30 protein-coding genes (1 of these 30 running past the window's edge) are annotated in these 57,671 nt (G+C 35.6%); 19 read left to right on the plus strand and 11 right to left on the minus strand.

Annotation, left to right across the window (positions count from 1 at the left end; all coding sequences use genetic code 11):
• From AVL50_RS11075 to AVL50_RS11100, 6 genes are all read right to left on the minus strand, one after another.
• Positions 1 to 2,392, minus strand: a 2,392-nt coding sequence (locus AVL50_RS11075; RefSeq protein ID WP_062616567.1) for a hypothetical protein, incomplete at its 3' end; no start/stop codon positions are given.
• 2 nt (positions 2,393 to 2,394) lie between these two features.
• A complete protein-coding gene (locus tag AVL50_RS11080; RefSeq protein WP_062616568.1) occupies positions 2,395 to 5,991 on the minus strand; it encodes a T9SS type A sorting domain-containing protein in 3,597 nt (1,198 codons plus the stop codon).
• A 214-nt stretch (positions 5,992 to 6,205) separates the two neighbouring features.
• Entirely contained in the window at positions 6,206 to 7,684 is a 1,479-nt protein-coding gene (locus AVL50_RS11085; RefSeq protein WP_157491278.1) for a hypothetical protein, read from the minus strand.
• Between the two features lie 11 nt (positions 7,685 to 7,695).
• On the minus strand, positions 7,696 to 9,348 hold the full coding sequence (locus AVL50_RS11090; protein ID WP_172826816.1) for a RagB/SusD family nutrient uptake outer membrane protein: 1,653 nt from the start codon (positions 9,346 to 9,348) through the stop codon (positions 7,696 to 7,698).
• A gap of 11 nt (positions 9,349 to 9,359) precedes the next feature.
• The gene (locus AVL50_RS11095; protein ID WP_063850666.1) at positions 9,360 to 12,461 is read right to left on the minus strand and encodes a TonB-dependent receptor; all 3,102 of its coding nucleotides are present in this window, start codon (positions 12,459 to 12,461) and stop codon (positions 9,360 to 9,362) included.
• A 261-nt stretch (positions 12,462 to 12,722) separates the two neighbouring features.
• On the minus strand, positions 12,723 to 16,916 hold the full coding sequence (locus tag AVL50_RS11100; RefSeq protein ID WP_062616572.1) for a two-component regulator propeller domain-containing protein: 4,194 nt from the start codon (positions 16,914 to 16,916) through the stop codon (positions 12,723 to 12,725).
• Between the two features lie 850 nt (positions 16,917 to 17,766).
• Between AVL50_RS11100 and AVL50_RS11105 the strand changes: the two genes are divergently transcribed.
• The 4 genes from AVL50_RS11105 (at position 17,767) to AVL50_RS11120 (ending at position 26,256) form a co-directional block, all read left to right on the plus strand.
• Positions 17,767 to 19,368 carry an alpha-L-fucosidase gene (locus AVL50_RS11105; protein WP_062616573.1) on the plus strand — a complete coding sequence of 534 codons (1,602 nt, stop codon included), beginning with the start codon at positions 17,767 to 17,769 and terminating at the stop codon, positions 19,366 to 19,368.
• A gap of 189 nt (positions 19,369 to 19,557) precedes the next feature.
• A complete protein-coding gene (locus tag AVL50_RS11110; protein ID WP_062616574.1) occupies positions 19,558 to 21,018 on the plus strand; it encodes an alpha-L-fucosidase in 1,461 nt (486 codons plus the stop codon).
• 15 nt (positions 21,019 to 21,033) lie between these two features.
• Positions 21,034 to 22,155 carry an aldose epimerase family protein gene (locus tag AVL50_RS11115; RefSeq protein WP_062616575.1) on the plus strand — a complete coding sequence of 374 codons (1,122 nt, stop codon included), beginning with the start codon at positions 21,034 to 21,036 and terminating at the stop codon, positions 22,153 to 22,155.
• 198 nt (positions 22,156 to 22,353) lie between these two features.
• A complete protein-coding gene (locus tag AVL50_RS11120; RefSeq protein WP_062616576.1) occupies positions 22,354 to 26,256 on the plus strand; it encodes an immunoglobulin-like domain-containing protein in 3,903 nt (1,300 codons plus the stop codon).
• A 512-nt stretch (positions 26,257 to 26,768) separates the two neighbouring features.
• Here the strand turns inward: AVL50_RS11120 and AVL50_RS11125 are convergent.
• The gene (locus AVL50_RS11125) at positions 26,769 to 29,261 is read right to left on the minus strand and encodes a glycoside hydrolase family 2 TIM barrel-domain containing protein (protein WP_082795757.1); all 2,493 of its coding nucleotides are present in this window, start codon (positions 29,259 to 29,261) and stop codon (positions 26,769 to 26,771) included.
• A gap of 352 nt (positions 29,262 to 29,613) precedes the next feature.
• Between AVL50_RS11125 and AVL50_RS11130 the strand changes: the two genes are divergently transcribed.
• Together AVL50_RS11130 and AVL50_RS11135 are read left to right on the plus strand one after the other, a co-directional pair.
• Positions 29,614 to 31,125: a sulfatase gene (locus AVL50_RS11130; RefSeq protein ID WP_082795761.1), complete on the plus strand. Its 1,512-nt coding sequence runs from the start codon at positions 29,614 to 29,616 to the stop codon at positions 31,123 to 31,125.
• A gap of 353 nt (positions 31,126 to 31,478) precedes the next feature.
• Positions 31,479 to 32,312, plus strand: a complete 834-nt coding sequence (locus AVL50_RS11135) for a hypothetical protein (protein WP_062616578.1) — start codon at positions 31,479 to 31,481, stop codon at positions 32,310 to 32,312.
• Positions 32,313 to 32,881: 569 nt separating this feature from the next.
• Here AVL50_RS11135 and AVL50_RS11140 read toward each other — a convergent pair.
• The 4 genes from AVL50_RS11140 to AVL50_RS11155 all read right to left on the minus strand — a co-directional run bounded on the left by AVL50_RS11140 (position 32,882) and on the right by AVL50_RS11155 (position 40,733).
• Positions 32,882 to 34,126 carry a pyridoxal-dependent decarboxylase gene (locus tag AVL50_RS11140; protein WP_062616579.1) on the minus strand — a complete coding sequence of 415 codons (1,245 nt, stop codon included), beginning with the start codon at positions 34,124 to 34,126 and terminating at the stop codon, positions 32,882 to 32,884.
• A 166-nt stretch (positions 34,127 to 34,292) separates the two neighbouring features.
• Positions 34,293 to 36,752: a GH36-type glycosyl hydrolase domain-containing protein gene (locus tag AVL50_RS11145; RefSeq protein WP_062616580.1), complete on the minus strand. Its 2,460-nt coding sequence runs from the start codon at positions 36,750 to 36,752 to the stop codon at positions 34,293 to 34,295.
• Positions 36,753 to 36,763: 11 nt separating this feature from the next.
• Complete coding sequence (locus tag AVL50_RS11150; RefSeq protein ID WP_062616581.1) at positions 36,764 to 38,416, minus strand: MFS transporter; 1,653 nt, start codon at positions 38,414 to 38,416, stop codon at positions 36,764 to 36,766.
• Between the two features lie 10 nt (positions 38,417 to 38,426).
• Positions 38,427 to 40,733 carry a glycoside hydrolase family 3 N-terminal domain-containing protein gene (locus AVL50_RS11155; RefSeq protein ID WP_062616582.1) on the minus strand — a complete coding sequence of 769 codons (2,307 nt, stop codon included), beginning with the start codon at positions 40,731 to 40,733 and terminating at the stop codon, positions 38,427 to 38,429.
• Positions 40,734 to 41,072: 339 nt separating this feature from the next.
• Here AVL50_RS11155 and AVL50_RS11160 point away from each other — a divergent pair, with 339 nt between their 5' ends.
• The 13 genes from AVL50_RS11160 to AVL50_RS11220 form a co-directional block, all read left to right on the plus strand.
• Positions 41,073 to 41,495: a PH domain-containing protein gene (locus AVL50_RS11160; RefSeq protein ID WP_062616583.1), complete on the plus strand. Its 423-nt coding sequence runs from the start codon at positions 41,073 to 41,075 to the stop codon at positions 41,493 to 41,495.
• A gap of 99 nt (positions 41,496 to 41,594) precedes the next feature.
• Positions 41,595 to 45,266, plus strand: a complete 3,672-nt coding sequence (locus AVL50_RS11165; protein ID WP_062616584.1) for an SbcC/MukB-like Walker B domain-containing protein — start codon at positions 41,595 to 41,597, stop codon at positions 45,264 to 45,266.
• 137 nt (positions 45,267 to 45,403) lie between these two features.
• Positions 45,404 to 45,820: a hypothetical protein gene (locus AVL50_RS11170; protein ID WP_062616585.1), complete on the plus strand. Its 417-nt coding sequence runs from the start codon at positions 45,404 to 45,406 to the stop codon at positions 45,818 to 45,820.
• A 209-nt stretch (positions 45,821 to 46,029) separates the two neighbouring features.
• The gene (locus AVL50_RS11175) at positions 46,030 to 47,358 is read left to right on the plus strand and encodes an MATE family efflux transporter (RefSeq protein ID WP_062616586.1); all 1,329 of its coding nucleotides are present in this window, start codon (positions 46,030 to 46,032) and stop codon (positions 47,356 to 47,358) included.
• A gap of 7 nt (positions 47,359 to 47,365) precedes the next feature.
• Positions 47,366 to 49,654, plus strand: coding sequence for a bifunctional glutamate--cysteine ligase GshA/glutathione synthetase GshB (gene gshAB, locus AVL50_RS11180; RefSeq protein ID WP_062616587.1), 2,289 nt, complete (start codon positions 47,366 to 47,368; stop codon positions 49,652 to 49,654).
• An 81-nt stretch (positions 49,655 to 49,735) separates the two neighbouring features.
• Positions 49,736 to 50,221 carry a DinB family protein gene (locus AVL50_RS11185; protein ID WP_062616588.1) on the plus strand — a complete coding sequence of 162 codons (486 nt, stop codon included), beginning with the start codon at positions 49,736 to 49,738 and terminating at the stop codon, positions 50,219 to 50,221.
• Between the two features lie 74 nt (positions 50,222 to 50,295).
• Positions 50,296 to 50,685 (plus strand): VOC family protein, encoded by a 390-nt coding sequence (locus AVL50_RS11190; RefSeq protein ID WP_062616589.1) that lies wholly within the window; start codon positions 50,296 to 50,298, stop codon positions 50,683 to 50,685.
• 46 nt (positions 50,686 to 50,731) lie between these two features.
• Positions 50,732 to 51,457: an AraC family transcriptional regulator gene (locus AVL50_RS11195; protein WP_172826817.1), complete on the plus strand. Its 726-nt coding sequence runs from the start codon at positions 50,732 to 50,734 to the stop codon at positions 51,455 to 51,457.
• 282 nt (positions 51,458 to 51,739) lie between these two features.
• On the plus strand, positions 51,740 to 53,089 hold the full coding sequence (xylA, locus tag AVL50_RS11200; RefSeq protein WP_253764274.1) for a xylose isomerase: 1,350 nt from the start codon (positions 51,740 to 51,742) through the stop codon (positions 53,087 to 53,089).
• Between the two features lie 210 nt (positions 53,090 to 53,299).
• Positions 53,300 to 54,721, plus strand: coding sequence for a D-xylose transporter XylE (gene xylE / locus AVL50_RS11205; protein WP_082795758.1), 1,422 nt, complete (start codon positions 53,300 to 53,302; stop codon positions 54,719 to 54,721).
• A gap of 10 nt (positions 54,722 to 54,731) precedes the next feature.
• Positions 54,732 to 56,240, plus strand: coding sequence for a xylulokinase (locus AVL50_RS11210; protein ID WP_062616592.1), 1,509 nt, complete (start codon positions 54,732 to 54,734; stop codon positions 56,238 to 56,240).
• A gap of 8 nt (positions 56,241 to 56,248) precedes the next feature.
• Positions 56,249 to 56,923, plus strand: coding sequence for a fructose-6-phosphate aldolase (gene fsa / locus AVL50_RS11215; RefSeq protein WP_062616593.1), 675 nt, complete (start codon positions 56,249 to 56,251; stop codon positions 56,921 to 56,923).
• 226 nt (positions 56,924 to 57,149) lie between these two features.
• A protein-coding gene (locus AVL50_RS11220) for a transketolase (RefSeq protein WP_062616594.1) crosses the window boundary here: on the plus strand, positions 57,150 to 57,671 show its beginning. It continues 1,506 nt past the right edge of the window; the window shows 522 of its 2,028 coding nt (coding positions 1-522); the start codon lies at positions 57,150 to 57,152; its stop codon lies beyond the right edge, outside the window.

Here is a 57,671-nt window from a genome sequence, read left to right on the forward strand (position 1 = left end):
TACTAACGTTCGGTAGGGTAGAGATGAGGATGACATTATGATCATAGAGTGCTGTTTCCACTCTGACTGTCCAGGGGTAGTCGAAGATTTTCTCCCATGTTTTCATTTCATCAGAACTTCTCCATAAACCACCATCGTTAATACCACTTTTCTTGCATCCAGCGGTGATATAGGCATTTCCTTTTTTATCAAAATGGATATCATTAATACCAAATGCACCTGAAATTTCCTTTGTAGAACCTACTTTTTGCCAAGTGTCACCGCTATCTTTTGATTTAAAAAGACCGCCATTTTTATTTTGAACGGTAGCGAAAAGGACATTAGCTTTTTTAGGGTGAGTGGCGATGGCAGAAACGTCAGGGTCAATTGGAAGACCGTTATTGATACTTTCCCATGTATTACCGCCGTCTTTGGAACGGTGTATTCCAAAACCCGTTTGAGAATCGCCCACATACTCTAAGCCTCTCGCATTTTTTGGAACATGGAAATACATGATATCAGGGTTTTCAATATTGAAAGTGATATTCAATTGATGAACAGACTGATCTCCACCGTGTGCTTTCACATCCCATTTCGGTATAGCTAAGCCATGTGAATGCCATGTTTTACCTGCATCCGTTGTTCTAAATAATTCTCCTCTGTTATGTTGTCTAAAGAACAGTGCGTATCTGATATTCGTATCGTTAGGATGAATAGCGAAAGTACTTAAAGATTGCTCATGTTCAGTGAATTTATGTACAGAGGCCGATTGTGCACCTTTTCTGATTTCTTTACCAAGGTCATTGGTGATCCAAAGGCTATTTTCACCTGCCGCACAAAATACTTGATGAGGCAATTCGGGATGTTGGTAGAAACCGTGTCCTGGAAGGTTGGAATTACCACCTCCAACATAATTTCCATTGCCGATTTCTATATCATCAATATCTACCCACGTGTCTCCTTTGTCATAAGAAAACAATGAAATTTTGGCCATTTGTGTATGTAGAATACTTCCATCACAATTAAAACGAACAAAGTTACAGCCCTTTCGATCATAAGGATCTCTTGCCATCCATCTTTTGAGGTATTTCAGATCAATATTATTACCAATCGGATTTTTTCTTTTTGTCCAATAGTCAGCATCTTTTGAATCAGCTTCCCAGTTTTGTCCATTTCTAAACGTTACAAACCAATGTTTCCCTCCATCTTTTGTTCTCCAAAGTTGACCAGGCATAAAATTATTTCTTGAGGCATTGGAGTACTCATTATTGACATAAATATTGTTGATGTCATTGGGGTCCACTTCTATGGTATTGAATCGTTGTGTGATAGCAGAAGGTAATTCGGGGAATGCCATTTTAGCCTCTTTATCCTTCATTCCGAAATAATAGGCAACTGCATGATAGTAGCTTTTCATGATCGATGAAATTGGCTTGAATTGTCGCATATCAATGGCAATATCTCCACTGATATTCACCCAGCTTTCACCTTCATTATCACTTCTGAAAATACCCCCTTTATCATCTTTTACAGTCTTTCCATCTTTCTTCCAAGTGATATTGTTGATCACAAATAATGTGAGCTTTTTTGTCTTGGAATCATAGTGATGTGTGAAACTTCTCATCACTTCATGTCCTAAACCTTTTGATTTTTGTTGCCATGTTTTCCCACCATTTGTTGACTTATAGAAGCCTCTATTGGTACTTGCATAGATGGTTTTTGAAGCGTTAGGATCTACCAAAATTGATTCTACTTCCGTCTTAGGATGAATACCGTTGACAATCAGCTTCCAAGTTTTTCCACCGTTTGTCGTCTTGTAAATTTGCCCTTGACTTTTGGGGTGAATATTAGCACCATGAGGTTTTAACTGAGGAAATAAAGCCCTGCCGAGTTCTCTCATTTTACCTCCGCCTACATACCAAACTTGATCGTCTTTTGGATCGACGGTGATACAGGCCATGAATTTTTTATCAAACTGAGGTTCAAGTATGTTCTGCCAAGTTGCCCCTTTATTATGTGTTACATAAATGCCATTGTTGTTTCTGTCTGTACAAAAGCCGAAGTCAGGATTTTGCCTTGAAAAATCAACGCTTCTAAACTCTCTAGGTCCTCTCAAACCTTCATTTAGGCCAGGACCATCGGGATCTAATACACTTTCATACGTAAAACCGCCATCTGTAGATCGATAGGAGTTTCCCATATTTGGACCAATAAAAAGTACTTTTGGATCTGTTGGGTGCCAAAAGGCGGATTTATTGTTGCCACTCATTCCCGGACCAAATTGATACCATTGATAGGAGGGGTCAGATGCGACATCTTTTTCTTTTAGAGAATGGAAAAAGTGCTCCCTATCTTGCCCGAAGCAAGACAGAGAACACACCATCCATAGGATTGGATAGAGTATTTTTTTCATTTTTATTCTTTTAGGAATTTGAAATGTTTTTGATCGTTTTGTGTTTCAACAACAAGCAGATACATTCCTCTAGGGAGTGATTCTGTGTTGATGACTAACTTATTATTATTGATAAATTGATTGCAATTATGAAGCTGACCATTGATATCAAATACAGTGGCATTTTGAAGGTATTCAATAGAATAATTTCCTTTAACATAGATTTTCCCAGAAGTAGGATTGGGATAAACAACCCAGTTAATGTCAATTTCAGTCGGAAGGTTTAAAGGTTCTTCAATGACAGAAACTGAGGTCATGGATTCTATTTCTGAACCTTTCAAACGAGCATAGATAGTAGTTGCACCTTCACCTTTTCCTTTCACTTTACCTGAAGTAGAAACAGTCGCTACACTTTCATCCTCACTAAAGTATTCAATACCTCTGAAGTAGGCGTTTTCTGGATAAACTACAGCTTTCAAAAGCTTTGTTGATCCGGGTTGGATTTCAATATTTTCTTCCTCAAAATAAATCATTTCTGGTTCGATGATTTCTTCAGTATTCAAAGCCATGTACCAACCACTTCCATAGGTAGAAGCATAGTATTTTCCAGGTATAAATTGATCTATAGCAATATCATTTACTCTATCAGATTGACCATTTCCAGTATTGATTTTCTCCCACGTACCACCGGCGTCTTTTGATAAATAAACCCCAGCATTTCTTCTATTAATAGTAGTGTTGGCCAAAGTAGAAACCATAATGACATTAGGATCATATTGGGCAATTTCAACACGGTTGGTCCATGGGTAATCAAATATTCTATTCCATGTTTCCATATTGTCTTCACTTACCCAAAGTCCACCATCATCAGCACCTCCATTTTTTGAACCTGAAGTGATGTATACTTTTCCGTTACTGAATCGAATGTCATTGATGCCAAATGATTTTGAAATGTCTAAGGTAGAAGCCACTTTTTCCCATGTTGTACCTTGGTTTTCTGATTTGTACAAACCGCCATTGGAATGTTGAACGCAGGCATAAATTGTGGTGGTTTTATCAGGGTCTAATGCAATTCTTGTAACATCAGGCTCATTGGGTAAACCACTATTGACCTCTTGCCAATTCACGCCTCCATCCGTAGATCTATGAACACCAAAACCTGTTACAGAATTACCGACAAACTCAATGTTGTTGGCTCTCTTTGGAACACAAAAATAAAGATTGTCAGTATCGTTAGGATCAATGGTTAATTGCATTTGATGTACAGATTGATCACCACCTCCTTCTGCAATTTCCCATTCTGGAATAGCCACACCAATTGCTTCCCAAGTTGTACCAGCATCCAATGATCTTAAGCATTCTCCTCTGTGGTGTTGTCTAAAGAATAAAGCATAATGTTTGTCGGTATCATGGGGATCAATGGCATAAGAACTAATCGATTGCTCTGCATCAGTGAGGGATTTATATTGGGCTGCTTGAGCTCCTTCTCTGATATGATTTCCTTCGTCATTGGTGATCCAAAGAGAGTTTTCGCCTGCCATACAATACACCTCATTTAAGTCTGGGTGCTGGAAGAAACCATGTCCTGGAACATTGCTGTTTCCTGCTCCAACAAAATTATTTGAATTGGGCGTCACTTCAATATCATCTATGTCTACCCAAGTATCACCTTTATCATAAGACATCAATGAAACTTTAGCCATGTTGGCATGTAAAACCGTTCCGTCAGCACTAAAACGGGCAAAGTTGGTTCCTTTTCTTTCATAATCATCACGCACCATCCAATGCTTCAAGTAGTTAAGGCTGATATTGCTTCCCATAGGATTTCCTCTTCCTTCCCAATAGCTTTTGTCAGGAGAGTCGCTTTCCCAGTTTTTACCATTTCTTAGTGTGATGTACCAATGCTCACCACCATCTTTTGTTCTCCAAAGTTGTCCAGGTTTAAAGTTGTTTTTTGAAGCATTTGAATATTCATTGTTTAGGTAAATATTGTCCACATCATTCGGATCAACTTCTATGGTATTAAAACGCTGTGTAATCTTTGTGGGAAGATTAGGATACTGTGCTACAGCATCATTATAGGAAAGTCCAAAAAAGTGTGCTACAGTGTTATAGTAGCTTTTTTTAATGCCAGTATTTGATTCAAATTGGGTTAAATCCAATGCTAAATCACCATTGATTTTTTCCCAAGTTTCTCCTCTGTCTGTACTTTTGAAAATACCACCACCAGCATCTGTGACCGTTTGTCCATCTGCTTTCCAAACAATATCATTGATCACAAAAAGAATGTATTTGTTGGTGTTTTTATTATGAAAATAGGTCATGGCTCTCATCACATCATGATCAAAACCTTCCGTCTTTTTGACCCAGTTTTTACCACCATCTGTACTTTTATAAAAACCACGGTTTGTACTTGCAAATACGATAGAAGAATTCTTAGGATCTACCAAAACGGTTTCAACTTCCGTTTTAGCATGGATACCATTATTCATCAATGTCCAAGTCACACCTTTATCAATACTTTTCCAAATCTTCCCTTGGCTAGCAGGATCAATATAAGTGCCGTGAGGATTGCTTTTAGGGAATAATACTCTACCAAAATCACGCATTTTTCCTCCACCAGCATACCAAATATCTTCATTATTCGGATCAACACAGACTGAAGAAACATAAACCCCATCAAAAGGATCACCATTGATCAGTTGCCACGTTTTTCCTTTGTTGACTGTTTTATAAATCCCAATATTTCGTCTATCCGTAGCAAAACCAAAATCAGGATTTTGTCTTGAAAAATCAATGCTGTAAAGTTCTCTAGGGCCACGTTCACCCGTATCCATTCCACTTGCATCAGCATTAAGCATGGATTCATACGTATGTCCTTTATCTTGAGTCCTGTATACGTTACCCATATTAGGACCGATAAAAAGTGTGTTTTCATCTGTCGGGTGCCAGAAAGCTACTTTATTATTGCCACTCATCCCTGGACCAAACTGCGTCCATTTAACATTAGGGTTTGAGGTGACTGTTTTGGTTTTAAGATCTTGGAAGAAATCATCTCCAAGTTTCTTGACTAAAAAATTATCGAATAATAATTCTCCTTTTCCGGAGGAGTGAGGGTGAAAAGAAAAAAGTACATAGCCATTAGGGTCACTAACAGAGGGAGTAAAGCTGAACTTGACTTGTACCCAATCTGTACTTTCTAATGCATCTATATTCACTTGACCAATCTTAGTACCATCGGCCGAGAAAAATTTAATATTCGAATTACGATTATCTGTTGCGTTTAATGATTTGTAGTAGAAAGAAACTTTATAAACTTTACCTTCTTCCCATTGTATATTTTTGAAAGTAGTAAAGTTACATTTTTGACCTGTAGCATTGAATTTAATCCTACAACTGTAATTCCCTTCAAATTGATCCGAATTGTATCTTTCAAAAATGGGTAAACCATTGTATATACTCGATTCCCATTCGGTATCTACGTCGTTTTCAAACCCTGAGAAAAACAAGGTTTTAGGGTCAGATGTAGTAAGTGTAGCAAGTTGAATTCCATCATCGCTCCAAACAAAAGAGAGTGAAGCCAATGATAGTAGTATAAGTAATAAGTATTTCTTTTTCATTTCATTTGTTATTTACATAGGGGCAGACCTATGTGTCTGCCCGCCGAACCACAATCCGTCTATTTCGTCCACATATCCACCCGTCGAACCACAAGCCTTTCCATTTCTATTACCCCAATTAATTTATCCATATAAAATGAATCATTAATAGAATACCGTCACGGTTAGGTATGTGGTACAGCGGGTAGACACATAGGTCTACCCCTACGTTAGGTTAATGTTGAGAGAACACAAGGTGATCTACTAACAATTGTGGTGTTTCATTTGCTTCTGCAATGAAGTCAAACTGTACATTAGCATTAATGAATTCTTTGGAAATTGGCTCATTAGAGAAGTACGTGATTTTCACCCATTCACCATCTACCAATTGATCTTGGAAAGTTTTATTCATTGAACTACCCGAATCTTCATCCTTCAATGTCACTTTTAAAACTCTGATGTTTCCAATGGCTTTAGCATAGAACTCAAAAGTATAATTGTATTCTGAAGTGATAGGGAAATAGCCCTCCGTCATCTCGATCGTTAGCTTTGATCCATTACCATTATTGTGCTGATAAGGTTCAAAATCAACTTGTAGATAATGATCGCCGTCCACTGCTGTACTACCATCTTTAATGACAGACATTCCACCAGAACCTACCCATTTTCCATCATTGAATGGAGCGTAAGTACCGTTTTCAAAACTTCCATTCGTGAAGAAATTATGCTGATAACCTTCTACCTCTTTGTCTGTAAATTCCTCCAGTTTCACACCATCAACAGATTGTACATCTCCGCTTTGATTGGCATGCGTGTAAGTCACATATAACTTTGAGAAAGTAGGATCAACAAATAGAATTAAAGTATTATTTACTTCACCTGATGGGGCTAAATGATTAATTGCTATTGTGTTTCCATTTGCATCTTTGATAGAGAAATTATTGATAGTGTTGTCGTTGATTTCATCCAAATCTAAATCTCTATTGAATTTTACAAAAATGTTTCCTTCTTCACTTTGTGTCATTTGATCCACTCTGAATGGGATTGTTGAAGGAACAACTTCAATTAAGCTATTTTTATAAAGCGTGCTGGCCGTTCCTTTTACAGGTTCTTTACGAGAAGCTGTAAGACCAATGTCATAAATTCCAGGTTTCACAAACTCCATTCTTGCCACTGAATCAGTAAAGTTTTGATCTAAAGATGTATGCCATTTGAAGGTGTCAGGAGATCCTTTGCTTGTACTTTTGAAATTGACAAAAGCACCTGATTCCATAATGTATTTTCCGTTGGAAATAATATAATCACCCTCTACATCAATTACTTCAAAATCAGTAGTAATAGCTGAATCATAAACGGTTACATAGAATGTAGTATCGTAGTTTAATTCTTCATTACCAAAATCTAACTTGATTTTTACGGGTACAACACCTGTATTTTTAAATCTTACATGAGCGATATGTTCTGTTAATACAGTATCATCATTGTTGGTGAAATACGATGGTCCATCAATGGTCCATTCTCTAACATATTCACCTCTGGATGCATCTGTGAAAGAGAAATTTCCCCCCACAGTAGTAACAAGATCATTGGGATCAGATTCTGTACTGAAAACGTAGATATCTGTGATTTTATCATACTCAAAGTCCGGCCTACAAGAGAAGGCTGTCATTAAGCAGAAAAGTATCGTAAAGATGTTTGTTCCTTTTAATTTCATTTTACTTCAATTTATAGGTTAGGATTAGAAAGTACTTCGTCAATTGGAATAGGGAAGTAGTTGTGATAATCTGGCGTATAACTCGCAGAAGCATCTTGGAATTCTTGTATTACTGCTTCACCATTTGGCCCCTCAGTGGCATCTTCAGGTAATTCATACAAGATCTGCTTATTCATGTAGTATTTCTTTTTCGCTAAACGATCATATTGCTCTTTGATCACACCCCATCTTCTCATGTCAATCCAGCGCGTATCATGACCTTCAAACATCAATTCCAATGGTCTTTCAACATACATGATATGATCCATTAGTTTTTCCGCTGTATTGTACTCATTGTGGTCCAAAGGCATTACTGCCGAACGCGTTCTGATTCTGTTGATATAATGCACAGCTTCGAAAGTACCGGCACTACCGTTATTTTTGATCAAGCATTCAGCATATAATAAATAAACATCAGCCAAACGGATCACTCTTTCATTAATTCCTGAAACAGTTTTTGTACCCAATGCTTCGTATTCATCCCACCAATTCTGGAATTTTCTCAAGTAAGAAGACTCTTGGTTTTTGAAAGTTCCGTGTACATCTCTTGGTTCTTTTTGGTAATAATCAAAATCATCATCCGCCATTACAATAGAATATTGTGAACGTAAAGAATGTGTTAAACCATCATTTCTAGGGTCAGTTGGGTCCATTTCATCTTTTTGGAAAAGCATTGTGATCCAGTAAGATGGCATAGATAAGCGGTTGCCATTGGCTCCACTTGGCGCTAAGAAAACACCTCTTCTTGTCCCTTCAGTACCTGTAGGTCCATCAACAATAACTCCACCACCATTTGGTTTTTGAGTGTCTGAGAAAGAGACTTCAAAGATAGATTCAGAATTGAATTCATGTTCTTTATCAAAGTTCCAACTGATATCTGAAGTCAATTGATATAAATCTTCTCTATCAATGATCATTTTGAATTCATTCTGTGCTTTTACGTACTCATGTTCATTGATATACACCTGACCTAAAAAAGCAGTAGCGGCACCCCAAGTAGCTCTTCCTTTGTACTTGTCTTCCCAAGTTTCAGGTAATCTCTCTTGAGCATAAGTCAAATCACTGATGATCAATTCAAGTACCTCTTCTTTAGGGCTCAATGGCTTCGCAATTTCTTCCTTATTCTGTGCTACAGTAGTATGAAGAATTACGGAACCATGATTATAAGTACTATACAACCAATAGTAGCAAATACCTCTAATAAAGTGTGCCTCCGCCAAGAATAATTCTCTCGACTCATCACTGATTTCAATGATGTCCGGCACTCTATCCAACACCTGATTAGCTCTAAGTATTGTCGTATACAGATCAGCCCATTTCAGTTTTACAATACCTGTATTGTCGTTGATAAGTAGCTTTGAAAGCTCTACATATTGGTCGTTCCAAATACTCGGGCGACCAATATCAGACCTTGTAGGCATTTGAGCGGCAGAGTTGCCTCCCATTGAACCGTGATTTTGTAAACCACTGTACGATGCCATCAATCCCATAAATGCTTCTTGTTCATTTTGCCAGAACTCACGCTCTTCTATGGTATTTTTATTTTCTATGTCAAACCAATTCTGACACCCAAAAAGAGCGAAAGTAATCAGTAATCCTATATTTATTTTTATTAGATTTTTCATCATTAGTAGTTTTAGAATTGTAATGAAAGACCTGCTCTGTAAGTAGCGGCAACAGGATATTTACCTGTGTCAACACCACGATAGAAGACATTTTTTGAACCGACCTCTGGGTCGTAACCTGTATAATTTGTAAACACAAATGGATTTTGAGCACTTACATACACTCTGAAATTATTGATGCCCAATTTGCTTACCGTTTGCTGTGGAAGAGTATAACCAAAAGTGATGTTTTGGATTTTCAAATAAGAACCATCTTCTAAGAAGAAATCAGAATAAGTCCTGATGTTCATGTGAGATGAACTTCTTCTTGGAGTAGGGATATCTGAAGTAGGGTTCTCAGGTGACCAAGCGTTCACCAACTCTTTACTTGTCTTTTGCTGATGTGCATAAGCTCTTGGTCCGTTATAGATTTTAGCGCCATAAGAACCAAACAGCATCACGCTCAAATCAAAACCTTTATAACCTAACGCTATTGAAAGACCTGCTTCCCAAAGTGGTGTACCGCTTCCTTGATATATTCTATCGTCTTGACCGATTTCACCGTCACCATTTACATCCACATATTTCAAGTCACCGATTTTGGCAGTAGGAATCATTTTTTGATATTCAATTAATTCTTCTTCCGTTTTAATAGTTCCATCCGTTGGAATTAAGAAAAATGCACCTGCTTCATAACCTGGAATTAAGAAAGTAGTAGGTTCAGAAGAGTTGCCTAATGGACGTCCACCCGGAACGGATTCCATGGTAGGAGCCAAAGCAGTTACTTCGTTGAAGTTTCTAGTGAACGTACCATTTACAGTCAGTTTCAGTTTATTGATATGTGTATTATACCCTAATCCCAATTCAATACCTTGGTTGGTTAAGTTACCCACGTTTTGCCACATTTTATTGTAGCTTCCTGTGATGGTACCTCCTGCTGAAGGTGGAAGTTCTACAGGCAATAACATGTCTTTCTTCTCAGATCTATATAAATCAAAATTAAAGAAGAAACGACCAGAAAATAACTCACCATCTAAACCGATGTTTTGTGAAATGTTGGTTTCCCAAGTGATGTTTTCATCCACATAAGTAGGATTCGTGGCACCAGGGTAAAGAATATCATTTTCACCAATTCCTAATACATAATCGACTTGTGGTGTAATGATGGAAACGTAAGGTAAATCAGCAATTAAGTTACCCAAACCTTGGCCTGCTTTATCGCTACCTGTTTCACCATAACCGGCTCTAAGTTTTAAATTACTGATGGTTGGTTTTAAAGCGTCAAAGAATTTTTCCTCACTGATGTTCCAACCTGCTGAGAACGACTTGAAGTTACCCCAGTTGTTGCTTGGATGGAATCTTGAAGAGCCGTCTCTACGAATACTCGCACTGACCATATATTTACCAGCGTAGCTATATTGCACACGACCTAATAAACCAATGTTAGAACTTGCCGCATAACGTTGATCTACTCCTCTGATATCTTGGGCTACGCCAAGGTTAGGAATATTGTTTGGCATATTCATGGCGTGTACCATACGTCTGTTGGCCTCAGCCGTTTCCCAAGTATTACCTGCTAATAGACTTACATTATGTTTACCCCATTTTTTATTATAAGTGGCAGTATATTCTTGAATAGTTCTTAAGTTGAACGTATCAATAAAGCGAAGCTCATTTAATGGTTTTGAAGCACGAGTAATGTACTCTCCATTGTTGCTGTAAACATCGAAAGTAGGGCTAAACCAATAATCATTCGTAGTGGAGTAAGAACCACCAATGTTGGCATTCAGCTTTAGTCCTTTCAACACTTCATAAGTGATTTTAGCATTACCATTATAATTGTTACCCGTAGTTTCATTCGTTTCATTGATACGCGCCAATAGGTTGGTCATTCTCTCAGGGTTCGCTCCTTCAATCACATATTCATCATTTCTGCTGATACCCGCTCTGTAAGGATCTTGACGAAGTGCTTGATATTGAATATTATTCGGAGGGTTATCCTTATAGCTGTTTTGGTAACCCATATTGATTTGCACCTTCAATTTATTCTTTTCAAAAGTGGTATTCGCTCTCAACGTTTTTCTTTGATACGCCGAAGAAATTTGAATGCCCTGCTGATCAAATAAAGTACCGACAATCGAATACGTTAGGTTTTTTGAACCACCAGACAATCTCAATGAATGGTTTTGAATAGGGGCCATATCTACCTGAAGTTCTCTTAGCCAATCCGTATTGTAATGCATCGCATTCGGGTTGTTGTCCAATGGATTGGGAGTACTAGGATCACCTTTCCACATTAGGTGGTTGATATACATGGCGTCAGTTGTATTGGCTAAATGTATGTCAGAAGTGATTTTCTGCACACCGTAGTACGAATCCAAAGTCACTGACATTTTTCCTTTTTCACCTCTTTTTGTTGTGATCAAAACTACACCCGCCGAAGCTCTTGAACCATAGATAGCCGCTGAAGCACCATCCTTCAATACCTCAATGGATTCGATTTCCTGAGGAGCAATATTAGGATTGGTCGTATACGTCACACCATCCACTACATAAAGCGGTTCAGAACCTCCTTCTTGGAAAGAAGAAACACCTCTAATTGTAATTGTAGCATTTTCACCTGGAGCACCAGACTCAGAACTTACACTTACACCCGCCATTTGTCCCTGAATCGCCGTAGCCAAATCTGAAGTAGCCAAACTGTTGATCTGTTCAGACTTCACTTGTGCCACCGAACCGGTCACTTCACGTTTTTCTTGTTGGCCATAACCAATAACAACTACCTCATCCAATGATTCTACATCAAGTTCCATTTGAAGGTTGATCTCTGACTTTTTGCTCACTTCGATTTCAGCAGGCTTATACCCGATATATGAATAAACAAGGACACTGCCTTTTTCACTTACCATGATATTGTATCTACCGTCAAAATCAGTGACCGTACCAATTGTCGTTCCTTTAATCAAGACATTGACTCCCGGTATAGGAGCTTGTTCTTCATCTACAATAGTACCGCTTACCTGAAAGGTTTTTTGAGCATAGAGTTTTGAGGTCATTCCAAGAGTAAATAGAATACCTAGCAAAAACATTTTCCGAAATAGAAGTTGATAAATTACTGATAATTTTCTTTTCATTTCATTAAAAAATTTATTCTTAATAATGACTCAAAGCTAAGCGTACATCTGACACCTATTGCGTACGAATACCTCTAAAAAATGGGGGTGGTAAATATCTTGTTGGTAAATAAAAAAATCCCTTTTGAAATGGTCTGTAAATTATTTCCCCCTACTTTTTTAAAGTAGTATTCAAAGTCAAGTTAAGTTCAAGTAATACAGTGTTTTACGGTGTGTGTTTTTCATTTCATTTAAATTAAAATAGGGCGTAAATACATGGCGTTATTCTGTTTTTGCATCTTCAACTTCCTCTTCTTTTTTCTTTTTATTGCGTAAGAAATGAGAAGGCGGAACACCAAATTCTTTCTTGAAACAGTTTCTGAAATATTTCAAATCACTAAATCCAACCTCATAGGTGACATCACTTACACCATACCTTCCCATTTTCAGTAATTGCGCGGCCCTTTTTAATCGGATATTTCGAATAAAGATTTTGGCCGTTTGTTCCGTCAATGCTTTTAATTTTTGATTCAATCGGAGAGGAGTAGTGCCATATTCATAAGCCAACTTCTCAACGGTAAACTTAGGGTCAGAAATATTCTCCTCTACAATCGCTACCAAACGGTTCAAGAAGCGTTCATCGATGGAAGTAAAGGTCACTTCACTTGGTTGCGTATCAATGTTTGTTCTAAAATTCTTTTGCAAACGTCTTCTATTTTCCACCAAAGTATTAATTCTCGCCATCAATACTTCTGTATTAAAAGGTTTGGTAACATAAGCATCCACGCCATATTCATAACCTTTTAGTTTACTGTCGCTTGAATTTTTGGCAGTAAGCAAAATGATCGGTAAATGACAAACTTGTGCATCTTCACGGATTTTCTTAGTCAATTCATAACCGTCCATCACCGGCATCATGATGTCAGAAAGAATTAGATTTGGCATTACTTCTTTGGCCAATTGGAATGCTTTTTCTCCATCTTCAGCCTTATAGACCTTGAAAGTATCTTTTAATAATTCATACAAAAGGTCTAGAATAGCAGGGTTGTCGTCTGCAATAACAATTTTCGGTTTTGTAGTCAAACTTAATTCCTCTTCTTGAGCCGTTAACTCTTCTTCTTCCTCGCTTTCAATCATTAAGGTCTCTTCAGGAAGGGCCTCTATTTTGACGTCATTTTCATAAGCCACTTCATTGAGTGGGAATTTGATTTTGAACGTTGAACCTGCATTTTTCTCGCTTTCCACTTCAATGGTTCCATGATGCAATTCCACTAAACTTTTAGTGAAAGACAATCCAATACCTGTTCCTTCGCTTTTACCTTTGGATTTAGAGTGATTTTCCACTTGATAAAAGGGTTCGAATAAATATTTTAAATGATCTTCTGAAATACCAAAACCCGTATCTTTCACTTCAATCACCACATCTTCATACTCTTGCTGAATAGTTAATTTCACCTGTCCAGCATAAGTAAATTTAAAGGCGTTGGATAATAGGTTATTCAGTATTTTTTTGAGTTTATCTTGATCAAAATAACCTTGAATAGAGTGTGTTTTGATGTCCAATGTGAAATCAACACGTTCATGATTGGCAAATTCCTTAAAAGAATGATAAATCTGCTCTGTAAATAATACCCAATCACCTTCTTTTACTTGAAGGGCTGTATGTCCTTGTTCCATCTTTCTGAAGTCCAGAAGTTGGTTGACAAGATTCATTAAGTGATTGACATTTTTATGAATCAACTTATAATATTTCTCTTTCTCCAAAGAGGAATAAGCACTTCCCTTACTAATAAGCTGTTCGATAGGTGTATGAATCAACGTCAAAGGCGTTCGCAATTCATGAGAAATATTAGTGAAGAATTGCAACTTCATTTGGCTCAAATGCTCCAGTTTTTCTCTTTCAAATTGTTCTAATTCTAATTGATGTCTCTTTTTGACAGTAATCAGTGAGAACCTAGAGAAAAGGTAAACAAAGAAAATAATCGCTATAGCGTATAAGATTTTCGCCCAAACAGTAGCCCACCAAGGTGACGCAATTTCTAAGTCTAAGAACAATGATTTTGGATTCCAAATATTATCTCCATTGGAGGCTTTTACTTCTAAAGTGTAACTGCCTGGAGATAAGTTGGTGTATTTTGCAATTCTAAAATCAGCATCCGTTGTGATCCAATCCTTATCAAAACCATTCAGTTTATATTTGTATTTGTTTTTATAGGGAGAACCAAAATGCAAACCCGCAAACTGAACAGCAAAGCTATTTTGATCATGGTTCAGTTTTATACTCTGCGTATATTGTATGTTTTTACTCAAAATTGTATTGCCATCCAAAGTGTCATTGACATGGATAGTTTGGTTCAATACGCTCAATTCAGTAAAAACAAGATCTCCGACCAAATAGTCATCAACAATCTCATGAGGAGTGAAATAATTGACACCATTGACACCGCCAAACATCAAATCACCATTTTTTAATTTACACGAAGCCAAATCACTGAATTCATTATCCTGAAGGCCGTCACTGATATTGTAATTTTTGATTTCTCTAGAATCTAAATTGATTTTGGTGATGCCATTATTACTACTGATCCAAAGGTTTTGATAATCGTCTTCCAAAATCGATTTAATGATATTACTAGGAAGTCCATCTTTGATTGTGATATGTTCAAAATTGATCTCCTCATCTTTGACATTTTCCGGGTTGAAAATACTTAATCCACCACCCATTGTCCCAATCCATATCTCACCATTGGAAGCTTCAAAAACAGGTAAAACATAATTGTAAGAAAGACTATTACTTTGGTTAGGTTGATTTTGATACAACTCAAATTCAGGTTTTTCTTTCAATTTTTGATCTTTAGGAATGAAGACCAAACCTTGTGAAGAGCCAACCCAGAGGTTGCCATAGCTATCAATCAAAATACTACGAATCAGTTTCACTCTTTCATTTTTAAGGTCTTTCTGATTTGTAACACTCGTCCACTCAATTTTATTCCCTTTTTTAATGCCTCTAATTAAGCCATCTCCATATGTACCCAACCATATCACATTATTGCCATCACTTTTAATGGCAAAAGCAGGCGCATCTTCATTTTCTGTCAAAAGGTCTTGAGCAGTGATATCCTTTAGTTTTTCAAGGTTAAGATCAATATCGAGGTTATACACTTTTCCTTTTTTACGAATACCAATAATGAGTTGATCACCCCATTCCGTAATATCAAAAGTGGTATTGGTTTTTATTTTTTCAAAAGTCAATTTTTTATAACCATGATCTAAGCCTTCAGTGCTGTTTTCAAGGACATTCAATGAACCACCTTGCGTACCAATCCAGATTCTGTTTTTACTGTCTTCGTAAATGGATCTGATTTTATTATATGAAATACTTGATTTGTCATTAGTTTTATAGATGTCTTTAAATCGTTTACCATTGGGATTGTATTTGATGATACCGCCTCCTTTAGTGCCAATCCAAATTACGCCTAACTTATCTTTAAACACTTCTGTAATGATGTTGATTTTTAGTGCATCAAAATTATCACTATGAATATGCTTTTTCTTGACATAGGTTCCACTAACTTCATCATATTCCATAAAAAACAAACCTTTTCTAGTCCCGCCTAGCATGTGTTTGTTAGGATCAATACAGAGTGTATTAAAACGTTCTGTTGAAACTTTTCTCAGTGTTGATCTTTCTTCATTAAAAAGATACACGCCGTGTGGGCCACAAAAAAAGACGCCTTCTTCAGATTCCTTAATATCTTTGATCGGTGTGACTTTTGCTTTTGAGATTTCTTTGAAACTATAAGAAGGCTGATTGTTGGAAGGTTTAATAGCGATTTGTAACCCCTTTTTCGTTCCTACCCATAAGTTCCCATTTCTATCATTGAAAAGTTTAGCTACGTGATTGGATATGATGCTTTTAGAATTGTGATGATTGGCGTAATATTTTTTAGCCTTGAATTTATCTTTAGTCAATTCCTCTGTTGGAATGCAGTTGAGACCTTTTGTAGTTCCTACCCATAAGTTACCGTCCTCATCCAATGCTAACGAATGAACATTGTTAGAACTAAGTATTTTTGATCCTTCTGTATTTCGAAAAGAAGTCATTTCACCTGTCTCCAAATTCAAACGGCAAATCCCAGAATTCAGTAATCCTATCCAAAGATTATTGTATTGATCTTCTTGAAAACAACTAATGATATTAGACGTCAATTGATGGGTGTCCATACTATAGTTTGTGAAATTGTAACCGTCAAATCTACTAATTCCGGCGTTGGTTCCAAACCACATCAAACCCTTGCTGTCTTGATAAATACTCGTAATATCATTTTGCACTAAACCGTTTTTTGTAGAGTACCATTGTATGTCAAAGACGATCTCATTTTCCTGGGCAAAAGATATATGCGAGAAAAATGAAAGTAGTAATAGGGTAATTTTAGCAATTATAGTCCTGTTGATGACGGAGTAGTTGTTTTTCATAAATTCATTTCATTAATGTGGATAGAGTATCTAAAAAATCTTCTCAAAAGCATTGTTTATAGCCCTTTTGAAGTGTTAGTGAACGAATCACTCATTCATGTGGTGTAATTATTTACAAGGGTGAAATTAGTATTATTTATCCCTATTTTTCGCCCAATAGGGTACTTTTTCAAAATAACACCCGTTAATCAGCACTAAAATCAAGTGGTTCTATTTTCAAGGGTAGTCGTATTTAGTTTAAAAAATGATTCTTATACAAAAATAAGGTTTATGTATTAATATTATCTATTGATGTAATGAATCCATAGGTTGTTAAAGGATAATATTTACTAAAAATTACTATTGTATGGCTTGATGTTCTCAAAAAGGTCAATCTCTCATTAAAACCACTTGTTTTTCGATCGGTAAATTATTACCCCAATTGATTTACTAAAATTCTCTAGCCTTCCCATCGTATCAATCTACATTTGTTTCAAGCAATACGGAAAATGTATTTCTGATTGTTTTTTGAAATTAAATCTAACTTAAGTACTAGGACAGAAGTAAAAGGACAAAATATCGTGCACCATGACTGAAGTCATGGGCAGGTGATATTGACGCCACCAACACTGAAGTGTTGCTTACGTTTCCAACTTTCAAGACTTCAGTCTTGATTAGGTTGGACTATCACCTGCCCATAGTTTTAACTATGGTGCACGAAACATTCGTTTGTTTTTGCCTTAGTGCTCCTTTAAAAAATAAGAGAGTATGAAATTAATGAAAACACTTTCGCTGTCTGTTATGTGTGCATTGGGTGCTTGCCAAATGCAACCAAAACAGCAGGAACTAATCCTTTAAAAAATAAGAGAGTATGAAATTAATGAAAACACTTTCGCTGTCTGTTATGTGTGCATTGGGTGCTTGCCAAATGCAACCAAAACAGCAGGAACTAAAATCAACAGAAAAATTTACGGAAGATTGGGAGTCATTGGCCAAAGTGAATAAATCACCAGATTGGTTTAGAGATGCCAAGTTTGGAATTTATACACACTGGGGACCAATTTCGGGTGCTTTTGTTAATATGAAGCCAAAACAAAAATTGGCAGGATGGCATGGTATGATGATGTACGGTAAAAACGGTATTCCAAATTGGAAATCCGGTGAATTGCCTAAACATAAAGACGGAACGGTCAATGATAGTCCAACTACAAACTACTTACACCACGTAGAGCAATTTGGTGATCCTGCTGAATTCGGTTATAAATATTTAATTGAAAATTTCAAGCCTACAGGATTTGACCCACAAAAATGGGCTGAATTATTTGAAAAATCAGGAGCAAAATACGCTGGACCAGTAGCAATGCACCATGATAATTTCGCTATGTGGGATAGTAAAGCGACACGTTGGAACTCTGTTAATTATGGAGGAATAGATGTTTCTAAAGAGCTAAAATCTGAAGTGGAGAAAAGAGGGATGAAGTTTATCGCATCTTTCCATCATGCCTTTACTTGGAAATATTTTGCACCTGCACATGAATACGGTGGTGTTGATCCAGAAGATTACGATTTATACACTGATCCACATGATTTCTATAACAATGAACCTACAGAAAGATTCTATAAAGAATGGTGGGCGAAGTTGAAAGAATATATCGACAACTATCAACCTGACATCATTTGGTTTGACTGGTGGTTGGAAAATATGAACGAAGAAAGCAGAAAGAAATTCTTGGCGTATTACTACAACAAAGGTGAGGAGTGGAACAAAGAAGTTGCCGTACTTTTTAAAGAAGAAACTTTCCCGGAAATTTCAGCAATCCGTGATTACGAAAGAGGAAGACCAAATCAACCCAAACAAGATGCTTGGATCACGGATACTTCTCCAGGAACATGGTTCTACAGATCAAATGCAAAATTCGTTTCATCAGATGAACTTGTTGATATTTTGATTGATATCGTAGCCAAAAATGGTAACATGTTATTAAATGTTCCTCCAAATCCTGATGGTACAATTCCAGTTGAAATGGAAAACCTTTTAGTTGATATGGGTGAATGGTTAGCGGTAAATGGTGATGCGATCTATGGTACTAGACCTTGGACTATTTTCGGTGAAGGTCCTACTAGACTTCCTGCTGGTGGTCACAAGATTGAAAGAAAGAAAATCAGATACAAAGAAACGGATATTCGTTTCACAAAAAAGAGCAATAGTGAATTCTATGCTTTAGTGATGGATACTCCAAAAGGTGATATCAAAATCAAGTCATTAAGTACAGCAATCGGACTTTTAAATAACAAGATTGAGAAAGTAACGCTTTTAGGAAGTGATGAGGAATTGCAATGGGAGAGAACAGATGAAGGTCTGATCATCAAGCGTCCTAAATCATTCCCTACAGAATTTGCACATGCATTCAGAATCTTGAGTGAAGGTTACAGAGAAACTGAACTTGGAGGAGAATTCGAGCAAACATTATAACCGTTGAGGTTGTACCATGTGTCTACTCTCCATATGCATTTATCCACAAATTGTGTCTATCCATATTTCGAATTGGGTAGACACATGGTTTCCTCAACGTAACTGATCTAAATATGATATGAAATGAAGTACACTATGATCAAAGCCCTAGCAATTAGCTTAATATTTTTTGTTATCTACAGTTTTTCAATGATTCAATCTCATTCTGAAAAACCGCAACATTACGCCTATGATACAAATTGGGAATCCGTACAAAGCTATGAGGTTCCGCAGTGGTTTAAAGATGCGAAGTTGGGGATTTTTGTCGAATGGGGTATTTTTAATGTACCAAAAATCAAAACTCCTTTTTATGCCCGATGGATGGATTTTGATAGCGTACAATACAATGCTAATGGTAAAGTAATCAACAGAGGCCCTCATCCTTTACATGATTTTCATAAAGCAAATTATGGAGCCACTGTACGATACGAGGATTTTATACCTCAGTATACCGCCCAGTCTTTTAATGCAGATGAATGGGCTAGTCTTTTCAAAAAATCTGGTGCTAAATATATTATCTCGGTCGCGGAACACCATGACGGTTTTGCGATGTACAATTCAAATCACACCACTTTTAACAGTGTCAATCAAGGTCCCAAAAGAGACCTTACAAAAGAATTAATGCAAGCCTCTAAAAAGCAGAACTTAAAAGTAGGCTTGTCTTCTCACTTTGCTTACAATTGGAATTTTTACAGCTCAAAATCAGACATTCAAAAGGCGAATAGAATATTGGATTTGGCGTCTCAATTTCCAACACAACCTGTTAGTCAGACTTTTATTGATCATTGGTGGAATAGAACTATTGATATTATAGATCAATATGAACCTGATTTGATGTGGTTTGACTTCTTTATGAATAAAAATGAATTCAAACCTTACCATGAAAGATTGGCTTTGTATTATTATAACAAAGGCATCGACTGGGAAAAAGGAGTCGTGTTGCAATCCCAAGACAAATACAGCAATGCTCTTCCAAAAGGTACAAATGTGATGAATTTCAATTACTCAAAAGTAAAAGAAATCAAAGAGGAAAAGTGGCAAGCGAATATTCAACTCGCTAAATTTTCAAATTACACGACGGATGAAGTAAAAAACAAGAAAACAAGAAGAGTCATCGAAGACTTTATTGATATCATCAGTAAAAATGGGAACGTACTTTTACATATATATCCTAATGCTGACGGTACTATTTCTGAAGCTCAAAAAGAGATTTTAGAAAATGTGGGGGAGTGGGTAAATATAAACCAGGATGCAATTTTTGGGGCTTCCACTTGGATCACTTATGGCAAAGGGTCATTGACCACTTACAAAGGTTCTTTCTCAAAACAATTCAAACTCAATTACTCTACACAAGACAATTACCGTTTCACCAAAAACAATGGGAAGTTGTATGTCTTTTTGATGAGTAATTCAGAGGATGGAGTGCTTGAGGTCACTGATTTGGCCAATACAGATGCTCAATATAATATCCGACGGATAAAATTGTTAGGTAGTGAAGAGAAAGTTGAATGGAAACAGTCAGATCAAGGACTATCAATATTTATCTCGAAAAACAGACCTAGTAAATATGCTCGTGTTTTTGAAATCGAATTTGAAAACAAAATCCTATAAATAGAATTAACTGAAATGAAATTACGCTTTATTACCCTATTTTTTCTGTTCATTACACAACTCGGTTTTGCTCAGAAAAAACGTTTTACCCTTACTCAGAAAGAGTGGGGAAAAGACGGTACAGAGAAGATATTTTTATTGGATATTAAAAATCCAAACGGCATGCACATCCAGCTTACCAACTATGGAGCTATTTTAGTAAAAGCTGAAGTGCCTGATCGAAATCAAAAAATGGAAGATGTTGTATTGGGTTTTGACAACTTAGCCCAATACCAAAAGCCTAACCCTCTTTTTGGAGCAACCGTTGGTCGTTTTGCCAATCGAATTAGAAATGGTGAATTCGAGATAGAGGGCGTGAAATACCAATTGAATACGAAAGGGGAAAAACACGCCATTCATGGTGGCGGTGAGTTTAGTAGTGCAGTTTGGAAAGTGGCAAGCACCTTCAAAGATAAACATAAAGCAGGAGTTGTATTTTCCTATTTTTCGAAAGATGGTTCCAATGGTTTTCCTGGTAATGTACAATCCAAGGTAACTTATACTTTGACAGATAAAAATGAAATAAAAATTGACTTTGAAGCTACTACTGACAAGGATACGCACATCAGTATGACCAATCATTCTTATTTTAATTTAAATGGAATGAAGAATACGATTCTGGATCAAAAAATTAAAATTGACGCCAATTCAATCACTGCAATTGATAAAGATATTGTGCCAACAGGTCAATTAGAGGATATTCGAAATACAGAAAAGGATTTGACTGTTCAAAAAGCAATTGGAGAGAATATCTTCAAACTGAGTAATAACGGCTATCATTTCTGTTATGTTTTTAATAAAGAAAATGGAAAAGCCAAAAAGGTTATAGAGATTGTGGATCCTGCTTCAGGAAGAACTTTGAATGTTATTACAACTCAACCTTCAGTACAATTTTACACGGGTAACTCTTTAGATGGAAAGTTTGTAGGAAAAGAAGCTAAAGCTTATGGAAAACATATTGCTTTCTGCTTGGAAACACAACACCTACCTGATACTCCAAATCACCTTAATTTCCCTTCTTCATTAGTGAAAGCGGGGGAAACTTACAAGGAAACAGTGATCTATCAGTTCGGCATAGATCAAAAATTGAATAATTAATGATTGAGATGATGAATTCATTTTTTTAATCTGTATTTTAGACTTCCTAACGAAAAGACTTACAGGGTATTTTTACTAAGAATTAGGGGTAAATAACAATTATTGGTTCCTATTCAATGTCTACTAATTACATGATAAAGAAGTGAATAGATAATTTTGATCATTCTCAAACATGAAATGAATGTATACTTATTAAGCATGAAATTTAAAACTACTTTTTTATTAGCAAGCGTACTCATGATTTGCATTTCATCTGTATATGCAAACATTACTGCTCCACTTTTATCACTTTCTTCTGCAAGCAATTTAGTTCCTAATCACCAATTCAAAGACGGTGATGGAAATCCTTCTTTAGAAGAATGGTCCAATACAGTGGCTACATCTCCTAACAGCATTACCGCTGTAGCAGGAACAGGAGACAATCATCAAGTTCTTATTTCCAAAAGCGACGTTTCTGGAAGCTGGAGTGATGTGAAAATGGGTATTACTTGGCAGGATATTGACTTTAGCAGTCAAGAAGGAAATGTAAACCTTATTTTATCCGCAAAGGTAAAAGCATCTAATGATGATGGTGCAATGTTCAGATTTTATTTCCGTTATAGAACAAAAGACGGAGACGGTAAAACCGTAAACAACAACGTTTATTCTGATGTTTTTGACCTTACGAGTTCAGAACAGGATTTTATTGTTCCAATCGAAATCCCAAATGATGCTTTCCAATGGAACCTTGATATTCAATTTGGCGGTAGTAAAAGTGGTGCGGTGGCCGATATCTATTTTTACGAGCCTTCATTGACGTTAGATACTGATGAGGAAGAAAAACCACAAGAACCAAGCGATCCAGATAATCTTATTCCAGATGATAAATTTGCAGACGCTTTAGGAAACCCAACACTGGCCGTTTGGTCCAATACAGTGGCTACAGCTCCTAACACTATTCAAGCTATTGAAGGTACAACCAATTATAATAAAGTACTGATCAATAAAGTGGATGCAATAACAGGAAACTGGAGTACGTTGGTAATGTCTTTACCTTGGCAAAACATTAGCCTACCTCAAGAGACTGAAAATGTAGCCTTTGAGCTATCTGCCAAAGCAACAGCATCCAATGATGATGGAGTCAAATTCAGGTTCAACTTCAGATACAGAACTCCAGATGGTGAGGGAGGCTTTACAAACCATGATGTCAATTCTAATCAATTTACATTGGCATCAACTGAAAAAACATTTTTAACCTCTTTTGAAATTCCAAAAGATGCCTATCAATGGAATGTGGCAGTTCAATTTGGAGGAGTTGACAGTGGTGCTCCAGGTGAAATTACTTTTTCTCATCCATTGTTGAAAATTGTAGAAGCAAGTGGTCCTACAGATGAGGAATTAGTTGCTTCAGCAAAAGAAAACCTAGCCATCACCTATGCAAGTGGAGAAGATGCTACCACTGTCACTCAAGACATCACACTTCCAACAGTCGGAGAAAATGAAGTGGCGGTAAGCTGGACTTCTTCTAATTCAGATGTCATTTCAAATGCGGGTGTTGTGACACAACAGGAGGCAGATACTGACGTAGTATTGACAGCTACTTTAACTAAAAATGACGCTTCTGATACAAAAGAATTTACGGTTAAGGTACTAGCGAAAGAACCTACAGATGAAGAGTTAGTGGCTTTAGCAAAAGAGAATTTAAAGATTACTTATGCTGATGATGAAGGAGCTAATACAGTGACTCAAGATATTACGCTCCCAGTTGTTGGAGAAAATGAAGTGGCTGTAAGCTGGTCTTCTTCTAATATTGCTGTGGTGACAGATGCAGGTGTAGTAACGCAACAAGAGAATGACATGGACGTGGTACTGACTGCAACATTAACAAGGAATGATGCAACAGATACGAAAGAGTTTACAATTACAGTATTAGGCGTTGGCACAATTCCTCCAACAGATGAAGAGCTAGTAGCCCTAGCAAAAGAAAACTTAGAAATTACGTATGTAGAGGGAGAGGATGAAACATCTGTGACGCAAGATCTTACATTGTCGACAGAAGGTGAAAATGCAGTAGTAATTACTTGGTCCTCTTCTAATACCACAGTGATTTCAGACGAAGGAGTAGTTACACAGCAAGATACAGATATTGATGTTATACTAACGGCTACACTTTCAAAAAACGATGCATCGGATACGAAAGAATTTACAGTGAAAGTATTGGCTTATGTACCTACAGATGAAGAGTTAGTGGCTTTAGCAAAGGAGAATTTAGAAATTACATTTGCAGAGGGAGAAGATGAAAATACCGTCACTCAAGATATTACACTACCGATAAATGTTGAAAATGATGTAATCGTAAGTTGGTCTTCTTCTGATACTTCAATCCTTTCAGATGCCGGTGTAGTGACTCAGCCATCATCAGATACAGATGTAGTTTTAACAGCTACTTTATCAAAAAATGAAGCTTCAGATACTAAGGTTTTTACTGTAAAAGTAATTGGAGAAAATGAGCCTGATCTTCCAAAAGATGACAACTTAATTCCAAATTATAGGTTTGCAGATGTGGAAGGAGCACCATCCTTTGAAGAATGGACAAAAAATACTGCAGAATCTCCTAATTCACTAGACGTTGTAGCAGGGCAGGACGGTTATAATGTTGCTGTTATAGATAAACAAAATAATGAAGGGAATTGGAATGCATTAATCATTGGTCTTCCTTGGCAAAATATAGACTACTCTGATCAGGAAGATTCAGTGACTTTTAAATTGTCAGCTAAAGTAAAAGCATCGAATGATGATGGAGCCATTTTCAGATTTTATTTCAGATACAGAACTAAAGATGAAAATGACGAACAGGTAAATAATGATATTTATTCGGACAAATTTACATTGACATCTACAGAAGAGGTTTATTCTGCAATATTAAAGTTGCCAAAAGATGCGTATCAATGGAACTTGTCCGTACAATTTGGTGGAGAGGAAAGCGGAGCACCTGCAGTGATTTCATTCTCATACCCTTCTTTCATGGTAGATGAAGAGGATCAAGGTCCAACGGATCAGGAATTACTTGCCGAAGCAGTTGAAGCTCTTGAAATCATATTTGAAACTGGAGATACGGCGGATGCTGTTACTCAAAATGTCACATTTGTGTCAGAAGGTTTAAATAATACTTCATTGAATTGGGATGCAAGCGCTCATTCCAACATATCAAACACAGGTGAAGTGACAATTTCGGATAACGCTGTTACAGCTAACATTATCGCTACGGTTTCATTGGGTGATTTATCAGCACAAAAAACGTTTACTTTAACAACAGTTGCTACTTCTGATGATGTGATTGTAGACAGAGTAACGGGAAGATTAGAAGTAGGATATGCAGAAGGTGATAATGAAAATGCAGTTAGTCAATCGGTTACATTACCAACTTATGATGATGAATATGTAGATGTTCAAATCGCTTGGTCATCAAGTAATGAAGCTGTGATTTCAAATACTGGTGAGTTGACAGTACCCCTTGAAGTAACAGAAGTAACACTTACGGCTATAATTTCTTTAAATGAGACATCATCAACGAAAGATTTTGTATTGACGGTACTCAACAATGAAGAGGAATTAATTCAAGAAGCTTTTGATGCTTTAGAAATTGTTTTTGCCGAAGGAGATAGTGCACAAAGTGTAACAACTGATATCACTCTGAAAACTGAAGGAATGAACAATTCAACAATTGAATGGATTTCTGACAGAACTACAATCACGAGTGAAGGAGTGGTGACAAGATCATTTAGAGATATAACAACAAACTTAACTGCCACAATTCAATTGGGTTCATCTACTTTAATCAAAGAATTTGAAGTAATTGTAATGGCAGAAGAGCAAATAACTTCAGTGGATAACGATAAAGCTATATTGAAACTTTATCCTAATCCAACTTTTGGAGATATCACTGTTGAATCTTCACTTCCAATCCAAGTGATTGAAGTATTTAACTTGATTGGTGTAAAAGTGAAAACGGTTGAATTGAATCAATACTCACAACAAAAAACTCTTAATTTAGATGATATTCCAAATGGACAATACATCTTAAGAGTCAATAATCAGCCTATTAAATTTATTAAAAAGTAGGAGGCAATTCATACATATCTAGTGTTTTCCTTGAGGAATTAATCTTGGATATGTTCTAAGAAATAAGAGAGACTAATTTAACAGCCTGAGTGATTGATTTCATTCAGGCTGTTTTTTTGAGTTGAACTTTTTGGATAACAAATGGCTGTATAATATGGATTTTGAGGGCGTTACAATACAGTAATCCTACAGTAATGTATACTTAAACGATCATTACAAAATACTTACCTTTTGATTGTAATTAGAAAATCATTTAGGCGAGAGGAATGGAATTTAGCTTTTGACTTCAAAGCCTAGCTTTTTTTGCTTCGTTTTTTCAGCAATGGAAAAATGAAAAAGAAGGAAGCTTGGAAGGAATACCTTTAAGCCTGTAGAAATGTCAATTAATGTTTTACGACGGTTTGTTTACACTGAAAAAGAAAAGCCTTAGGAAATCATCCTAAGGCTTTACACACACTATTTAAATTATTTTTAGCTACAGAGTATTTCTATGAATGTTAGTGAAAAAGGTCTTATAAATCTTTTTGACCTGCTTTGGTTTCCACGGTAATAACTGCTTTTTTCAAACCTTTACCTGAAGCTGAAATTGTAATTGTACCACCATCGCCTTGGTTGGCTCTTGCAATTACTAACGCCATTCCATTAAAAAATTTCAGTTTCTTACTATTAGGTAAAACCAAAGAAGAAGGATCTCCGTTTCCAGTGGCTTCAAAAGTACCGTCACCATTTACCGCAAATTGGATTTGACCATTGAATGTTGCACAAAAATTGCCTTCTGCATCCAATGCTCTCGCAGTTACAAAAACAAGGTCTTCACCATCTTCAGATGAAATAACTTTACGATCTGCTGTTAACTCGATTGATTTTGCTTTCGAAGTGGTTTTGATGATTTCTTCACCGACAACTTGACCATTGATGTAGGCAACAGCCTTCAATTCTCCTTTTTCATAAGGCACATCCCATCTCAATCGGTAAGGTGAAGGGAAGTCTGTTGGACCTTCATAATACATGAATTTTACTGGGACAATTCCTTTATCTACGCCTTTGATTTTCTTTCCTAAACTTTTTCCATTTAAGAATAGCTCTACAGCTTCAGCATTGGTATAAGCAAACACCGGAATTTCTTGTCCTTCAAAACCTTTCCAATTCCAATGAGGAAGTAGGTGAACCATTGGCGTTTCAGTCCATTGACTTTGATATAAATAGAAACGGTCTTTCTTAAAACCACATAGATCAACAGGACCAAAGAAAGAAGATTTGTTAGGCCAGTCATCATTCCAATAACCGTTTGTGGAATTGTCTCTACCACCATATGGAGTTGGTTCGCCCAAGTAGTCAAAGCCTGTCCACATAAACTCACCCAAAATGCTTGGATTTTCTTCCAAAAACTTAAATTCCATATCAGGAGGGTAAGACCAAATTGGGCCAATGATGTCATAACCTGTCACCTGATGATCCGTATTTTTTTCATATTTTTCTAAAAACGGTGCATGGTAAACACCTCTAGAACTTGTGATCGATTCTGTCTCCGAACCGTATACAATCCAATCCGGATAGTTCTTTTTGATCTCAGCATACTTCGCCGCTTTGTAGTTAAAACCAACAATATCTACATGATGTGCTAGCTTGTTTTTGATTGAATTTTCATATTGATTGAAGCCAGCCGTGTTAGGTCTTGAAGGATCTTCCTCGTGACAAATTTTCCCTAGATTTTGTGCGACTTTCCAACCGTCTTTTACTTTCTGCTCTCTGATTTCATTTCCAATACTCCACATAATAATGGAAGGGTGGTTTCGGTCTCTACGAATCATATCTCTCAAATCACGCTCGTGCCATTCCTTAAAAACAGTATGATAACCATTTTCAATTTTTTGGATTCCCCATTCATCAAAAGCCTCATCCAATACCAGAATACCCATTTTATCACAAGCTTCCAATTGTTCTCTACTTGGAGGATTGTGTGAAGTCCTGATTGCATTCACACCCATCTCTTTCATAATCTCCAACTGACGTTCTGTTGCTCTTTTGTTGACCGCAGTACCCAAAGGTCCTAAATCATGGTGAAGACAAACCCCTTTCATCTCCGTTCTTTTTCCATTTAAGAAGAAACCATCATTGGGTGTGAATTTGATATCACGAACTCCAAATTTTGTGATATAATGATCCAATACATTTCCATCTACATCTTTCAATTCAGTCATTAACTGATACAAATGAGGCTCTTCTAGTGTCCACAACTGAGGGTGAATCAAATTAAATGATTGTTCATTGATAATCGTTTTACTGCCTTCCGCAATCGTTTTTTGATTCAAAACCTTTACCGTTTCTCCTTGTTCATTTCGTATTTGTTGAGCAATTGAAACAACCTTATCCGTTTCCGCATAGTTTTGAATTTCCAATTTTATATCAACAGTAGCTACTTTAGAGGAAACGTTATTGGCTTTTACAAAAGTACCCCAATGAGCGATTCTAATATCTTCATGAACATTCAACCATACTTTTCTATAAATACCAGCACCAGGATACCATCTCGAAGAAAGATCTTCAGGTTTTGCTTTTACAGCGATAATATTTTCCCCTTCTTGTTTTAAATAAGGCGTCATGTCATACTCAAAACCTAAATAACCAAAAGGCCTTTTCCCTAAGTAATGACCATTAATCCATACCTCAGAGTTTTTCATTACACCTTCAAACTCTACCGCTATATTTTTACCTTTTTGTGTATTCGTCAGTGTAAAACTTTTTCTATACCAACCTTCTCCGTGAAAAGGTAATCCACCACAACGAGCATTATATTCTACCGAAAACGGACCTTCAATGGCCCAATCATGAGGGATCTGAACAGTTCTCCATTTCGAATCGTCGAGTGTAGGTGATTGCCCTTCCTTTACTTCACCTTTATAAAACTTCCAATCTTTATTGAAGTCAGTATGTCCTGTAGACTGCCCGAAAATCGTGGTAGAGCAGAATAGCAAAACAAAGAAATTAATTAAGTAATATTTCATCGTTATTCATTTAATGATAATGTGAACATTGTTTCTATTGATTCATGAGCAATTTAATTAGTTCGGTTATGTGTAATCATGTAGGATTAATTAGAAAAAAATACCCCCCTTTTATCCTTACTATTATTAGGTTTTTTAGAAGGTGAAAACGCTATTTTATTTTTAAATGATAATTCAAATGAAACCAGTAATAATCCATTAGCTCGTTAGGGACAATAAGGTTATAAATGTCAATTAGTAGTAATTATCCTGCATAATAGGAGGGGATTTTCGGCAATTAGGATTAACGGCCTATGACTACCTAAATATTCTCTTAGCTTTGGAACAAATCGAATTTATAAATGCAGTTGAAATGAAATTATTATATCCATTTTTTTTAAGCTCGATACTATTACTTTTTATATCGTGTAATCAAAAAGAAGAAAAAAAGACATTTGAGAAACCTAATATTATTTGGGTGATGCTGGAAGATATTTCACATGACTTTGAATGTTATGGAATGCCTGCAGTGAAGACACCAACTTTTAATGCATTAGCAGAGGAAGGTACAATTTATTATAACTGTTTTGGAACAGCATCCATTTGTTCTACCAACAGATCAGCAATGATGGTGGGTGCACACCAAAGGTTGACCAACACTCATCATCATAGAAGTAACAGAGATGAACCTTTGTCAGCACCATTCAAACCTTTTACTTATCAGTTGAAAAAACAAGGATATACTACAATCCTTGGACACACCAATGTAAGAGGAAAAGGACGAAAGATTGATGTCAACTTCAAGCATAATAAAATAGGAGATTGGGATAAGGATTTTGGATTGTTTGATAAATACGATGAGTTTACGGTAGAAGATCAACCGTTTTTTGCTCAGATACAATTGAACGTTACTCATAGAGGAGATTGGTGGGATCAAGTAAGAGAAGAATCTGCTCATCCCGTAAATCCGGCAGATGTACAACTGCCACCTGAATACGCAGACCACCCGGCCATTCGTTTGGATTGGGCAAAATATTTGGATCAGGTTGAGTATGCAGATGCTGAAATGCAGATGTTGATCGATGAATTAAAAGAGAAAGGCATTTACGAAAATACAGTCATTATTGTAATTGGAGATAACGGTAGATGTAACATCAAAGGAAAAGGATATTTGTTTGATTCAGGTTCAAGAATTCCTTTGATCATCAAATGGCCAGAAGGATATGAGCATGATGAGGAATCACGTCAGATCATTGCGAGTACAGATATTACAGCGACGATCTTGGATATTGCAGGTGTTGAACTACCAGACTATCTCACGGGACAATCATTTATTGATGAGAATTTTGATAGAAAAAACGTGTATTCTTTCAGAGGTTTATGGGACGAAATACCAGAGCAGTCATGTTCTATTTCAAACGAAGAATTCAGATACATTAGGAATGATAGACCTGATATTCCTTACGATGCTCACCAAGGTTACTTGGAATGGTACCGTCCAGCAGTGCACGTGATGAGAGCATTGAATGAAAGAGGAGAATTGAATGATATTCAGCAGAAATGGTTTTCAGCATCAAAACCCAACGAAGAACTTTACAATATCAAAAATGATCCTTTTGAAGTACACAACTTGGCGAACAATCCAGAATACCGAGATGTATTGAAGAAGATGAGAAAAGAAGCTTTGGCAGAAGACAAAAGAATGACGCCAGTTTCTAGCTTCTTTGACCCCAAGCCTGTTCCAGGTTTAGCACCTATTGAATTCATAAAAGAGTACCACTCCGAAGCTTACAATAAAATGCTTGCAGGTGAGGAAATCGGTCATAGTAAATACATGAAATTATATAAAAAGCACTTAAAAGAACAGAACAATAAAACTAGATAACAAACAGACTATTACATTGTAAACTAAGTTTTCGAAGATTTATAACATTTAGAAATCAGTAGACTCCCGCTTAGTTTACAGTGTACTACACTTATTTTACACACTTTAAGCTTTACTTAAGCATTGGTCTAAATGAAAATTTAGATTATAAATAGACGATCTAGTGTGACTACTTGACATAGCATATCAATTTTACCAAAAGGCCTTAATTTTTAAGGTCTTTTTTTAATCCTATTTAAAAATGTTAATTAATATATTCTGCTTCATCTTTTTCATATTTCAATATTTATATTCGGTAAATAAGCTGGTTTATACCGACTTAATAGTGTCAAAAACTTTAATCTAATAAGACGATGATGAACATTGAGAAAATCAAAAACTACAATCAAAAACTCCTTGCATTTATTGGAACATTAGTTCTCCTAATTGTGATTATTGGGTTCTTATCTTTATTGGTATTTGTGCTGAGTGAGATAGGTAGTTCCTTTACAAGGGAAGAAAATAATATGGGGATAATTGCTCAGGAAGAAGTACAAGAACTTGAACAAGAAAACAAGAGGAAACAAGTAATCTCTTACAATTTACCTCAACTTGTAGATACTGTAAATCTTATATATATGATTCCAGTATCGCATAAAACCTTAAAAAAGGCAGAAGATATTAATGAAGATGATACATCACCCCGAAGTTCTAGTTATAGTAAAACAAGTGCTAGGTATTCAAAAAGGTACAATGGCAATTTCAATAACCTTTTGATTTATGATCATATGAAAGGGGAGACGACTAAGCTTTATCAAGGCAGAATGCATTTTGATTACATTAAAACAGAATATTTTGAGGACGATATTCTTCTTTTGTTCAAAGCATCCACAAAAGATACAAACAAAGATGGAGTGATTGATCATAAAGATTTAAAGTCTCTGTTACTTTATTCTTTAAAAGATAAAAAGTTAAGAACAGTCACCTTAGAAAAAACAGATATATATCAATACAGTTTTGTTGAAGATAAAAAAGAGCTCTTGATTGAATTTGGTATTGATTATAATAAAGATGGAAAGTATAATGCTTCTGTAGAACCGACTCTGATTAAGAAATACGATTATAAAAATGATCAACTTCTTGATGTAATTGATCCCACTCTTACAGACGAGTTACAGAAACAACTTCAAGGAACGCTTTCAAAATAATTTTGAACGAAGCTCTTTCAATAATTTTGATTATCAATATGGATGAATATAAACAAGTTTATTTATTCGATTTTTAGACTTTAAATTATTCTTATTACAATGAAAAATATCCAATTAGGATTTGTTTGGATATAAATAATGTTCAATATGAAACATTATGATGTTAAACTAAGTATAAATATTCAGAAGTTAGATGAATGCACTTTAAAAAGTGATTAAAGAATTGAGAGAGTTAAGTTCATGAAACACCTCGTTGGTCTTGTCAGCGAGGTGTTTTTTTATTTTAAGTACAAATTCAAAATTATCTAATACTAATTCTATTTATTGTTTTGCGATTACTTCCTTCAAAAAACTTTCAATAGAACCACTATTAATACGTTTTTTAGCGTTATACTAATTCTATTTATTGTTTTGCGATTACTTCCTTCAAAAAACTTTCAATAGAACCACTATTAATACGTTTTTTAGCGTTGTACTCACAAAAAATAAATTAGAATGAACTATGATTTATTTTTGACTTAGTACTTAAATAGACAGTACTATAAGCTATTTCTCATTGCCTTTAACATTCAGGGTTGATGAAAATTAACATTATACCCCTTTAAATCTTCCACCAAAGGAGCTAATTTCTCTATAGTCACATGTTCCATAATTACCACTTTATACCAAGATGGATTATGGTGAACATCAGGTACAAGTCCATATTTTGAAGCAATCTCTGGGGCAATTCCTTTTGCTTTCATGGTAATAATGTTAGATGCTTCACTTCTAAAATAGGAGATTCCAATTTCGTCTAATTTATGTGTGAACCAATCACCTCTTTTACTTAAAATATAGATTTTCTCACGCATACCATAAGGACCATACGTCAAAAGTATCATCCAAATAGCAATTGCATTGGCTCCTGATCTACTGCCTATCATTGTGAAATCATCGCCTTGTACATAATCTGCTTTTGTATTGCCGTATTTCATCCAATCTTTTCTCACTAAGAAAAGTCCAGTGCCGTAAGGTGCTTGAAGCATTTTATGGGCGTCTAGGGTAACGGATGAAATGTCTTCATTTCGGAAATCTAGATTATGTTGTTTATGAGAGAACGGAAAGAAGAAACCGCCGTAAGCACCATCAATATGAAGTTTAAATTCAAGCTTTTTAGCTTTAAGTGTAGTTGTATAAATGTTTACATCATCTACTGATCCAAACATTGTAGTCATCATATTGGCAATTACAATGAAGTATTTCTTACCATCCGCTAACGCTTGTTCAATATTTTCATTTAAGGAATCTTGAAGTAACGCTCTTTCATTTTCAGAGACTTTAACCTGATAATAGGAAAGTGATAAGATGTTGGATGCCTTAGCCATGGAATAATGACTGTCTTGAGAGGCAATGATCGCTATTTCTTCATTGGTAGCATTAAACTCTTCTTTAAAATAATTTCTGTAAATCCAGATGGCCTGCATATTGGCTTCTGTTCCACCTGCTGCAACGTAGCCGTCAATACTTTTGGGTTGTCCTTTTAAGATGTCAACACCACATATTTCAATAAGTTCTCTTTCAATGTCTTGAGTGCCTTTGAAAAAGCTCTCGCTTTCCCCTTGTGTATGACAGCCAATATGGTTAGGATTGTGTAAGAGTGAAGTGATGAAAGGAGCTTCTTTTAGAAAAGGAGCATCTTCCGGAAAGACTTTACTGTCAAGATGTGATCCTGGTACACCGAGTGAGTTGTTTCCAAAATAATCCCTGTTTTCTTTTAAGGCGTTAAAAATTCGTTGCCTGATTTCTTCTTTAGTTTTCTTTTCCCAAATATGCATTTCGATGGTTAGTAAGATTGTGGAATGCAAAAATACGAAAAAAATCAGGGATTAGGTTAGTTAGGATAAAGTATGATTTAAAATAGAAGAGGGAAAGAGTAGTTCATTATTGCATGTAACATTATGAACTACTCTTTCCCTCAAGAGCAATTTTATTGTTTCAAACTTATTTCATTTTAACAATAACATCATGTTTTCCTTCTCCAAGAATTGGAACAATATTGCCTTCTATCTTTTCACCATTGACCACAATTTCAGCAACACCTTTACTCGATCCATTAGGGTTTTGAATTGTAATCTTGTAAGTGCCGCCTCTAAATTTACGGTTGATGGTATATTCCTTCCAATCTGTTGGGATACACGGATCAATCAATAAACCATTGTACTCAGGCTGAACCCCTAAAATATAGTGCATCAGCGTATAGAAATTCCATGCGGCAGTTCCTGACAGCCAACTGTTTTTTCCTTCACCAGGAATGTAAGCATCTTTACCAGCAATCATTTGACAATACACGTAAGGCTCTACTTTATGTAACTGTTGAATCTCTTCTAAATAAGAAGGGCAAATCTTTTTGAAGTAATCAAAAGCTTGATCACCTCTTCCCAGTTTTGTTTCACCAATCACAATCCAAGGGTTATTATGACAGAAAATACCTGCATTTTCCTTGTATCCTTTTGGATAGGTAGAGATTTCACCGTATTCAATTTTATACTCTGTAAAAGCAGGGTTATTCAGTACAATTCCATAAGGGGTATCCAATCTTTCTTTTACACTATCTAAGGCTTTCTCAACCATTCCATCTTCCAAACCGATTTCTGCCATTGAGCACCAACCTTGAGATTCAATAAAGATTTTGCCTTCCTCATTTTCATCAGACCCTACTTTATTTCCATAGAAATCATATGCTCTCAAGAACCAATTGCCGTCCCAACCTTTCGTTTTTACAGCGTTTTTCATGGCTTCCACGAACTTCGATGCTCTTTCAGCTTCCTCCGTTTTGCCTAATTCTTTACATAGTTGAATGTACTCAGTACCATATACAACAAAGAGACCAGCAATCATCACAGATTCAGCTTTTGAGCCTTCAGTATTGTTTTCTGTTGTTTGGAAAGATTCATTCGGATCTGTAGAGAAGCAGTTCAAGTTCAGGCAGTCGTTCCAGTCTGCTCTACCAATTAATGGTAATCCATTAGGCCCTAAATTATTAATGACATGATTGAAAGAAATCGTTAAGTGATCAAATAACGTTTGGGCAAGGTCAGGATTATTATCAAACGGAACCATCTCTTCTAAAATAGAGAAATCTCCAGACTCTTTGATGTAACTTACTGTACCTAAAATCAGCCACATTGGATCATCATTAAACCCTCCACCAATGGCATCATTTCCTCTTTTTGTTAATGGTTGATATTGGTGATAACAACCGCCGTCAGGGAATTGAGTAGATGCAATGTCAATAATTCTTTCCCTTGCTCTTTCTGGAACCTGATGAACGAAACCAATTAAATCTTGATTGGAATCTCTAAAGCCCATACCACGACCGATTCCTACTTCAAAGAATGAAGCGGATCTTGACATATTGAATGTGACCATGCACTGGTATTGATTCCAGATATTGACCATTCTATTTAAACGATCGTCTTCATGCTCTAATGAAATAATCGAAAGTAAATTGGTCCAATAATCGGCAAGTTCTGTTAAAGCTTGATCCACTTTTTCCACTGAATCAAACTTCCCAATCAATTCTTTGGCTTTTGTCTTATTAATTACCCCTTTGCTTTCCCATTTTTCATCTTCCTTATTTTCAACGTAACCCAAGATGAAAATCAAGTCTGTACTTTCACCAGCTTTCAATGTGATTTCCTTATAATGAGAAGCGATAGGCGACCACCCGTGAGCTTCAGAATTTCTTGGAGCACCATCTAAAACAGCTTGTGGATTAGAAAATTCATTGTACAATCCGATGAATGATTCTCTATCTGTATCATACCCATCAATTTCAGCATTCAAGTGATAGAAAGCATAATGATTTCTTCGCTCTTTGTATTCTGTTTTATGGTATAAAGTAGCACCATCAATCTCTACTTCACCTGTAGATAAGTTTCTCTGTAGGTTGTTTTGATCGTCTTCAGCATTCCAGAGACACCATTCATTATATGAAAATAACTTGAAAGTTTTCTCTGTATTACTATTATTCTTTAACGTCATCTTTTGGATTTCACACCAATGACCTAACGGAATAAAGAACGTAACTTCAGCTTCTAGCTCATTCTTTACCCCTTTGATTTTTGTGTAACTTAAACCGTGACGGCATTCGTATTCATCCAGTTCCGTTTTCACAGGTTTCCAACCTGGAGACCACATTGTATCTCCTTCTTTGATATAGAAATAACGACCGCCATTATCCATCGGTACATTGTTGTATCTATACCTATTCAATCTTCTGAACTTGGCATCTTTGTAAAAAGAGTACCCGCCGGCCGTATTGGAAACTAATGAGAAAAAGTCTTCATTTCCTAAATAGTTGATCCACGGAAATGGAGTGGCAGGGTTGGTGATGACATATTCTTTTTTAGCGTCATCAAAATAACCGAATTTCTTGTTTTTTGCAGTTGTAACTGTCATTTTATTTAATTTTATAATGCTTTTTCTAGTACGTTTTCATGGGAGTTATTTCCTTCCGTCTCTCTCCTCTTATTTAATTCAACATTGATTTTTTGGAGGAAAAAGTCATTGAGAGGATAAAAAGTCATAAGTCCTGCTCCAACAAGCGCCACAAGGGCAGGAGCCCAGCTCATCAGTATTTTAATGCCAGGAATAGCGCCTTCAATTGTGGTATGATCAAGTCCATCATAATGATACGCACTTAATACAAAACCAATAATAGCGGCCGCAATTCCACCTCCGAACTTAGTGGCAAAGGATCCCGCGGAGTAAATAAGACCTGTTGCTCTTCTGCCATTGGTGTATTCTGAGTAATCGGCGGCATCTCCTAGCATTGCAAAGAATAGTGTTGGTAATATTGCTGAAGCAAATTCAGAAATAATGCCCAATGTAAAGATGGCACTGATGTCGGTAGTTCCACAAAAGATAAGTAATGCATTGAACAAAGCGGAAAGTAATAAAGCATAAATGAAAAGCTTTTTCTTACCGTATTTTTTACCCAATGAAGCCGTAGCCATTGCTCCTCCAATTGAAGCGATAGTTAGCCCAATCATATAAGAAGCAGCAAGTAGTTGATCATTAAGATAATGAGTGAAGTAAATCACAACAATACCCTGTTTGATTGAATTATAGATATTGAATAATAATCCGATGATCAATAAAATCAGCCAAGGTTTATTATTTATTAAATCCAAAAAGTCTTTTTTCAAATCTGTTTTTTGACTTTTAGGAGGTGCTATTCTCTCTTTTGTGCTATAAAAAGTGACAAACATGAATAAGGTCAAAAACACACTCATGATATAAATAGCTGTGCTGTATCCTTTTTTCTGATTGATGATAGAAAAGCTTTCTTTTGTTAGGTTTTCCTCACCATTTACAGCAAAAGTATATTCAAAGTCGGCTTCCATAAGGAAACTTTTACTTGGTGTAATACTTTGATCTTCAATATTGGCATCAACCCATTGAAAAGTAGCTATACCATTTTCAGTTTTGATATTCGCATTCGGAACATCATTTGGTGCTGAAACAGTGACCAAATAACTGTCTACTGTCTTTTGTTTTAATTGAATTGTAGGGCTCACATTACCAAATGTAGCTACTAAATACAATAAAGCACCTTGCACTACCATACCACCTGTAAACGCGCCTACCATTCTAAAACTTCCCAATGATGTTCTCTCTTTGTCATTTCCAGTCATTACCGCCATGAGTGCTCCGTAAGGAATGTTATTGGCAGTATAAATCAAGGTGAAAAGAATGTACGTTACATACGCATAGATTACTTTTCCATCATCGTTTAAATCTGGAGTAGTAAAAAGAAGGGCCAAAATAGCACCCAAAGGAATGGCTGTCCATAAGATCCATGGACGAAATTTTCCATACTTGGATTCAGTCCTGTCACCGATTATACCCATAAAGACATCACTAAGCCCATCACTTGATCTTGCTACAAGCATCAGAACCCCCACAACTGCAGGAGCAATGCCAAAGACATCAGTATAAAAAATTAATAAAAATGTTGCTACACCTCTCCAAGCAATATTGGCGGCTCCATCCCCCAGAGCATAACCAATTTTTTCCTTTAGTGGTAAAGGTTGATTGGAGGTCGTTAATTCTGTTTTCATAAGTTAGATTTTAGAGTTGCTTTGTGTCCGATAGCTGAAACTTCTGTTGAAGATTTCCACAAGAAATTATAAATTCCCCTGCTTCGACTACGGGTTTGTTATCATGCCCAATAAAAGAAAGATCGTTTTTATTGATAGTGAATTTCACTGTTGTAGTTTCTCCAGCTTTTAAATTTATTTTCTCAAATTTTCTTAGTCTTTTGACCGATGGTGATAAAGAAGCTACAACGTCTGTAGTATAAAGATGTACAACCTCTTTTCCTTCACGTTGACCTGTATTTGTCACTTTTATACTTACTTCAAGCTCATCGTCTGTAGAAATTGTTGTTTCAGAAAGTGCCAGGTCCTCATATTTAAAAGTAGTATAGCTTAAACCGTAACCAAATGCATATTGTGCTTTGATTTCGTGATTGTTGTTAATGTTACCGTCGTTGTGTGCTGTTGATGCAGAAAACTTATGATAATAAGGAATCAAATCGTTGACATACCTTGGATAAGTATAAGGCAGTTTTCCAGAAGGGTTGACTTTGCCATATAAAATATCAGCAAATGCGTTACCGCCTTCATTACCAGGTAAATACAATTGCACTACAGCTTTTACTTTATCTTCAAATGATGAAATTATTCTTGGTCTACCTTCATTCAATACTAAAATAACGGGCTTTTTAGTAGCGATCATTGCATTTGCTAATGCCAATTGATTTGCTGATAGAGTAAGATCATCTAAATCCCCTGGTTTTTCAGTGTAAGAATTTTCTCCAAGACAAAGTACAATGTAATCAACATTTTTAGCAGCTTTTACTGCTTTTTGAATATCTACAATTTCATCTGCTCTATAATCAGGATTTCCTTCTGGGTAACGTACACCTTCTTCAAATAAAATACTGTTGCTTTGTGCTTTTAGTGCTTCAACAATTGTATTATGATTAGCGGCGTGTTTGTTTGTGTATTCCCCTTGCCAAGTGTATGTCCAGCCTCCATTCAAGCTTCTCATCGAGTTTGCATTAGGACCTGTTACTAAGATTTTAGCATCTTTTTTTAATGGAAGAATATCTTTTTCATTTTTCAATAGAGTAATAGACTCATGAGCAGAGACCTTAGCTAACTGATGATGCTTTTCTTTCCCGTACTCAGGGTAGTTTTTATAGTCCGTGTAAGGATTCTCAAATAACCCTAATTCGATCTTCATTTGTAAGATACGTCTTACAGATTCATTAATTCGCTCTTCAGAAATTTCACCTTCTTTTACTAATTCAATTACGTTTTTAGTGAATTCAACGTCATAAGGGACCATCGACATATCAATACCAGCTAAAATAGCCAACTTTGCTGCTTCTTTTTGAGTGGCTGCAATATGGTGTCTTTCAACCAAATTATTAATATCAAACCAATCCGTTACAATAACACCTTCAAAACCTAGCTCACCTCTTAATATATCTGTCAACAGCTTTTTGCTGGCATGTACAGGCATTCCATTGATTTCACCAGAATTTACCATTACACTTTTTGCTCCTGCTTTAACCGCTGCTTCAAAAGGAGGGAGGAAATATTCTCTTAGAAATGTTTCAGGAATCCAGGCAGGAGTTCTGTCTTTGCCACTTTTTGGAGCACCGTACCCAATATAATGTTTCAAACATGACGCGACATGATTAGGGTGACTAACATCTCCTCCTTCATAACCCTTTACGGAAGCTACTCCCATGACAGATTGCAAGTATGGATCTTCACCATAGGCTTCCCACATTCTTGGCCATCTTGGATCAATGCCTAAATCTAATGTTGGGTTAAAAGTCCAAGGAATACCACAAGCTTTCGTTTCATAAGCAATTACTTCAGATGATTTTCGAACTAACTCAGGATTCCAAGATGCGGCCATACTGATTTCTTGAGGAAACATAGTAGCACCTGCACTATACATACCATGGATTGCATCGATTCCATAAAGTACTGGAATCTTCAAACGAGTATTATTGATAGCAATATCTTGGATAGACTTAATCACTTCATACCATTCTTTTGGAGTTCTCACTTCACCTGCTGTATTCAGGACAGAACCGACGTGATGATTAATGATAATGTCTTTTACTTTTTCTTGGTCCAAAGCCCAAGGCTTTTTCATGTTGAAAGGACTGTCACCCTTTGATACCACCTCTAGAGTAACCTGAGTCATCTGACCCACTTTCTCTTCTAAGGTCATTTGAGCTAATAGCTTTTCTACTTTTTCATTCTCAATATTTGTTTTATTTCCATTTGCAGAGTAAAGTCCGATACTAATCGCTACAAAAAGAAAGACTGCTGCTATTTTGAGTTTGTTCATATTAAAAAAGAATAATTACGTACTTCATTTCATCTACACAATTATACCCTATTAATACTTTTATAGCCTATTTCTTGTTTATCAAAATTCTTCAAAATGTAAAAATGTCGTAATGCAATCGAGTTAATGTCGTAATAATTTTAAAGTTCGAGAATTGCATTTTCCAATACTTTAAAAAATATAACATTTAGTAGATGTTACGGTTTTGAATACGTTAATGAGGTTTAGTGATTTTTTTAGGTGATAAATCTGTTTTTAAGTGATAAAAACGATAATTCTAAATAAAATTGAATAATGAATTAATTATTTGTATTTTGAAGTAAAATAATAAACAGAAACATGAATAAATACAATTCAAAAATCAATTATCCTCTAGCTATTTTTACCATTGGCTCAATGCTAATACCAACAGTTTTATTCGCATTTACAGCCAAGTGGTTTATGCTATTATTGTTTGGACTTCTTACTGCATTTGTTGTTCATATGTTTATGAATACCTTCTATATTATTGATGGAAATATGTTGCAAATAAAAAGTGGAATATTAGTCAATATCAAAATTCCGATTGATGCAATCTCAAAGGTTAAAAAGACCAATTCTTTGTTGAGTTCTCCAGCATTGTCTTTTGACCGATTAGATATTCGATACACCAAATACAGCAATGTATTGATCTCTCCAAAAAACAAGATAGAATTTATAGAAAAACTGTTAGAGTCGAATCCTTCTATTGATGTAGACCAAAAAATAATGTCTGTTCATTAGATTATTCTTTCTCCAAACAATTATCTATTTTTATGTGCTTTTCTTTACAGAGAAGCATTTTTTGTCATGCTAGTTTTAGCACCCCAATTGAAATAGGTAATGAAAATTCTAAAAATCGAACTTCAAAACATCAATTCTTTAAAATCAGAGAGTCCAATTGTGATTGATTTTGAAGATAGTGCATTTCTTGACACCAATCTTTTTGCAATAACAGGAAAGACAGGTTCTGGAAAATCAACGATTCTTGATGCCATTACAATTGCTTTGTATGGAAAAGTAGCTCGATTAAATAAAACCAGTATTTACGAAGTAGTTTCAAAGGGGAGTACAGCAGGTTATACTCGTGTTACTTTTGAAAATGAAGGAATAATCTATTCTGCATTTAGATCAATGTCCATTCTTACTAAAACTTTTAAAGTAAGAAAGAAGCCTGTGGACGAATATGAGTTAAGTATTCAATCCGGGGAAAGAAAAGGGGAGATTGTTGCGTCTTCAAAGACAGAAATGACTAATGAAATCAAAAATATTGTCAAACTTTCTTTTGAACAATTTTGTAAGTCAGTATTGATTGCTCAAGGTGACTTTACTTCATTTCTGAATGCCTCAGAAGTTAAAAAAGGGGAATTACTTCAAGAAATCACAGGAGAGGATATTTATAAGCAGATTGGTTATGAAGTCCAGAACCGTGTTTCTACTGAAAAAATTAAACTGGAAAACTTAAAAGCAAAAGTCAATAATGATCACCTGCTTAGTGATGATGATAAGAAAAAATTAGAGGAAAGAGTTTTATTACTTCCTGCATTAGAACTCGAACTTGATCAGAAAATAAAAAAGACAGCTGAAAAGGTTGCTGTTTTTGAGGAGCAAAAGGAATTGAAAAGCGAAGAAGAAGTATTGCAGACTTCTTTTGAAGCATTTAAAGAGAAACAAGAAAACAATCAAACTCTTTTAGTACAACTTTCAGAAGTAGAAAAGCTTGCTCCTGTTTTCCAAAAAATTAACCTGTTGGAGAGAAGTGAAAATCAGCATCAAGAAAAAAAGTTGGCCTCCTCAGAACTCTCAAAGTCAATTAAATTAGCACAGGAAAATTTAAAGAAATCCCAAAAACTTTATCAAGAACACTATCAAGATCTGAAAGAGACAAAACTTGATCTAGAAAAATGGAAGCCTATTTATCAGAAGGCTGAAAAAATTGAAAATGAAATTGTAGCTGAAAATAATTCATTACAGAAATCTAAACTAAGTTTTGAGGAAAAAAAGGCTCAAGTTGAAATAAAAGAAAAAGAACTTCAAACGCTATCTGAAAGCATTACTACTTTAGAAAGAAGAGTGAGTATTGGTGAAGGGTATATTCTTGAAAACGAAAGGTATAAGGAATTAGAACATCATTTTGAAGAATGGAGTGTGATTTCATTAGATTGGAAAAATGCAATTGACCAAAGAATAAAGAATAGTGAGAAACTTAAAACAGCTACTGAAACTCTTGAAGAAGTTCGCTTAAAACTAAATGAGAAATCAAACCTTCAACTTCAAGTAAAAAAACAATTTGAATCATTAGAAAATCAAGCAGACAGATATGAAGAGGTTGAAAAAAATATACTAGAAGCTTTAGAGGTTTTAGATGTTCAAAAATCGAATAAAAACGCATTAGAAAATGCTTTAAAGATTGCACAAAGCTATGAAAAAATAAAGAAGGAGATTCTTGACACGGAAAAAGTTATTGAGGAATATCATGAACAAAAAACTTTAGTATCTAATGATATTCTCAAGGTCTCAGAAGGAAAAGAAATAGCGAAACAAAGTTTTGATGATCAGTTCAAAATCTTATCGTTACAGAAAGAGATTTTATCTTTTGAAAAGGAGCGTGAAAAGTTAGTGGAAGGTCAGGCTTGTAAACTTTGTGGATCAAAAGAACATCCTTATGTGGAGGAGTATAAGGATAAATCTTTGATTCAAACCGAAGAAAGTGAATTAGTAAAAAGAGAAAAGGAATTAGCTGAAATTACCAAAGAAGAACAAGGATTGATTTTAGAGGAAACTCGTCTTATTGAATCCATAAAAAATAAGGAGAGTGATTTTATAAAATTAAAAGAAAACCTGGCAGAGAGTAAAATCAATTTTGAGTCCTTGCAACTCGATTTTTCTATTAATGCTTCCTCAGAAATGAATGATGAGTTAGAAATCATTCTTCAATCAATCAAAACTAAATCTCAGAAAATTGAAGACTTGAAGATTGAGAAAGAGGCTATTTCAAAGTCAGTGAAGGAAGCGAAATCATTACAAGAGAGGTTGCAATTGAATGCCTTGGAAATCTCAAAACTATCTGAGCAGAAAAATCACTTTACTCAATCTATTGAAACACTTGAAGTAGAAATTAAAAGTTTAAGTGAGACGGTAGAAAAATCAAAAGCAAAGATTAAAGTTCAATTAGAAAAATACAATTACGATATCAATGAATATTCTGATTGGGTGTCGACTTTCAATGATTTTAAAACAAAATGTAGAAACTACTTGGATGCCTTAGAGAAGTTGAAAAACTTGAAGAGTGAGGTGGAAAATAATCAGGTATTGGAAAAAGAAAAACAGAGTGTTCTTGTTACAGATCAAAATGATTGCATCAAAATAGAAGAAGAACTGAATGGTATAATTCTAAAAATTGATGAACTGAAGAAAAACAGGGGTGTAATTTTACCTTGGGAAATAAAACTTCAGGAAGAAAATAAAAGACTTGAGGATTTACTTCAGTTGAAAACGACTCAAAAAGAAAAGTCTGAAAAGGAAAAAGTTGCAGAGGAAAAGGAGCTGAAAGGACTAGAAGCAAAACAAGAAGTTACACAAAAAGATATTAATGTACTTTCTTCTGAAATCAATGAACTCGAATTATCTATTAATGAATGGTTGAAGACATCTGATTTTGATAATATCTCAGAAATCAAATCTAAAGCTATTTCTGAAGCGGAGTTAAAAGATTTGAGAGCTATTAAAGATGAAATCACTAGGGAAGAAATTCAGTTGAAAGAAAGGAAGAGAGCTTTCGATGAAAAAAAGACAATTATTAGTAATAAGCTTGCTAGCATTCATGAAAAAGAAGATGACTTAGTACTGCAACTAGAAGACGATAAAAAAACGCTTGCTTCTATATTGGAAGAAAAAGGGGAAGCAAAAGCTACTTTAGAAAAAGATCAATTGCTACGAAATGATCAAACGGAATTGGTAGAAAAAATTGGTGTACAAGAAGAGGAGTATTTAAGGTGGTCAAGGTTGAAATCTGCTTTGGGTGGCACAAATGATTCCTTCAATAAATTTGCTCAGCATTTGACCTTGAAAAACCTATTGATTCTAGCCAATAGACATCTTTCTAAAATGAACAAAAGATATACTTTGCATTTGAAGCCAATTGAATTTGGAACAAATGCAATCCCCAAATCTTTCTTGACTTTTGAAATGATTGATCATCATTTAGCGGATATGCATAGGTCAGTGGATACAGCAAGTGGCGGAGAGAAGTTTATGATTAGTTTGTCACTAGCTTTAGGTTTGTCGGATCTTTCCAGTAAGAACGTACAAATTGATTCATTATTTATAGATGAAGGTTTTGGAACGTTGGATGAAACAACGTTAGAAGATGTGATTTACGCCTTGAATACCTTGCAAACTGATGGGAAAATGATTGGTGTGATTTCCCATGTAAAAACATTAAATGAAAGGCTAGGTACACAAATCAATGTAACAAAACATAGCGGAGGAATAAGCACCGTCAATATCAAGTAGGGGCAGACCTATGTGTCTGCCCGAAAAGGTAAATGGATGCAAAACAATACACCGAAAATTAATCATTTCCCTAATGGTTAATAAAATTGAATTTCGATTTATATATGAACCATTTTTCATATATTACGTCCTATTCAATGATGAGTAAGAAATTTTTATATATCGCTAATACTTCGATTGCATTTATCACATGTATGATCACCTTTTTGCTGATGAGCGAAAAGGAGAAGGAAAAGTGTTGTAATATAAAAGAGGATACTCCAAAGATTGAGATCATTAAAGAGATCAGAAAGATCTCAACACAAGGCAATCAAACACAATGTTGCCTACCACAAGATAGCCAGCCTTTAGCGAACACCGCGATCTCAATTCACTCACCATTTAGTCCTTTATTTCTGAGTGCATTCGATAATGATACGACTACCGTTATCGCTTCTCAAAAGAAGATTCGAAAAGAAAAGAAGGATGAGAAGAAAGTAAAAGACTATAGAGTAGCATTTTTATCCAAACGATTCAGCCATTATATAATATGGCTCTGTAGACTACTGCTTTAAACTATTTCCATTATAGACTAAAAATAGGTACAATTAACATTGTATATATCTTGTTTTTAGTATTCAAAATTCAATACATCTATTATATAAGTATGGTTGTGGCCTTTTATCTCATTAACTTGATAAAAGCGTAACCTTGTACGTGAATATTTTAAAATTTACTGTACTCTAACAGCCATTGGATTGAATGATTTCATATCAAAAATTTAATGAAAAAAGATTTAACGAAAGGTAATGTATTTCAAAATATTATTACTCTAGCGTTGCCGATTATTACGTCCTCATTTTTACAGTTTGCCTATAATTTTACAGACATGATATGGGTAGGGAAATTGGGTAGTGATTCGGTAGCGGCAGTAGGAACATCTGCCTTTTTCCTACAACTATGTTGGGCCATTGCGTCTGTATTTATACTCGGAACAGGTATTTCTGTTTCACAACAGATTGGTGCCAAGAACTATGGAAGAGCTGAAAAAATTAGTAGGGAATCATTGATAGGGTTAGGTGCTGTGGTAACATTGATGCTTGTCCTGATCCAGACCATTCCTGAGTATCTAATAGGTTTCTTTAATTTAAATAATAATACAGTTGAAGAACTTTCAGTTTCCTATTTAAAAGTAGCAGGTTTAGGCCTTTTCTTCTCACAAGCAGTTTTTCTATTTACCTCAATCAGTAACAGTAGAGGAGATAGTAAAGCACCCATGAAAATTACCATGATTGGGGTTGTCATTAATATCATATTGGACCCGATCTTCATCTTCTTACTTGACTTTGGAGTTATAGGTGCCGGAATTGCTACAGTGATTTCTCAGTTTATTTCTTTCCTTATTTTCTATAGAAGGTCATTTACAAACTTCTTCGGAAAAGGAAAGTTTGAATTGACATTTGATGAGATTTCGAATACGGTACGTTTGGGAGTACCCACTTCCATCCAAAGAATTGTCTTTACAGTGATTGGAATTATCATGGCAAGAATCGTAGCCCAATGGGGAAGTGATGCCATTGCAGCGCAGAAAATTGGCTTACAGATTGAGTCCATGACATTTATGATTACAGGTGGTTTGATGGGGGCAATGCTTTCCTTTACAGGACAGAATTATGGAGCCAAAGCGTATGATAGAGTCCATGAAGGCTATCAGACAGCAATCAAAATTGCTGTAGTATTGGGCTTATTAATGGGGACACTTTTCTATTGCTTTCCAGAATTCTTTGTCCGCTGGTTTGTGACTGAAGAAACAACGGTTGCAATTGGAGCAAGTTATTTAAGGATTATAGGCTTGTCTCAAGTATTTATGACGGTAGAAATGGTGACATCAGGAATTATTAATGGATTGGGGAAAACGAAAATTCCAGCTTCTATTAATATCACTATGACGGTGATCAGAGTTCCAATGGCACTTTATTTATCACAAGAACATCTGTTTGGAATTAATGGCGTTTGGATGTCCATTGCCATCAGTACACTTCTAAGAGCGATTAGCCTTAGTGTAGCGTATTATTCCATTCAGAAAAAAATGACCCTTTCAGCGACTTACTAAAAAAATTATGCACACGATACAAAACATATTAAAAGATAATAGAACTGAACGCATCTTTGAAGGTAACTTCGGTTTAGAAAAAGAAAACGTTAGAATTACAAAAGACGGCAAAATGGCTACTACGTCTCATCCTGCTGTTTTTGGAAATAAATTAACACATCCTTATATCACTACTGATTTTTCTGAAAGCCAGGTAGAAATGATTACACCTCCTTTGCCGAGTATAAAAGAGGCTCTTGGATTTTTAGAAACGATACATGATGTAGTGACTGAAAATTTAGGGGATGAATTGTTATGGCCTCAAAGTACGCCTCCTGAATTACCTGAGAATGAAGATGAAATCAAAATTGCTGATTTTGGTGAGGCAGGGAAAGAAAATGAGGAATATAGAAATCACTTAGCGACCAAATACGGAAAAAAGAAGCAGTTGCTTTCAGGTATTCATTATAACTTTTCTTTAGAAGATAAGAACATTCAGTTTTTATATCAGCAATATGAAGGGGATGTGACGTATGAGGAATTTAGAGAGGAGTTATATCTGAAAATCACTAGAAACTTCCTTCGTTATCGTTGGTATTTGATTGCCCTTTTAGGCAACAGCCCCGCTTTACATAATACTTATTTGAAATGTTGTATTGATAAACTTCCAAAAGCAACAAAAGACAGCCATCATTTTGATCATGCAGTCTCAATGCGTTCAACAGTTTGTGGTTATAAAAATATCGATGATTTGGTATTGGATTATAGTTCGATGAAGAATTATAAACAAAGCATTAATGATGCAGTTGAAAGCGGAATTTTGAATAGCAATAAAGAAAATTATACACCTATTCGATTGAAAGAAGTCAATGGAAAGCTGAAATATGTAGAGGTGCGATTGTTGGATTTGGACCCTCATGAGAAAATTGGAATTAGTGAAGATACAGCGAAGATCATTCACCTTTTCTTGCTTTTCTGTTTATATAAAGAGGGAAAAGAAATCACAAAAGAGGAACAAGTTCAGGCTACCATGAACCAAGAAATCGTAGCGAGTGAAGGTTTGTCAGAGGATGCTCAAATTGTAGTAGAGGATCATAAAGTGAAATTAAATGATGCTATTCAAAGCCTTACTGCTGAGATTTTGGATATGTTTGTCGCTTTTGCTCCAAAAGAGTATACTTCTACTTTCAGAAAATTAATGATGCTTTCTGAAGATAGAAAAGTGCGTCCTTCTTGTCAAACTTTAAAAGAGATCCAAGGGAAGGAATACATTCAGTGGCATTTGGAAAAAGCAATCGAATACAAAGAAGCTTCTGAAGACGTTCAATTCAAATTCCATGGTTTAGAAGATATGGAATTGTCCACTCAATTGGTGTTAAGAGAGTCGATTTTAAGAGGTGTGAATTTTGAAATCATGGATCGTACAGAAAACTTTATCAAATTGAATCGATTGGGTAAAGAAGAATATGTGATGCAAGCCACTCGAACTTCATTGGACAATTATGTGAGTGTTTTGATGATGGAAAACAAAGTCATGACCAAAAAGGTAATTGAAAATGTTGGCATTAGAACACCAAAGGGGGAGCAATACACTTCTGTAGAGAAAGCGAAAAGTGACTTTGTTTTTTATGAAGGACAGTCAATTGTGATCAAACCGAAATCAACCAATTTTGGATTAGGAATTAGCATTTTAAAGGAAAATCAAGATAAAGCCCTTTTTGATAGAGCTATTGAAATCGCTTTTGAACATGACAACTCTATTTTGATAGAAGAGTTTGTGACTGGAAAAGAATATCGAATCTTTATTATAAACGATGAAGTGGTAGGTATTCTCCACCGAGTTCCTGCCAATGTAAAAGGTGATGGAAAATCAACGGTAAGAGAATTAGTGATTGAGAAAAACAAAGATCCTTTAAGGGGTAAAGGTTATAAAACGCCTTTAGAGAAAATTGCTCTTGGTGAAGCGGAAGAGATGTTTTTAAAGACGCAAGGTTACGATTTTGATTTTGTCCCATCTAAAGATCAAATCATTTACCTAAGAGAGAATTCAAATATTTCTACAGGAGGAGACAGTATTGATTATACGGATGATATTCCTGACTCTTATAAGAAAATTGCGGTTGAAGCGGCAAAAGCATTGGATGTCAAAATCACGGGTTTGGATATGATGATTGATGATATCAATGAAGAAGCCACGAATGATAATTATGCTATTATAGAAATGAACTTTAATCCGGCTATTCATATTCATTGCTATCCTTATAAAGGAGAGAATAGGCGATTGAATGCTAAAGTTTTGGATGCTTTGGGGTATTAAAATTTAATTGGAATAGGAGAATGGCACAATAATGATATGATTTATTGTGTCATTTTTTTATCAGAAAAATCAATTAAATAAATGAAAGAAACTATCGAAATTGCTAACTATAACTTCTGGGCCAATCAAAGAATTGCAGATTGGTTACTCTCTAATGATGCTGAATTATTAGACAAAGAATGTCAGTCAAGTTTTCATACAATTGGAAAGACAATCAATCATATATGGGAAGCTCAAATTTTTTATCTTTCTCTTATGAAAGAAATTCCTTTTCAAAAAGAATGGGACGATACAACACTGGGAGCTATTAATGGGTTGGTGAAACATTCTGAAGATTTTGCAATATATGTATCCCAAATGACAGAAAAGGATGGTTTGAGTATTAGAAACGTGAAAACGAGAGCTTATTCTTCAGATAATAATTTTACACAAATTCAACTTGTCCAACACTGTATGAATCATAGTACTTTTCATAGAGGACAACTTATTACTATGGGACATCAGTTAGGATTGAGCAAGGCACCACCTACTGATTTGTTATTCAATTGGATCCAAAATGATAAATAACCTAACTGTTTAAAATATACAATTTCCTGTATTCTTCTCTTTCTACATTTGCATCATACTAAACATAAAGTAAGATGAAAATAGAACACATTGCCATTTGGACAAAAGACTTAGAACGCCTAAGAGCATTTTATATGCGTTACTTTGGAATGGCATCAAACGAGAAATACATCAATCCTAAAAAAGGCTTTTCTTCCTATTTCCTTTCTATGAAAGGAGAAAATACACGCTTAGAAATAATGCACAATGATTGTATAAAAGAACACCTTGGAACAGAAGACAGGGTGGGTATTACACATCTTGCATTTTCTGTTGGGAGTCGAATGAAAGTAGATGAAATGACTGAGAAGTTTAGAAAAGAGGGCTATGAAGTTTTTGGAGAACCAAGAATTACAGGGGATGGTTATTATGAAAGTGTTATTTTAGATCCTGATGGAAATAAATTGGAATTAGTAGCAGAATAGATTTTTGATAAAAATTGAATCATATAAGTCTTCCAAATACCCAGATTTGATAGAACGAATCTGGGTTTTGGAGAATAATGAGGAAGATATAGAAACCTACAATCCGCCAAGTCAATATTTCAATCTTATTATTCCTATAGAAGGCACTCTCATTATTAGAAATCAAATTGAAATACAATCTCCTTATTTGGAAGGTTTGAGTTTACAACCGTCTGCCTATTCCTATCCCAAAGGGACAAAATTAATTGGAGTGAGGTTTTACCCTTATGCCATTCAATCCTTCTTTACTATTGACGCAAAGAAGGTGATCAACTCATTAGTATCAATTGTTATAGATACAATTTCAGAAAGAAATTTTATAGTAGATCTCGAAAGTTTACTTTCCAATTTATATAGGGAAAATAAGAACCAAGAACTATTGAAAGAATTTTACTGGAATTATAGAAGAGGAGACAATTCAATTTCAATAGAACATTTCTGCCAAAAACATAATACCAATTACACTACTCTTAATCGACTCTTTTCAAAAGCCATTGGAATTTCTCCCAAAAAACTAGAACGTTTAATTAAGTTTCGGAAATCTCTTTGTAGTTTGATTGATGAAAATGATGATCTTACTGAAGTAGGGCTAGACTCAGGCTATTTTGATCAAGCTCATTTCATTAAAGAGTTTAAATTTTTTGTAGGAAAAACTCCTTCAAATTTTAAAAAGGTTATCCAGAAGGCTGATCAAGATACCCAAGTGATAAATTATAATTTTAGACTTTTCTGATTTCTAAAGCATTATTTAGTATCAAATCCCCTTTATATCTCAATAGTATTATACCCGCTAAAACCACCCTATTTTCTACCTTTTTATTTTCTTGATTTCCACCCTAAAACACTCGTTTTTCCACTTTTTTAAAGTTCCGGGAGCGGTTGCGAACACGGTTTCATCTCAGAAACAAGTGTAAATATTTGTGATGAAATGGCCTTTCAAGCTAAATAGCAGTCGTAGATCAAGAACAAAGAAAAAATATATCAATTGTTTCAAAGAATTTTTTAACAGTAAGAAATGATGAATACAACTTTAGAATCAAAAGTAACTTTGGGTGATGTTGAACACTTCAAAGGCATTGAGAAAATCAAGTATGAAGGTCCAGAATCGAAAAATCCTTTAGCGTTCCGTTTTTATGACGAAAACAGAGTAGTAGCGGGCAAAACAATGAAGGAACACTTCAAATTCGCAGGTGCTTACTGGCATAACATGTGCGGAGAAGGTTCTGATCCATTCGGTCCGGGTACACGTTTATTCCCTTACAAAGATATTAAAGATCCAGTAGAGAAAGCGAAAGTGAAAATGGACTTTGCTTTTGAATTCTTTACAAAACTAGGCTTGCCTTACTATTGTTTCCATGATTTCGATTTAGTAGATGAAGGATCAACTGTTCTTGAGTCGGAAAAAAGATTAGAAGCAATTGTTGATTACGCTAAGCAAAAGCAAGCAGCATCAGGTGTGAAGTTATTATGGGGGACTGCAAACGCATTCTCTAACCCTCGTTATATGAATGGTGCTTCTACTAACCCTGATTTCAATGTTGTAGCTCAAGCAGGTACTCAAGTGAAGAATGCTTTAGATGCAACTATCGCATTAGGTGGTGAAAACTACGTATTCTGGGGTGGCCGTGAAGGTTATATGAGTCTGTTGAATACAGATATGAAGAGAGAGCAAGAGCACATGGCTCAGTTCTTACATATGGCAAAAGATTATGCTAGAAAGCAAGGATTTACAGGTAATTTCTTTATTGAGCCTAAGCCGGCTGAGCCATCAAAACACCAATATGACTTTGATTCAGCAACTGTATTAGGTTTCTTAAAACAATACGGTTTAGATAAAGATTTCTTCTTGAACTTAGAAGTAAACCACGCAACATTGGCTAATCATACATTCACTCACGAATTACAAGTGGCTGTTGATGCTGGTAAATTAGGTTCAATTGATGCGAACAGAGGTGATTACCAAAACGGTTGGGATACAGATCAATTCCCGAACAACTTATATGAAATCATTGAGGCGATGTTGATCATCCTTCCTGCAGGTGGTTTCCAAGGTGGTGGAGTTAACTTCGATGCAAAAGTAAGAAGAAACTCAACTGATTTGGTTGATATGTTCTATGCTCACATTGGTGGAATGGATATTTTTGCAAGAGCATTATTAATCGCTAATGATATCTTAGAAAATTCTGAATATAATCAGATGCGTACTGATCGTTATTCTTCATTCGATAGCGGTGAGGGTAAATTATTCGAAGATGGTAAATTATCATTAGAAGATTTAAGAAACATCGCAATTAAGACAGGTGAACCAGTTCCTACGAGCGGTCGTCAGGAATACTTCGAGAACCTGATTAATATGTATATTTAACTGAAGGTGAAGAAGGGCAGTTGATGGAATTTTCATCAATTGTCCTTTGCTTTCAAGCTGTAAACCAGCAACTCTATTAAAAACCAACTATACTTACTACTCTAATTTTTTGAGTCTCTACAAAAGAGTAAAACAAAAATATTTACGCTTTTCTCAGACAGGGTCGTGAAATGAACTGATTAAAGCTTTAAACTACAGAATTAAACAGAAATGGAAGAGAATCTATTACTTAAAAATGAACCATCTGAAGGTATAACTTCAGAAAATGGAAAGATTGACTTTAAATTTATTTTGATTGTGACTTTAGTAGCAGCACTCGGTGGACTGCTCTTTGGTTATGATACCGCCGTTATTTCTGGTGCAATTGGATCACTGGAAACGTTCTTCAATTTAACGGCAGCACAAAAAGGCTGGGCGGCGTCAAGTGCTTTAGTGGGATGTATTGTAGGTGCAGGCATGGCAGGACGATTGGCGAATCAATTAGGTAGAAAGAAATCACTAATTATTGCCGGTGTTTTATTTTTTATCTCAGCGTTTGGTTCAGCAATTCCTGAATCATTTACAACGTTCATTATTTTTAGAATTGTAGGAGGTGTTGGTGTTGGTATTGCATCTATGTTATCACCTATGTATATAGCTGAAATCGCACCATCTGAGTACAGAGGACGATTGGTGTCATGTAATCAGTTTGCCATTATATTTGGTATGTTGGTGGTTTATTTTGTGAATTACTTCATTGCATTACAAGGTGATACTTCATGGAATGAAACCATTGGCTGGCGTTACATGTTTGGATCAGAATGTATTCCAGCAGTATTATTTACAGGGCTTTTGTTTATTGTACCAGAAAGCCCACGCTGGTTAGTAATGAAAAACAGAGAACAAGAAGCTTTAGTTATTTTAGAAAAAATCTCAGCGAATGCTTCTTTAAAAATAAATGAGATCAAGCACTCATTACATCAAGATCAAAATCAAGCAAAAGTGAGTATTACAGAGCAACCTTTCTTGATGATCGTAGTGATTGGTGTAGCATTATCAGTATTCCAGCAGATTACGGGTATTAATGTATTCTTGTATTATGCACCAGAAATTTTCAAACAATTGGGTGGAGGAAATACAGATACAGCATTACTACAGACTATTGTTGTTGGAGCAGTAAACTTACTTTTCACAGTAATTGCCATTTTCTCAGTGGACCGTTTTGGAAGAAAGCCATTGATGATGATTGGAGCATTGGGAATGGGTGTTTCTATTTCAGCAATTGGTACTGCCGCTTATTTTGGAAATACGGATGTATGGTTACTGTTCTTTGTATTAGGTTACATTGCTTGTTTTGCTTTATCATTAGGACCAGTGACTTGGGTTTTATTATCAGAGATTTTCCCGAATGCCATTCGTTCAACAGGTTTAGCAATTGCAGTAGCGTTCCAATGGATATTTAATTTTATTGTTTCTCAAACGTTCCCAATGATGATGGACAACGACTATCTCTTTTCAACGTTTCACGGAGCATTCCCATTCTGGGTATACGGAGCAATGTGTTTGGTGACTATACTTTTTGTTTGGAAAATGGTGCCGGAGACAAAAGGGAAGTCATTAGAAGAAATGGAAACAATTTGGAATAAAAAATAAGAATAAAAATATGCAGTTTTTAGGTTTAGATATAGGAAGTTCTTCCGTAAAAGTATCAGCAATTAATGAGTTGGGAGAAGTAGTAGCTTCAGCACAGTATCCTGATCAGGAAATGAAGATTGATGCACCTCAGCCAGGTTTTGCAGAGCAAGATCCAGCAATGTGGTGGGAGGCAATTCAGCAAGGTATAGCAAGATTGCATCAGGATTCTAATTTTTCTCCGAACGAAATTGGTGCAATTGGTATTACTTATCAGATGCACGGTTTGGTAATGGTTGACGAAAGTAAAGAAGTAATCCGCCCTTCTATTATTTGGTGTGACAGCCGTGCAGTTGGAATTGGAGAGGAAGCTTTTAAAGCTTTAGGAGAGAAATTCTGCTTGGAAAACTTCATGAATTCGCCGGGTAATTTTACAGCTTCAAAATTGAAGTGGGTGAAGGAAAATGAACCTGAAAACTTTGAGAAGTGTTTCAAATTTATGCTTCCAGGCGACTATATCGCCATGAAACTTTCTGGTGTGATCAATACTACAATCGGAGGTTTATCGGAAGGTATTCTTTGGAACTTTAAAGAAAATAGACTGAATACAGAACTTTTAGAACAATATGGAATTCCTTTCAGCTTAGTTCCAGAAGTGAAAAATACATTTGATCAGCATTCAACCGTTACAGACGATGTAGCAGTTCAATTAGGATTAAATGCAGGTATTCCAATTACATATAAAGCAGGAGATCAACCGAACAATGCTCTTTCATTGAATGTATTGAACCCAGGTGAAATTGCAGCTACTGGAGGTACTTCAGGTGTGGTTTATGGTGTGACGGAAGAAACAAAGTGTGATTTGAAATCACGTGTGAATCCTTTCGGCCATGTGAATCATAGAGAAGATCTAAACCGTTTAGGCGTTTTATTATGTATTAATGGAACTGGTATTGCCAATTCATGGTTGCAGAAAAATATTGCTTCAAACTGTTCTTATGAAGAGTTAAATGAAAAAGCACAGCAGTCGCCAATCGGTAGTAATGGTATTAGTTACTTACCGTTTGGAAATGGAGCGGAGAGAGTATTAGAAAATCAATCTATTGGAGCATCTTATGCAGGATTGGACTTCAACAGACACGATCAAAAAGATATGATCCGTGCTACTCAAGAGGGGATTGTGTTCTCATTCCAGTATGGTATTGAAGTAATGAAAGAGATGGGCTTAGATCCAAAAGTGATCAGAGCAGGACATGCTAACATGTTTTTGAGTCCATTATTCAGACAAACGTTAGCCAATATTGCGGATGCACCAATTGAGTTAGTAAATACTGATGGTGCAAGAGGAGCGGCAACAGCTTCAGCAGTGGGATCAGGTCATTTCAAATCTTTTGAAGAAGCATTTAAATCTTTAAAAGTATTGGAAACAATCTATCCTCAAAAAGAAGAACAAGAACAAACAGAAAAAGCTTACCAACTTTGGAAGAAAGAATTAGTTAAGCATCTGAATATAGATCAAAATATTTTACAATCTAATTAAACAAAGCAATGAAATTTTTTATTGATACAGCGAACTTAAACGATATTGAGCAAGCGTATGACATGGGTATTTTGGATGGTGTAACTACCAACCCTTCTTTAATGGCAAAAGAGAATATTGTTGGCGAGGAGAATATTATTGCTCATTATAAAAAAATCTGTGATATCGTTGAGGATAAAGTTTCAGCTGAAGTGTTGTCAACGGATTTAGAAGGGATGATTAAAGAAGGTGAAATGTTGGCTAGTATTTCTCCAAAAATTGTAGTGAAGATCCCAATGATCAAAGACGGTTTAAAGGCAATTAAACATTTTGCTAAAAAAGGAATCAGAACAAACTGTACTTTAATTTTCTCTGCAGGTCAAGCATTATTAGCTGCAAAAGCAGGTGCATCTTACGTTTCTCCGTTTATTGGTAGATTGGATGACATCTCTCAAGATGGTATGTTGTTGATCGAAGAAATCAAAACTATTTTTGATCAATATCCAGAGCATTTAAATACTGAAATCTTAGCGGCTTCAGTGCGTCATTCAATGCACTTATTGAGCTGTGCGAAAGTAGGAGCAGATGTTGCCACTTGCCCGCTTAAAGTTTTTGAAGCGTTATTAAACCACCCTCTTACAGACAAAGGTTTAGCACAGTTTATCAAAGATGCTGAATCTATGACAGCGGCTGTAGAGGCATAGAAAGTATTAGAGAAGAGGTAGAAGTGAAGAGGTTTAGTGTTGTATACTCTTTCTTGTGCCCAATCTATAGATTAACTATTACAAACTTGATGTGAGGAGTATAAAAATATTTTATACTTCTCACTACTCTCCTCAGGACTGGATCTCAAAAAAGTATATGCTAATTAGTCTACTGAATTTTTGAACAGGCCTTATTATTACTATTTACTCTTTATTAGATAAGAAAATGATTTCAATAGAAAATAAGTGTGCGGATAATATAAGAATTCTATCAGCAGCAATGGTAGAACAAGCAAAATCAGGCCATCCAGGTGGTGCTATGGGTGGTGCTGATTTTATCAATATTCTTTATAGCGAATATTTAAAATTTGATCCACAAGATCCGCATTGGCATGCAAGAGACCGTTTCTTTTTGGATCCAGGACATATGTCAGCGATGCTTTATGGACAGTTGGCATTATTGGGGAAATACTCTATTGAAGAATTAAAGCAATTCAGACAGTGGGGAAGTCCTACATCAGGTCACCCGGAAGTGGACGTGGATCGAATGATTGAGAATACATCAGGACCTTTAGGACAAGGCCATGTTTTTGCCGTAGGTTCAGCAATTTCAGAAAGATTCTTGGCTTCACGATTTGGTAAAGTAGTAGAGCATAAAACATATGCTTACATCTCTGATGGAGGTATTCAAGAAGAAATTTCACAAGGTGCAGGTAGAATTGCAGGTCACTTAGGTTTAAGTAACTTG

The organism is Flammeovirga sp. SJP92 (genome assembly GCF_001583495.1).
GTDB lineage: Bacteria > Bacteroidota > Bacteroidia > Cytophagales > Flammeovirgaceae > Flammeovirga.

Excerpts from the sequence above, each read along its gene's own strand:
- AVL50_RS11080 (WP_062616568.1), bottom strand. The coding sequence starts at position 5,991 with ATGAAAAAGAAATACTTATTACTTATACTACTATCATTGGCTTCACTC.
- AVL50_RS11085 (WP_157491278.1), bottom strand. The coding sequence starts at position 7,684 with ATGAAATTAAAAGGAACAAACATCTTTACGATACTTTTCTGCTTAATG.
- AVL50_RS11090 (WP_172826816.1), bottom strand. The coding sequence starts at position 9,348 with ATGAAAAATCTAATAAAAATAAATATAGGATTACTGATTACTTTCGCT.
- AVL50_RS11095 (WP_063850666.1), bottom strand. The coding sequence starts at position 12,461 with ATGAAAAGAAAATTATCAGTAATTTATCAACTTCTATTTCGGAAAATG.
- AVL50_RS11100 (WP_062616572.1), bottom strand. The coding sequence starts at position 16,916 with ATGAAAAACAACTACTCCGTCATCAACAGGACTATAATTGCTAAAATT.
- AVL50_RS11105 (WP_062616573.1), top strand. The coding sequence starts at position 17,767 with ATGAAATTAATGAAAACACTTTCGCTGTCTGTTATGTGTGCATTGGGT.
- AVL50_RS11110 (WP_062616574.1), top strand. The coding sequence starts at position 19,558 with ATGATTCAATCTCATTCTGAAAAACCGCAACATTACGCCTATGATACA.
- AVL50_RS11115 (WP_062616575.1), top strand. The coding sequence starts at position 21,034 with ATGAAATTACGCTTTATTACCCTATTTTTTCTGTTCATTACACAACTC.
- AVL50_RS11120 (WP_062616576.1), top strand. The coding sequence starts at position 22,354 with ATGAAATTTAAAACTACTTTTTTATTAGCAAGCGTACTCATGATTTGC.
- AVL50_RS11125 (WP_082795757.1), bottom strand. The coding sequence starts at position 29,261 with ATGAAATATTACTTAATTAATTTCTTTGTTTTGCTATTCTGCTCTACC.
- AVL50_RS11130 (WP_082795761.1), top strand. The coding sequence starts at position 29,614 with ATGAAATTATTATATCCATTTTTTTTAAGCTCGATACTATTACTTTTT.
- AVL50_RS11135 (WP_062616578.1), top strand. The coding sequence starts at position 31,479 with ATGATGAACATTGAGAAAATCAAAAACTACAATCAAAAACTCCTTGCA.
- AVL50_RS11140 (WP_062616579.1), bottom strand. The coding sequence starts at position 34,126 with ATGCATATTTGGGAAAAGAAAACTAAAGAAGAAATCAGGCAACGAATT.
- AVL50_RS11145 (WP_062616580.1), bottom strand. The coding sequence starts at position 36,752 with ATGACAGTTACAACTGCAAAAAACAAGAAATTCGGTTATTTTGATGAC.
- AVL50_RS11150 (WP_062616581.1), bottom strand. The coding sequence starts at position 38,416 with ATGAAAACAGAATTAACGACCTCCAATCAACCTTTACCACTAAAGGAA.
- AVL50_RS11155 (WP_062616582.1), bottom strand. The coding sequence starts at position 40,733 with ATGAACAAACTCAAAATAGCAGCAGTCTTTCTTTTTGTAGCGATTAGT.
- AVL50_RS11160 (WP_062616583.1), top strand. The coding sequence starts at position 41,073 with ATGAATAAATACAATTCAAAAATCAATTATCCTCTAGCTATTTTTACC.
- AVL50_RS11165 (WP_062616584.1), top strand. The coding sequence starts at position 41,595 with ATGAAAATTCTAAAAATCGAACTTCAAAACATCAATTCTTTAAAATCA.
- AVL50_RS11170 (WP_062616585.1), top strand. The coding sequence starts at position 45,404 with ATGATGAGTAAGAAATTTTTATATATCGCTAATACTTCGATTGCATTT.
- AVL50_RS11175 (WP_062616586.1), top strand. The coding sequence starts at position 46,030 with ATGAAAAAAGATTTAACGAAAGGTAATGTATTTCAAAATATTATTACT.
- gshAB (WP_062616587.1), top strand. The coding sequence starts at position 47,366 with ATGCACACGATACAAAACATATTAAAAGATAATAGAACTGAACGCATC.
- AVL50_RS11185 (WP_062616588.1), top strand. The coding sequence starts at position 49,736 with ATGAAAGAAACTATCGAAATTGCTAACTATAACTTCTGGGCCAATCAA.
- AVL50_RS11190 (WP_062616589.1), top strand. The coding sequence starts at position 50,296 with ATGAAAATAGAACACATTGCCATTTGGACAAAAGACTTAGAACGCCTA.
- xylA (WP_253764274.1), top strand. The coding sequence starts at position 51,740 with ATGATGAATACAACTTTAGAATCAAAAGTAACTTTGGGTGATGTTGAA.
- xylE (WP_082795758.1), top strand. The coding sequence starts at position 53,300 with ATGGAAGAGAATCTATTACTTAAAAATGAACCATCTGAAGGTATAACT.
- AVL50_RS11210 (WP_062616592.1), top strand. The coding sequence starts at position 54,732 with ATGCAGTTTTTAGGTTTAGATATAGGAAGTTCTTCCGTAAAAGTATCA.
- fsa (WP_062616593.1), top strand. The coding sequence starts at position 56,249 with ATGAAATTTTTTATTGATACAGCGAACTTAAACGATATTGAGCAAGCG.